This is a genomic window from Pleomorphomonas koreensis DSM 23070 (assembly GCF_000425185.1).
Taxonomy (GTDB): Bacteria; Pseudomonadota; Alphaproteobacteria; order Rhizobiales; family Pleomorphomonadaceae; genus Pleomorphomonas; species Pleomorphomonas koreensis.
On the sequence record NZ_AULH01000010.1, the window covers coordinates 112,947 to 170,617 of the forward strand.

Consider the following 57,671-nt stretch of genomic DNA (forward strand, 5'->3'; position numbering starts at 1 on the left):
GCCTCGTCGACCATCTTGCGGCGGCAGGCCGCCTCGCAGAAGCGGACGCAGACGCGGCTGCAGGTGGCGGCCATCGGGTACTTCTGCAGGATGACGCCCAGCGAATGCTCGGGCTTGCCGTCGCGGATATAATCGATGTAGCGCGGCACGTTGACCTTGGAGGGACAGGCCTCGATGCAAGGCGCCGTCATGTAGCTCATGGCGTGCTGGGCGCGGGCCGGCTGCTTCCTGGCCAGCTCGGCCTCGAACTCGTCGCGGAAGGCTTCGATGGCCTTGACGAGGGCGGTGCCGCAGGACTGGCCGAGGCCGCAGAGCGAGGTGGCGCGCATCTGCTCGGACATGGCGGCGATGCCATCGAGGTCGAGGTCGCCGTCAAGGCCGCGGCGCATGGCGCCGAGCGCATCGCGCACCAGCACGGTGCCCATGCGGCAGGGGGTGCACTTGCCGCAGGACTCGTCGGCCGCCTTGCTCAGATACTGCCAGAAGGTGTCGAGAAGGTTGACCTTCTCGTCGAAGACGAAGAAGCCGCGATCGGCGACGAAGGCGCGAATCGGGTTGTTGTCGTCGAATACCTCGAAATCCTTGAGGTCGGGAGGCGTGGCGCCCTCCGCGGCCTTTCCCTGGCGGTAATCGTGGACGACGCCGTCCCACACGCCATAAACAACCTGTGCCATGCTGCCACCCCCATTTGGTTGGGCGTTCCCCTACACGTCTGTCACAGGCGAGCGACTGCCGGGGAAATGTGTCCGTATCAGCCATGCCATAATGTAGGGGCAGCTATTCGACAATGACGAAAGTCAAACGGCGGGTGGAACCGTAGTTGCTTTCTCCCTTTTTCGATTTAGATGCTTCCCATTCTCAGCTTTCACGTTACGCGTTAGTGCGTATAGAGGTGAATTCCTATCCGTAGATCTTCGCAAGAACTTGGTTCGGAGGCCGTTTTCCGCTCGTGACCTGTCGGCGCGGCCGGCGTTTCCCCGCGCCGCGAATTGGTCTAGTGTCGGCCCGATCCTTTCCCGGGTGGCCCGTCTCCGCCCGATTGCAGGTTCCGCCATGACAGTTTCCTCCATGACCGCGGGCGTGAGCCGCCGCCGCTTTCTCGAATGTCTCGCCGCCGCCGGTCTTGCCGCGCTGCCCGTTCCGGCGGCTTGGGCGGCCGGGCTCGACCGGCTGACCGTCTGGGGCATGCCGGCGTCGCCGTCGGTGGTGCTGGCGCGGGCGGTGGCGTCGGGGGCGCTGGCGCCGTTGGCCGGCGAGGCGCGCTTCGACGTCTGGCGTACTGCCGACCAGATGCGGGCCGGCGTCGTCTCCGGCGACATCGAGCTGTTCGCCGCGCCGAGCTATGCCGCCGCCAACCTCTGCAACCGCGGCGCCGGCGTTCGCCTCGTCAACGTGCTGACCTGGGGCCTGCTCTACGTCTTCGCCGGGCCGGGGGTGAGCATCGGCGGCATCGACGACCTCCGGGGCAGGACACTGCTGGTCGGATCGAAGAATGACGCGCCGGACCTTCTCACCCGCTTCGTGCTGAAGGCGGCCGGGCTCGATCCGGACAAGGATCTCAAGCTCTCCTATGTCGGCACCTCGGCCGAGGCGGTGCCGCTGATCCTGGCCGGCAAGGCCGATGCCGCCGTGCTGCCGGAGCCGGCGGCCAGCGCCGCCGAGATCAAGGCGAGAGAGGCCGGCGTCGCCGTCACCCGCGCCCTCGACGTCACCGAACTCTATGCCGCCCGCACCGGCCGCCCGGCCGGCGTGCCGCAGGCCGGCCTCGCGGTGACCGAGCGTTTCCTCGACGCCCATCCCGACGTCGTTGCAGCGCTGCATGCGGCTTGCGTCGAGGCGGCCGGCTGGGTGGCCGCCAACCCCGGGGAGGCGGCGGCACTGATCGCCGGCCCCCTGAAGCTGCCGGCGCCGATCGTCGAGGCGTCGCTGCCGCGCTTCCGCCTGAAGGTCGCCTCGACGGCCGAGGCGCGGGACGACCTCGAAGCCTATTTCCGGGCGCTGATGACGCTGTCGCCGGACATCGTGGCCGGACGCCTGCCGGAGCCGGCCTTCTACTGGGGGCACTGAGGCCATGGCCGGGCGCTTCTGGCGTCGATTTTTCAGTGGCGAACGCCGCTGGGCAGCGCTCGGCATCCTCGCCGTGCTGGCGCTATGGGAAGCGGGGCACCGCGTCTACGGCGACTTCGTGCTGCCGTCGCCGCTGGCCACGCTCACCGCCCTCGGCCGCCTCACCCTTGACGGCGATCTCGGGCCGGCGATCCTGACCACGACGCGCGACGCGCTTTCCGGCTTCCTGGTGGCGACGCTGATCGGCTCGCTGCTCGGCGGCCTCGCCGGCCGCTCGACGCCGCTCCGGGCCATGCTGCAACCGGTCGCCACCATGCTGATCGGCGTGCCGGCCATTGCCTGGGTGGTGCTGTCGCTGCTGTGGTTCGGCGGTTCCGGCCTCGCCGCCACCTTCTCGGTGGCCGTCGCCGTGGGGCCGTTGGTGTTCGCGGCGGCGACGCAGGGCACCCGCACCGTCGACGGCGGCCTCAGGATGATGGCCCGCTCCTTCCGCGTGCCGTTGCATGTGCGGCTTGCCGACGTCTACCTGCCGCATGTGCTCTCCTACCTGCTGCCGGCGCTCGGCGCGGCGCTGGCCATGAGCTGGAAGGTGGCGGTGATGGCCGAACTGCTGTCGGGGGCCGGTGGCATCGGCGACGGCCTTGCCGCGGCGCGCGCCGAGGTCGACACCGCCCGGACCATGGCCTGGGTGGTGGTGGTGGTGGCGCTGCTGCTGATCGTCGAGCGCCTGGTCATCGAGCCGGTGCGCCGCTATTTCGAGACCTGGCGGCGCGGCCTGCCGGGGGAGGCGCCATGAGCGGCGAAGCGCTGGTCGCCACGGGACTGTCGCACGGCTTTGCCGGCGTGCCGGTGCTGGATGGCATCGATCTCACCGTGCCACGCGGCGGCGTGCTGGCCATTCTCGGCCCGTCCGGCGCCGGCAAGACGACGCTGCTGGCCATCCTCGGCGGCCTTCTGGCGCCCGACGCCGGCCACGTCGAGCGGCCGTTCGAGCGGCCGGCCTTCGTGTTCCAGGACCCGTTGCTGCTGCCCTGGCGGACGGCGCGCGGCAACGTCGCCTTCGCGCTGACCGGCCGGCGGCTCAGCCGCGCCGAGCGGCTCGGCCGGGCGCGGTCGATGCTGGTCAAGGTCGGTCTCGGTCAGGACGAGGCCGGCCGCTATCCACATCAGCTTTCCGGCGGCATGAGGAAGCGGGTGGCGCTCGCCAGGGCGCTGGCCGTCGAGCCCGATCTCATGCTGCTCGACGAAGCCTTCTCGGCGCTCGACGTCGGGCTGGCCCGCGAGATGCAGCGGCTGGTCCGCCTCGACGCGCAGGAGCGTGGCGTCACCGTGGTGCTGGTGACGCATGACCTCTCGGAAGCGGTGCGGCTTGCCGACGAGCTGGTGGTGCTGAGCGGCCGGCCGGCGCATGTCGCCTGCCGCGTTGCCATCGGCCGGCCGTCACGCCTGCGCGACGACGCCTTCGTCGAGGCGGAAATCCGCCGGCTCGCCGCGTCCGAGGCGATCCGCGACGCCTTCCGGCCGACCCTGTCAGGCTGACGGGGTGGCCGGCGCCGCGGGCTTCTCCTCGTGGATGCGGAACCAGGCGACGTAGAGGGCCGGCAGGTAAATCAGCGTCAGCGCCGTGCCGACGATGATGCCGCCCATCATGGCGAAGGCCATCGGCTGCCAGAACAGCTCGCCGGCGATGGGGATCAGGCCGAGGCTGGCGGCCAGCGCCGTCAGCACGATCGGCCGGAGGCGGTGGCTGGACGCCTCGACCACCGCGTTCCAGGCCGGCTGGCCTTCGGCCCGCAGCCGCTCGATCTGGTCGACCAGGATCACCGAGTTGCGGATCAGGATGCCGACCAGCGCCAGCACGCCGAGGATGGCGACGAAGCCGAGCGGCGCACCGGTGGGCAGCAGCGCCGCCACCACGCCGATCAGGGCGAGCGGCGCCACCGCCACCACCAGGATGAGGCGGCTGAAGCTCTGGAGCTGGATCATCAGCACCGTCAGCATGATGAACACCATCAGCGGCACCACGGCGATGATCGGGGTCAGCGCCTTCTGCGATTCCTCGGCCGAGCCGGCGGTCACCAGCGTGTAGCCGGCCGGCAGGCCGGCGGCGAAGGCGTCGATCGACGGCGCCAGCTCGCCAACGATGGTGTCGGCCTGCGTCGCGTCGGCGCGGGCCGCCTTGATGGTGACGGTGGGCAGGCGGTTGCGGCTCCATACCACCGGCTGCTCGATCTCGTAGCGCAGGTTGGCGACGGCGGCGAGCGGCACGCTCACGCCGTTCACGGTCGCGAGCTGGAGATTCTTCAGCGTTTCGATGGAGTTGCGCTCCTCCGGCACGGCGCGGCCAACCACGGCGATCTGGTAGATGCCGTCGCGGATGCGGGTGACGGTGGCGCCGCCGATGATGCTGTAGAGGGCGTTGGAGATGTCCTGCGAGGAGACGCCGAGCAGGCGCGCCTTGTCCTGCATGACGTCGACCTTGACGACGCGGCCCGGCTCGCCCCAGTCGGCGACGACGTTGTCGACATGGGGATTGGCGGCGACCACGGCGGCCAGCCGGCCGGACGCTTCCCGCACGCCCTCGATGTCCGGGCCGGACAGGCGATAGGCCACCGGCCGGCCGACCGGCGGGCCGATCTCCAGGAGACGGACGAAGCAGTCGACGCCGGGGAAGCTCTTGTGGAGATAGGCGGAGAACTCCGCCCTCAGCCGGTCGCGCGTCTCCTCGTCGCGGGTGACGACGACGGTCTGGCCGAAATAGGGGGCGGCCGGTTCCTGGTCGAAGGTCAGGAGGAAACGCACGGCGCTGCGGCCGACGTAGGTCGACCAGTGGTCGACACCGTCCTTGCCCTTCAGCATGTCCGTCTCGAAGCGGGCGATCAGCCGGCTGGTCTCCTCGATGGAGGCGTTCTGCGGCAGGGTGAAATCGACGATCAGCTCGGAGCGGTCGCTGTCGGGGAAGAACTGCCGCTGGACATGGGTGAGGCCGTAGAGCGACAGGCCGAAGGCGAACAGCGTCAGGCCGATGACCACGAAACGGTGGTGGAGGCCGAACACCAGCAGCCGCTCGAAGCCGCGGGTGAAGCGGGTCTTGCCGCCGGCGTGCTGCTTCATCGCCTTCGGCAGCACGCTGACGCCGATCAGCGGCGTGAACACCACGGCGACGATCCACGACACCAGGAGCGACACGGCGATCACCACGAACATGGTGAAGGTGAACTCGCCGGCCATCGACGCGTTGAGGCCGACCGGAATGAAGCCGGCCACCGTCACCAGCGTGCCGGTCAGCATCGGGAAGGCGGTGGAGGTGTAGACGGCGGTCGCCGCCTTCGGCAGCGAATCGCCGGCTTCGAGGCGGGCGACCATCATCTCGACGGCGATCATGGCATCGTCGACGAGCAGGCCGAGGGCGATGATCAGCGCGCCGAGCGACACGCGCTGCAAGGAGATGTCCGCGGTCTCCATCACCATGAAGGTGATGGCGAGCACCAGGGGGATGGAGAGGGCCACCACCACGCCGGCCCGAAGGCCGAGGCTGACGAAGCTGACCAGGAGCACAATGGCCACGGCTTCAAACAGCGCCTGCGTGAAGCCGGACACCGCCTTCTCCACCAGCTTGGGCTGGTCGGCCACCTGGTGGACGCTGATGCCGATCGGCAGCTCCGCCTCGATGCGCGCCATCTCGGCCCGCAGCGCCTCGCCGAATTTCAGGAGGTTGGCGCCGGCCTTCATGCCGATGGCGACTGCGATGGCCGGCTCGCCGTTGTAGCGGAACTCCTCGCTCGGCGGATCGGCGTAGCCGCGGCTGATCGTCGCCACGTCGGACAGGCGGAAGAAGCGGCCGTTGACGCGGAGGTTGACCGCTTCGAGGCTCTTTTCCGAGCGGAACTCGCCCGATACCCGCACCGACACCCGCTCGGTGCCGGTGTCGATGGTGCCGGAAGGATTGACGGCATTCTGCTCGGCCAGCGTTGCCAGCACCGCCTTTTCGTCGACGCCGTAGGCGGCGAGCTGGCGCGGCGAGAATTCGAGATAGATCACCTCGTCCTCGGCGCCGACGATCTCCACCTTGCCGACGTTGTCGACGGAGAGGATGCGGGTGCGGACGGCCTCGGCATAGTCGCGCAGCTGGCGCTTGGAGAAGCCGTCGGCGGTCAGCGCGTAGATGTTGCCGTAGACGTCGCCGAAGTCGTCGTTGAAGAACGGGCCGATCACGCCGTCCGGCATCTCGGCGCGGATGTCGGAGACGAGATTGCGCACCCGCACCCAGGTGCCTTCGACGTCCCTGGCCTTGGTGTCGTTCCTGAGGTTGACGAAGACGGTGGTGACGCCGGGCCGCGTTAGGTTGCGCGTGAAATCGAGGTTGGGCAGCTCCTGCAGCTTCTTCTCGATGCGGTCGGTGACCTGCTGGGTCATCTCCGTCACCGAGGCGCCCGGCCAATAGGCCTGCACCACCATGGTCTTGATGGTGAAGGAGGGGTCCTCCTCGCGACCGAGGTTCAGGTAGGAGAACACGCCGAACAGCGTGAAGATGATCATGAAGTACCAGACCAGCGACCTGTGTTCGAGCGCCCAGTCGGAGAGATTGAAACTCTTCACAGCACGTCTCCCCCGGCGTCCGTGTCGGCCGGCACCGCCACCGTCTGCCCGTCTTCGAGGCTGTGGACGCCGGCCATCACCACCCGCTCGCCGGCGGCAAGGCCCGAGACGACGCTGAGGCGGTCGTCGTCGGCCGGCGCCGTGCTCACCGGCCTCAGGGCGACCGTGCCCTGGCGCCGGGCGGCGGGTTTGCTTTCGTCGACCGTCACCACCCAGACGAAGGACTTGCCGCCCTCAGTCAGCACCGCCGCCTGCGGTAGGACGATCGCCGGCCTCGCCGTCTCGTCGGGCCTGACCTCGACGGTGGAGCCGAGGCGGAACAGGCTCGGCGGATCGACGAGGGCGATCTTCAGACGGCGGGTGCGGGTCAGTTGGTCGGCTTCCGGGGCGATCTCCCTGAGGGTGCCGGCGATGGCGCGGTCGGGGGCGATCTGCGGCGCGACGACGAAGGGGGTGCCGAGAGCGAGCGTGCCGGCCATCCAGTCGGGCACGTCGATCACCGCGTCGCGGGGATCGGGCTTGGCAATGGTGACGACGCTCTGGCCGGCCGCCACCGTCTGGCCGGGCTCGGCGCCGGTGGTGGTGACGACACCGGCCAGTCCGGCCCGCAACTCGGTGCGCCCGAGCGCGTCGCGCGCCTTGTCGAGGTCGGCCTGGGCCTGGCGGACGGCGGCGTCAGCGGCGTCGAGGGCGGCGCGGGCGTCGTCGAGACTGGACTTGGCGGCGGTGCCGCTCGCCTGCAGCGTCTCGATGCGGCTGACGGTGACGGCGGCGTTGTCCCGCTCGGCCTGGCGGTTGCCGAGCGCTGCCTCGGCGGCGCGGGCTCTCAGGTCGAACGTCGTGGCGTCGAGGGTGGCGACAAAGTCGCCGGGCTGGACCGTGTCGCCGACGTCGACGTTGCGCGTCATCAGCCGGCCCAGCATCTCGAAGCCGAGGTCGGCCTTGTCGCGCGCCTCCACCGTGCCGACGAAGGATTGCAGGGCGGTATCGTCGACGGCGACGCGTGCCGACAGCACCGGCCGGATCGGCGGCGGCGGCGCCTCGGCCTCCGGCCGGCAGGCGGCGAGACCCAGCAGGGCGGCGAGGATCAGGCGGCGGATCACGGCGTCTCCTCCCCGACGATCTCGATGGCGGCGCCGGGCCTCAGCAGCTTGCCACCGTCGATGACGACGCGGTCGCCATCGGCAAGGCCGCTCTCGACGACCAGGGTATCGGTGGTGTAGGCGGCGATGCCGATCGGCCGGAGATCGGCGCTGGCGCCGTCCTTGTCAATCATCCAGACGGCCGGGGCGCCATCTTGTTCGGCGAGCGCCCGGGCGGGCAGCAGCACGGCGCGGATCTCCCGGCCGGGAATGTGGCCGGCGACCGGCGCGCCGAGGCTCATGGCGGCGGGCGGGGTGCCGATGTCCACCTTGATGCGGACGGTGCCGGTGCGCGTCTCGACGGTGGGCGAGATCTCGCGCACCTTGCCGGGCACGGTGACGGACGGGTCCTTGACGAGGCTGACCGTCACGTCGGGCAGCGTGGTGATCGACAGGAAAATCTGCTCGTAGACGTCGAAGACGGCGTCGCGCGGGCCGTCGACGGCAACGATGAACACCGGCCGGGCGGCGGCGGCGATCTCGCCAGCGTCGGCGGTGCGGGCGGTGACGATCCCGTCGGCGTCAGCCCGCAACTCGGTGTAGCCAAGGTTGGCGCGGGCGATATCGAGGGCGGCTTTGGCGGATTCGACGGTGCCGGTGGTGGTGCGCACCGCCCTGGTCGCCGCGTCGAAGGCCGACTGGGTGGTGAAGCCTTTGTCGAGCAGCGTCTTCTGCCGATCGAAGGCCGAACTGGCCTGGCGGGCGCCGGCCTCGGCGGCGGCGAGCGCTGCCTCGGCATTGGCGACGTCGGCCTGCTGCTGGCTGGGATCGAGACGGGCGAGCAGGTCGCCCTTCGTGACGTGATCGCCGACGTCGACGAAGCGCTCGGCAATGCGGCCGGACAGGCGGAAGGACAGTCGCGAGGACGTGCGTGCGACGACCTCGCCGGTCAGCGACAGCGTCTCGGAATACGGCACCGGATGGGCGACGGCGATGCGCACGGCGATCGACCGGTCGGCCGCGGCCGGCGGTTCCGCGGCGATTGCCGGAGTGAGGGCGAGAAGGGCGGTGGCAATCAGCGGCAAAAGCCTCACGACGGTCTCCGTCAGGAACGGGTAAGGCAGAACGCACCGGCCCCGACGCCTCGGGGCCGGCCTATCTTCTTGCGTGTGATATCAGCTTTCCGGCGCGTAATAGTAGTAGCTGTTGTACTTATTGCGGTAGGAGCCGACGCCAAGCTCGGCCTTGGACAGCACGGCGGCGATCGGCAGGTCGTCGCCGGCCGTGGTGCGCAGGTCGTTGACCGCCGAACGGACGTCGCGCTGCGAGGTGGATGCCCAGTGGACCACCAGCGTCACGATGTCGGCGCGAGTGGCGAGATACTGGGCGTCGACCACCGGCAGGATCGGCGGCGTGTCGAGCACGATGATCTCGAAGCGCTCCTTCGCCAGCTCCATCAGCAGGTTGAACTGGGCGGTCTCGATCAGGCTGTCGGTGGAGGTGCGGTGGCTGGACTTGCCGACGATCATGTCGAGGCCCGGCACCTTGTCCTTGGTGACGAACTGGCGGATCGACTGCGAATCGAGCGACAGCGTCAGGTAGTCGGCGAGGCCGTTCTCCGGCGTCAGGCCGAGGCTGGGGGCCACCGACGGCCGCCGGAGGTCGCAGTCGACCAGCAGCACGCGCTTGCCGGACATGGCGAAGGCGCGGGCGATGGCGATGGCGGTGGTGGTCTTGCCTTCGCCGGGGATAGCCGAGCCGACCACGACGATCAGGCCGCCCTCGCGCGTCTTGTCCTGCAGCTTGCGCCTCAGCATGTTCTCGAGGCCGAGGCGGATGCGCCGGATCGACTCGCTGTAGGCGGTGAGCGGATGGTCGATCAGTTCGCTCGCCACCTGTGATCGCTCGGTGATCGAGCGGCCGCCGCGCGACAGGAGCGGGATCGACGAGATGACGGGAATGCCGAGCACCGCCTCGAACTGCTGGTCGGAGGTGAAGCCGCCGATGAAGTTCTCGTTGAGGAAGGCGAGGCCGAGGCCGAGGCCGAGGCCAGCCACCGCGGCGAGCATCAGGATCAGCCGGGTCTTCGGGGCGCTCGGCTCGTCGGGCGCCAGGGCCGCCGAGACGATACGGCTGTCGGCGAGCTGCAGGTCGGCCTGCGTCTCGACGCCGCGCAGGCGCTGCAACAGATCCTGGTAAAGCGTCTTGGCGACCGACGATTCCTGCTGCAGCTCGTAGATCTTGACCATGACGTCGTTGGAGAGGTTGCTCGACAGCACGATGTCGCGGATGGAGCCGCGCAGCCGCTCCTGTTCCTCCTGGGTGCTGCGGATGCGGGTCGACAGCTGCCCGAGCTCGACGTTGACCTGGTCGGAGAGGCGCTGGTCGAGCTGGGCGAGGCTGGCGCGCAGGTTGCTCTCCCGCGACGAGCCGGCGGCGGCGCTGCTCATGTCGGCCAGCACCTTGTCGCGCTCGGCCTTGAGCTGGCTGACGGTGTCCGACCTCAACTGGGCGGCGATGCCGTCCCAGTTCTTGCCGGAGACCAGCGACGAGACGCTGGCCTGCAGCGTCTGCGCCGACACGCTCTCGGCCTTCAGCGCCTCGAGGTTGGCCCGCATCGCCTTGATGTCGTCGCGGTTGCTGTCGGTGGAGACCTTCTCGATGTTCTCGTTGACGAAGGAATCAATGCGGTTCTCGGTCTCGTTGATGGTCGTCGACGCCTGGACGAGGCGGCGGTTGAGGGCGTCGCGCACGCTGAGGGCGTTGGAGATCTTGGCGTCGACCTGGGCGTCGATGTAGGTGCTGGACAGCGTGTTGGCGATCAGTGCCGCCTTGGCGGGATCGGCGGAGGTGGCCGAAACGCTGATGACATAGGTGAGGCCGCGGCGAGCGATGCTGACGCGGTCGGAAAAGCGTGTCAGCACGGCGCGCAATTGCGCGTCAGTGTCGGCCAGCAGGTTCTCCATGGTCTTGATCTTCAGGAAGACCATCAACCGGTCGAGGGTGCCGAGCCTGACGCCGAATTCCGGATCCTTGACGAGGCCAAGGCGGGCGATCGCCCCGAGCTGGGTCGACGGCGACTTGAGGATCTCGACTTCGCTTTCGACGCGGGCGTTGTCGGTCGGCAGCAGCGACATCTGGCTATCGGGGTCGAGGGCGTTCTTCTGCCTGGGATCGACCAGGATCAGCGTCGAGGCGGTGTAGGTCGGCGTTTGCAGGAAGACATAGACGGCGGCGAGGCCGGCGACGATCAGAACCGTGGAGAGAATGAGCCAGATCTGGCGGCGGACGAGACCAATTGCGTTGCGAACATCGAACTCGGATGAATCCATTTGAAGAAAACTTCCTTGAACTTATTCCGACGCCGCCACTATGACCGAAATCGCGCCGCCAACCAAGCGGGCAAGGCGCCGGGTGGGGGCCGCCTCGCCAGGAAATTGCAGGAAATGACGTGTTTGGTTAACCATGCCCGGCGCCGGAAGGCTGGACGAGCGGCCACCGGCGCTGGCGGTCCAGGCTGAAAAGACAGAAAGTCCGGACGTCGTCGTTAACCCGAGCCTGGAACCCGGCAATATACAAGATTAGGCCGTGGCCTGGAAATCAAGGCCACGGCCCTTTCGCAGGTCGTTAACTCAAGGCGCTATCAAGGGGCGCCGAGGCTGGCGCTGCGGTCATCCACCACAGAGCTGCTGCCGCCGCCGGGATTTTCGGAAACCGACGGGCCGACGCCGGCGTCCGGAGTGATGGCTCCCGTCTGACCTTCCGGCGGCAAGCTGGCGGACAGGGTCGAGACCAGCTCGTTGATCTCATTGACGAGCGTCGGAGAAAGCCCCGGCGGAATGGAATTCAGCAGCGTCTGCAGATCCAGCCGGCAGCTCCCCTGCCCGGCGGAAGATGCCGTGGCACCGGGGGTTTCGCAATGCAGCTGGACGTTGTTAACCGCCTGCAGCAGCTGCGTCGTCACGCCCGGCTGGCCGCTCAAGGTGTTCACAAGGCCGGTCGCCGACGTTGCCGCGAAAGCACCGGAAGCCGCAGAGAATGCCAGGGCGACGCCAAGAGATGTAGAAAGGAAAAGTCTGGCCATAATGATTGTCTCCTATAAAGTTTGCATCAAACCGGAGTCTCAAGACCCCCACCTGTCGCCACATTTTGCATGCAATTTACATTAAGGAATTGCCTTGGTGCAAGCGGAGTTTCGTATTTTCCCTTATCGGAATTACCCTACCCGGGATTCTGGGGTGTTCCGTCGTGGAAAAAAGGCGGTAATCGGCCAAAATCCCCTTTTCGACCGGCAGGCTTGGCGCTCCGCTTCCCCAGGCCGGAGGCGCGCAATTGCAGCTTCATCGGCTTTTTCGGGCTGGTGATCGCCCCTCCGGCATGGTTAACGGCCACCTGCGGAAACACTTAAAATTTGAACTGTATTTGCTTCAATTGCACGGTCCGCCGGTGCGGATTGATTGTCCCTGCCGATCAACCGAATCTCAAAGGAAATCTGGTCAACTGGCTTCACTCAAGGCTCGACGGGAGTTTGTCGCCATGAACAAGTTGATCCGGATGCTGGTCGTTTCCGCCGTTGCCGCCATCCTTCCTCAGGTCGCGTCGGCCGGTTTCTTCAATGTTCCCAAGCAGAGTCTCGACCTGCCGTTAGCGGGCAAGGTCAATACCAAGGGTTATACGCTCGGACCGACCGGTTTCTACGTCTTGTGCACGACCATGCCCTCGGCCTGCAAGGTGCAACGGGCCCGCAACGTCGGGACGGCGGCGGGCGACATCAAGCTGACGGTCGACGCGCTCTCGCTGATCGATCGCGTCAATCGCGATATCAACGGGTCGATGCGGCCGCAGGCGGAAGCGGGGGGCGCCGACGTCTGGAAGATCGGCGGCTCGTCCGGCGACTGCGAGGACTATGCGCTGACCAAGCGGGCGGCGCTGCTTCGCAAGGGCTTTCCGAGTTCGTCGCTGTTGATGACGTCCGTGATTACCAGGCGTAGCGAGTCGCATGCCGTCCTGATGGTGCGCACCGATCGCGGCGACTTCGTGCTGGACAACCTCAGCCCGCTGGTCAAGCCCTGGAGCGCCACCGGTTACCGTTTCATATCAATGCAGTCGCCGGACAATCCGCGCATGTGGGTCCGGCTGTAGAAACCAGAAACCGCATTCTTGTCGATGGAGGCCCCGGCGCCGGTGGACGGCGGGGGTCTTCTTCGTTGGCAGCCTTCGCCGATCAGAAGCCGTTACCGCGAACGATCTCGCGGACGAAGGTCTGGTAGAGGATCCGGATGTCCAGCCAGATCGAGAAGTCGCGAATATATTCGATGTCGCGCACCACCCGCATCACCGCCGGCTCGACTTCGGTTGTCGGGCCGCGCAGGCCGTTCGCCTGGGCGAGGCCGGTGATGCCGGGGCGCATGGCGTGGCGACGCTCGTAGCCGACCACCAGATCCTCGTAGGGAACGCCGGCGGCCAGCATGCCCGGCACGTGCGGCCGGGGACCGACCAGCGACATGTCGCCCCTCAGCACGTTGATGAGCTGCGGCAGTTCGTCGATGTTGGTCTTGCGGATGATGCGGCCGATCGGCGTTATACGCGGATCGCAGGCAGTCGTCTGGGCTACGCCGGAAAGATCGCAGCGATCGCTGTACATCGAGCGGAATTTCAGGATCTCGAACGGCTTGTTGTCCAGTCCCGTCCGTTCCTGCCGGAAGAACACCGGCCCGGTGCTGGTGAACCTGATGATGGCGGCGACGGCGATCAGCAGCGGCGACAGCAGGACGAGACCAAGCGCCGCGCCGACGATGTCGACGGCTCGCTTGGCCGCGAAATGCAGCGCCCGCCAGTTGCCGGCCGCCTCGGATGCGCCATCGTCCAGCGCGGCGTCGCCGTAACCGCTCAGCGTCGCCGCCAGCGACTGTCCAGCCGGGAAGGAGGACGTCGACATCATGCGGACGCTGAAAGCGTGGGTGTAGCGGGAGGAAGACCCGCCATCGGTCGGCGTCAGATCGTACAGTCCGAACGAACTCTCGGCGCCACCTTCGGAAAAGTCGTGATTGGGATCCGTCAGACGCATTACATCCCCCGAAAATATAAAAGAAAACCGGGAAAACCCCGTGAGGCTCTATCCGGCGGTAACCGCCGCAATGATTGCCTTGTGTAACAAAACATTTACCAATCTAGTGGATTTCCCTTAGTCTCGCAAGCCAGACGCCGGCCTAAAACCAGAAGCCATGCGTTTGGTGCAAGGCTTGTTTCGGCTTCACAACCGCCGTTCCACGGACTGCAATCGCCATGCCATGAAAATCTGGCATTCTGCGTTCCGGAATCGAACGCTTTGACGAGAACGCTGCGGTCCTTCCCCCGCTTTCCTCGTTAATTTTGACTAAATTCATATCGCGATTGTCCGCCACCGCAGCGATTCATGGGTCGGAGGGCAGGAACTGCAATGTTTCGGCACAGTCTACGCGATAGGGCAGCAGAAGATCACTTCAGCCGCAGCGGCAGACCGGCGGCAACGAACCATGCCTCGCCGGCCACGGCGGCGACCTGCTGGTTGAGCCGGCCGGCCGCGTCGCGGAAGCGGCGGGCGAGGGCGTTGTCCGGCACGATGGACAGGCCGACCTCGTTGGCGACCAGCACCACCGGCCCGGCCGCCGCCGCGAGCGCCGCGACGAGACGATCGCCCTCGGCGTCGAGATCGGCGTCGGCGAGCAGGCGGTTGCTGAGCCAGAGGGTCAGGCAGTCGACGAGAACGGCACGATCGCCGCGGCTCTCGGCGGCGATCGCCTCGGCGAGCCGGTGTGGTGCCTCGACGGTGTGCCAGTCGGCGCCACGATTGCGGCGGTGGGCTTCCACGCGTTGCCGCATTTCATCGTCGAGGCACTCGGCGGTGGCGACATAGACGCGTTGGCCGGCCGAAAGAGCGCGCGTCCGCTCCTCGGCGAATCGGCTCTTGCCGGAGCGGGCGCCCCCCAGAACGAAGACGATCGGTGCCAAGGCTTTCCTCCGTGCTCTCTGCTTCCTGAGCCGCCCGTCTGCTGCTATGAGCCACCCCTTAGCCGAAAGTAGCATGATCCTTGCAAAGACAGTCGCGGCCCGCGCGCTCGCCAATTCGCCAGGGACCGTTCCGGCGGCAGCCGGCAACGGTGCGAATCGCCTGAAGCGCGCGGGGCTCAAGAGACGAAAAGGGGAACCCGATGTCCACCTCAGAGGGAAGCGTCAGCTACAAGAAGGCTGACGCCAGCTATTTCGAACAGCGGCACCTGTCGCGCTATGCCGGTATCTGGTCGCTGTGGGCGCTGGGTGTCGGCGCCGTGATTTCCGGCCATTTCTCCGGCTGGAACTTCGGCTTCGCCACCGGCGGCTGGGGCGGCATGCTGGCCGCCGGCGCCATCATCGCCGTCATGTATCTCGGCCTGACCTTCTCGATCGCCGAGATGAGCCCGGCGCTGCCGCACACCGGCGCCGCCTATTCCTTCGCCCGCACGGCGATGGGGCCGTGGGGCGGCTTCGTCACCGGCCTCTGCGAGAATGTCGAATATGTCATCACGCCGGCGGTGATCGTCACCTTCATCACCGCCTACGTGAACTCCATCCTGGGGCTCGATGCTGCCTATTCGCCGCTCGTCTGGATCGTTTTCTATGCGATCTTCCTCGGCCTCAACGTGTTCGGCCTCGAACTGTCGTTCAAGGTGACGCTGGTGGTGACGGTGATCTCGCTCGCCGTGCTGGTGTTCTTCTGGGCGAGCGCCATCCCGCACATGGACTTCTCGCGCTGGGCGCTCAACATCGGCGTCGGCCCCGACGGGGCGGCGATCGAGCTGCCGGAGGGTGGCGGCGCGCTGTTCCCGTTCGGCTTCTCGGGCGTGCTCGCCACGCTGCCGTTCGCCGTCTGGCTGTTCCTCGCCATCGAGCAGTTGCCGCTCGCCGCCGAGGAATCGGTCGATCCCAAGCGCGACATGCCCAAGGGCATCATCCTCGGCATCTGCACGCTGATCCTCTCGGCCTTCATGATCGTGCTGCTCAACCCGTCGGTTCCGGGCGTCGGCGCCTTCCACCTCGGCTCGTCGCTGGAGCCGCTGCTCGACGGCTTCCGCGCCGTCTACGGCGACGGCGGCGTGGTGCTGCTCGGCATCGTGGCGCTGACCGGCCTCGTCGCCTCCTTCCACACCATCCTCTACGCGCAGGGGCGGCAGGTCTATTCGCTGTCGCGGGCCGGCTATTTCCCCACCGTGCTGTCGCTGACCCACGCCAGGTACCGGACACCGCATGTCGCCATGGTCACCGGCTCGCTGGCCGGCCTCGCGGTGATGCTGATCATCTGGTTCGCGCTCGGCGCCGACGAGGGCGGGGCGGCGATCGGCTCGGTGCTGCTCAACATGGCGGTGTTCGGCGCCATGTTCTCCTACATCATGCAGGCGATCTCCTTCATCCTGCTGCGCATCAACCAGCCGGACATCGAGCGGCCCTACCGGAGCCCGCTCGGCATTCCCGGCGCCGTTCTGACCATCCTGATCGCCTGCGTCACGCTCTACTACCAGGTGCAGGACCCCAACTTCTCCAAGGGCGTGCTCTGGGTGGCGGTGTGGTTCGCGGTGGCGATCCTCTATTTTGCCTTCGTCGGCCGCCACAAGCTGATCCTGTCGCCGGAGGAGGAGTTCGCCATCGCCCATGCCGCCGGAGCCGCCGGTCCCGGCTCGGAGGAGCCGGCCCCGGCCGAGTGAGCCTCGTCATCCCGGTTCGCGAAACTGCGGGGCGCCTTTCACGGGCGCCCCGTTTCCATTGCGGCGCTCCCTTGATCGGCGGCCGCCGACGTGCAGAGATGGCGGACCGGCCATCCCTTCCGGCCGCAGGTCTCGGGAGCGCTCCGATCATGCCCGACGTCATGAAGCTCGTCTCGCCCGTCGACGGTTCGGTCTATGCCGAACGGACGATCGCCACCGAAGCCGAGGTGAGCCGGGTGTTCCGCCTCGCCCGCGACGCCCAGAAGGGATGGGCGAAGCTGCCGCTCGAAGCCCGCGTCGACTATTGCCTGAAGGCGCTCGACGCGATGCTGGCCGCCCGGCCGCGCATTGCCGAGGAACTGACCCGCCAGATGGGCCGGCCGATCCGCTATACGCCCTTCGAACTGAACGGCGTCGAGCAGCGCACCCGCCACATGGCGAAGATCGCCGAGGCCAGCCTGGCACCGTTCGACAGCGGCCTCGAATTTTCCGACCATGGCGCCCACCGCTACATCAGCCGCGAACCGCTCGGCGTCGTGTTCGTCGTGGCGCCCTGGAACTACCCCTATCTCACCACCGTCAACTCGGTGATGCCGGCGCTGATGGCCGGCAACACGGTGGTGCTGAAGCATTCCGACCAGACGCTGCTGGTCGCCGAGCGCTTCCAGGACGCCTTCGACGCCGCCGGCCTGCCGGAAGGCGTGTTCCAGCACATCGTGCTCTCCCACGACCAGACGGCGGCGGCGATCGCGTCGCGCAAGGCCGACATGGTCGCCTTCACCGGCTCGGTGGCCGGCGGCGCGGCCATGGAGCGGGCGGCGGCCGGCACCTTCATCGCCGTCAACCTCGAACTCGGCGGCAAGGACCCGGCCTACGTCCGCCCCGACGTCAAGCTCGACTTCGCCATCGAGAACATCGCCGACGGCGCCTTCTTCAATTCCGGCCAGTGCTGCTGCGGCGTCGAGCGCGTCTACGTCCACGAGAAGGTCTACGACGACTTCCTCGCCGGCCTCGTCGACCTCACCCGGAAATACGTCCTCGGCGATCCCACCGATCCCGAGACGACGCTCGGCCCGATGGCCCGCGCCCGCGGCGCGGCGACGGTGCGCGAACAGATCGCCGCGGCGCGCCGGGCCGGCGCCGTCGCCCACCTCGACCCGAAACTGTTCCCGGCCGATCGCGACGGCACGCCCTATATCGCGCCGCAGATCCTCACCTCCGTCAACCACCAGATGGCCTTCATGACCGAGGAGACCTTCGGTCCGGCGGTCGGCATCATGAAGGTGCGGGACGACGCCGAGGCCGTGGCGCTGATGAACGATTCCAGATACGGCCTCACCTGTTCCCTGTGGACCGAAGACCTCGACGCCGCCGAGGCGATCGGCCGCGAACTCGAAACCGGCACCGTCTTCGCCAACCGCTGCGATTATCTCGATCCGGCGCTGACCTGGACCGGCGTCAAGGACACCGGCCGCGGCGCGGCGCTGTCGCCGCTCGGCTTCCACGGCCTGACGCGGCCGAAGAGCTGGTACGTGCGGCGGGCGCCGGTGTAGCCGGGCTGCCGCCCGGACCCGCCCGGAGGCACAGCCTCCGGACCTCCCGCTTTTTTGGAAAGACTGGTGGGTGCGGGAGGCTGTGCCTCCCGCGCGGGGATCGGGGCGGCAGCCCCGAATTCCGGCGATCAAGGCTTTCTCCAGCCGGTAATGCCAGCTATATCGCCTGCCGAGCCCGTTATCCGGAGACACGCCATGCCCGTCATCCCCTTCGCCGACCGTTTCGAGGCGATCGCCGACCGCCGCTCGCCGCTCACCGTCGGCATCGATCCGGCGCCGGAGACGCTTGCCGCCTGGGATCTGCCCTGCAACGCCGAGGGCGTGCGCGTGTTCGGCCTTGAGATGGTGGAGGCGCTGGGCGACCTCGTCGGCGTGTTCAAGCCGCAGATCGCCTTCTTCGAGCGCTTCGGCTGGCAGGGCCTGAAAGCGGCGGCCGAGGTGATCGGCCACGCCCGCTCGACCGACGCGCTGGTGATCGCCGACATCAAGCGGATGGACATCGGGCATACCTTCGAGGCCTATGCTGGCGCCTGGATCGGCGATGATGCGGGAACGCCGGCCGATGCCATCACGCTCGGCGCCTACATGGGCTCGGGATCGCTGAGGCCGGTGGTGAAGCGCGCCGTGGAGCACGGCGCCGGCTTGTTCGTGGTGGTGCGCTCGTCGAACCCCGACGGCATCATGTTGCAGACCGCCCGGCAGGAGGACGGCCGGCAGGTGGCCGAGGCGCTGGCCGACGATCTCACCGCCTTCAACCTTGGCAATCTCGGCAAGTCCGGCAACGGTCCCTGCGGTGCAGTGGTCGGCGCGACGCTCGACGACGCCGAGACGGTGCTCGACCGATTACCGACGTCGCTGATCCTCGCCCCCGGCATTGGCGCGCAGGGCGCCACCATGGCCGACCTCAGGTCACGCTTCGGCAAGGCGGCGGCACGGCGCACGCTGCCCAACGTGTCGCGGCAGGTGGCCGAGGCCGGGCCGTCAAGGAAGGCGCTGCGTGAGATCGTCGAGCGGCTCGCCGACGAAGCCTTCGCGTTGCGCGGCTGAGGGAGACAACAGCGGCCATGGCTTCCCCCCCGGTTCTGTTCCTCAAGAACATCCGCCTCACCTTTGGCGCGACGCCGCTCCTGACCGGCGCCGACCTCACCGTCGGCGAGGGCGACCGCATCACGCTGGTCGGCCGCAACGGCTCGGGCAAGTCGACGCTTCTGAAGATCGCCGCCGGCCTGGTCGAGGCCGACGACGGCGAACGCTTCTTCCAGCCGGGCAAGACGGTGCGCTACCTGCCGCAGGAGCCCGATCTTACCGCCTTCAGGACGACGCTCGACTATGTCGAATCCGGCCTCGCGCCGGGCGACGCGCATTACCGGGCGCTCTACCTCCTCAACGAACTCGGCCTTCACGGCGACGAGCCGACCGCCTCGCTGTCGGGCGGCGAGACGCGGCGGGCGGCACTCGCCCATGTGCTGGCGCCCGAGCCGGACATCCTGTTGCTCGACGAGCCGACCAACCACCTCGACCTGCCGGCCATCGAGTGGCTGGAGAGCGAACTGGCGTCGATGAAGTCGGCGCTGGTGCTGATCTCGCACGACCGCAGATTCCTCGAAAACCTCTCCCGCACCACCGTCTGGCTCGATCGCGGCGTCACCCGCACGCTCGATCGCGGCTTTTCGCATTTCGAGGCCTGGCGCGATCAGGTGCTGGAGGAGGAGGAGCGCGAACTCACCAAGCTCGATCGCAAGATCGAGGCCGAGGAGCACTGGATGCGCTACGGCGTCACCGCCCGGCGCAAGCGCAACGTCCGCCGCGTCGATCTCCTGGACGATCTCCGCAAGGAGAAGCGCGAGCATCGCGGGCCGACCGGCAACGTAAAGATGGCGGCGGCCGAGGCGGAGGCGTCGTCGAAATTGGTGATCGAGGCGAAGTCGATCTCCAAGAGCTTCGGCGACCGGCCGATCGTCAAGGATTTCTCAATCCGGGTGGCGCGCGGCGACCGGGTCGGCATCGTCGGCCCCAACGGCGCCGGCAAGACGACGCTGCTCAGATTGCTCACCGGCGATCTCGCGCCCGACAGCGGCACGGTGAAGCTCGGCCTGTCACTCGGCATGCAGACGCTCGAACAGAAGCGCGACAGCCTCGATCCCGAGACGACGCTCGCCGACGCCCTCACCGAGGGCAAGGGCGACTGGGTGGTGATCGGCGAGGAGAAGCGCCACGTCATTGGCTACATGAAGGACTTCCTGTTTTCGCCCGAGCAGGCGCGGACGCCGCTTTCGGCGCTGTCGGGCGGCGAGCGCGGCCGGGTGATGCTGGCGCGGGCGCTGGCCAAGCCGTCCAACATGCTGGTGCTCGACGAACCCACAAACGATCTCGATCTCGAAACGCTCGATCTTCTCGAGGAACTGCTCGGCGACTACCGGGGCACGGTGATCGCCATCAGCCATGATCGCGATTTCCTCGACCGCGTCGTCGCCTCGGTGGTGATGAGCGAGGGCGACGGCCGTTGGCTCGAATATGCCGGCGGCTATACCGACATGCTGGCCCAGCGCGGGCGCGGCGTCGAGGCGCGCAAGGCGGAGAAGCTAGCGACGGCACCGAAGAAGGAGGCCGCGCCGCCGGGGGCGCCCAAGGGGCGGTCCAAGCTCAGCTTCAAGGACAAGCACGCGCTGGAGACGCTGCCCGGCCGCATTGAGGAGCTTGGCGACGAGGCGCGGCGCCTGCACGCCGTGCTCGACGACCCCGGCCTCTACGGCCGCGACCCCGGCCTGTTCGCCGCCACCACCGACAAGCTCGCCGCCACGGAGGCGGCGCTCGCCGCTGCCGAGGAGGAATGGTTGCGGCTCGAATTAATGCGCGAGGAACTGGAGGGGTGATCGCACGTTGCTACGTCTCCTTGCGCCCGGCCGTCTTTTGGGCAAGACAGGAGGCTACCCGGATCGGTCGTGATCATGACGCAAAATACCCTCCGCCTTCTCGCCCTTCTTCTCGCGCTGCTCATGCCGGCGGCCGTCTTGGCGCAGACCGCGGCACCGGCCGCCGTGCCGGCGCCGAAGCTGGTCGCCCCGACGACCTCGGCCCCTGCGACGACCCCGGCGGCGCCTGACGCGCCGCTCGTCACCTCGCCGGAGGCGGCCAGGGCCCTCGCCGACATCCTGAAGGACGACGCGGTGCGCGCCGCGCTGATCGCCGAGCTTGACCGGCTGGCCCAGCCGACGGCGGCCGACGGCACCGCTCCTGCTTCGGCCGCGCCTGCTTCCACCGAGGCCGCGCCCGCCGATGCGGCCGCGCCGAAGGCGCCGCTCGTCCGCGAGATCGGTTCGGTGACGCAGGATCTCTCCCGGCAGGTGGTCGACGTGGTGATGACCATCGGTCGCGGCCTCGGCAACCTCACCCGGCTCGTCGACGGCAGCGCCGACGTCAACTGGGAGGGCGTGCGCGAGCAGGGCCTGTCGCTGATCATCCTGGTGGTGTTCGCCTTTGCGACGCTGTACATCGCCCGTTTCCTCGCCCGCTTCCCGCTCGGCGCCATCGAGCGGGTCGCCGGGGGCAAGGCGTTGCCGCAGCGGGTGCTGTGGGCCGGCCTCGCCCTTGTCGTCGACTGGGCGGTGATCGGCGTCGCCTGGTTCGCCACCTCGGCCTACGCCATCGCCGCCTCGGGGGGCGGCCGCATCGACCTGTTGCAGAGCCTGTTTATCGACGCCTTCGTGGTGATCGAGTTCCTGAAGAGCTGCCTGGCCGCGATTTTCCAGTATCGCCGGCCGGCGCTGAAGGTATTCGACCTCGATCCGCCGACGGCGCGCTTCTGGTATCTCTGGCTCAGCCGGCTGGTCGGCTTCCTCGGCTACGGCGTGCTGGTCGCCCATCCGATGGTCAACAAGGCAATCGGCTTCTCGGTGGGCATCGGCTTCCGCCTCGCCGTGGTGCTGATCACGCTGATCGGTGCCTCGGTGCTGGTGACGATGAAGCGCGACGAGGTGCGGGCGGGCCTCTACCGGCTGATCGAGCCGGTGAAGAGTTCGGTGCCGCGCACGCTGCTGACGCTGCTCGCCCATGGCTGGCACGTCATCGTCATCTTCTATCTCGCCGTGGCCTTCGTGCTGTGGGTGAGCCGGCCGTTCGACGCCGTCGACTACATGGCCTGGGCGACGGTGGAGACCATCGCCGCCATCGCCCTCGGCGGCCTCGCCGACACCCTGATCGTGCACGCGATGGCCGGCGGCGTTCGCCTGCCGGCCGACGTCAAGAAGACGCTGCCGCTGCTCGAAGCCCGGCTCAACATGATGGTGCCGATGTTCTTCCGCGCCGTGCGCGTCGTGCTGGTGCTGGCGGTGACGGCGGTGGTGCTGCAGAGCTGGGGCGTCATCGACGTCATCGACTGGTTCCAGTCGGACGGCGGCACCGACACGGTCGGCCGCATCCTGTCGGCGCTGATCATCGTGCTGGTGGCCGGCGGCATCTGGCTCGGCGCGTCGAGCTGGGTGGAATACCGGCTCAACCCGTCGCTCGGCCGCATCACCAACGCCCGCACCCGCACGTTGCTGTCGCTGTTCCGCAACGCCTTCTCGATCGTATTGATCGTCATCGCCGCCATGCTGGCGCTCAGCCAGCTCGGCGTCGACATCGCGCCCCTGGTGGCCGGCGCCGGCGTCGTCGGCCTCGCCGTCGGCTTCGGCTCGCAGAAGCTGGTGCAGGACATCATCACCGGCGCCTTCATCCAGTTCGAGAACGCCATGAACGAGGGCGACACGGTCACTGTCGCCGGCCTCACCGGCACCGTCGACCGGCTGACCATCCGCTCGGTCGGCATCCGCGACGGCGACGGCGTCTACCACATCATCCCCTTCTCGTCGGTGACCAGCGTCTCCAACGCCATGCGCGGCTTCGCCTATGCCTCCGCGACGATCAGCTTCTCCTACGCCACCGATCTCGAAGCGGCGAAGGCCGCCATGCGCGAGGCCTTCGACCGGCTGATGAACGGGCCGCGCGGCGCCGTGGTGCTGGAACCGCTGGAGATGCAGGGCGTCGTCGCCTTCTCGGCGGCCGGCGTGGCGCTGAAGGTGCGCATCAAGACGCTGCCCGGCGAGCAGGGCTCTACCGGGAGGCTCTACAGCGAGCTGGTCAAGGACGTCTGCGATGAGCGCGAGATCAAGCTTTCCTTCCCGTGACGCCGGGGACGGCGGCGGGTTTCCGTGCCGCCGGCCAGTCCTTTCTCCGGCCTCGACGAGCGGATGCGTCGGCACCTTCGCGAATTGGTGCTCCCCAGAAAATGCGTTTGCGTTTGGCGGCCGGCGTTCTAAATGAAAGGTCTCGGGCACGGCTTCCGGCCCGCCCCGGATGGAGACGACAGCAGTTGACTGATCCCACCGACCACGACAGCCGCCGAGAGGCGTCGCCGGGCCGGCTCGGGCGCGTGCTGCGGTGGGTTGGCCCGGCGATCGCCGTCGTGCTGATCGCCGGCGCGGTCTGGGTGCTTTGGGACATGGCGACCAAGATGTCGTTTGCCGACATCCATGCCGCCGCGCTGGCGCTGCCGGCGCATCGCTTCGCGCTGGCCCTCCTGCTGACGCTCACCGGCCTTTGTGCGCTCGCCACCTACGACCTTCTGGCGCTGCACGCCCTCAACTACGTCAGCTCGGTCAGTCTGGCGCGGGCGGTGTTCGGCGGCCTGATCGCCAACGTCTTCGCCAACACGCTCGGCTTTCCGCTGCTGTCGGGCGGCGGCGCCCGCTACCGCATCTACTCGATGGTCGGCGTCAGCTTCTCGGTGGTGGCGCGGCTGATCGTCATGAGCTGGCTGACCATGTGGTCGGGCATCCTGTTCGTGCTCGGCCTTGCCCTGACGCTGGAACCGACGACGCAATACCCGGTATTCCCCCATCATTTCATCGACCGGATCGTCGGCCTCGTCGTGCTGGTGGCGCTCACCTCGTTCATCGTCTGGCTGGCCAGGAAGCGGCGGGCCATCCGGGTGAGCGGCATGGTGGTGCGCATGCCCAAGGCCAAGCCGGCCTTCCTGATGGTGCTGGCCGGGGCGATCGACCTGCTCGCCGCCTGCGGCACGCTCTACGTGCTGCTGCCGCCCGATGCGGTACCGGACGCCGCCCGCTATCTCGTCACCTATTCGATTGCCTTCCTGGCCGGCATGGCCGCCAATACGCCGGGCGGTGTCGGCGTGTTCGAGGCGACGGTGGTGACCGGCCTCGGCATCGCCCACCGGCCAGACGTCGCCGCCGCGCTGATCCTGTTCCGGCTGATCTACTTCGTGCTGCCGCTGATGGTCGCGCTGCTGCTGCTCGCCGTTCTTGAGGGCCGCCATCGGCTGGCCGCCCGGCGGATACGGCGCGAGAAACTCTGAAGCGGCCGCCAAAGCGCCCGGCCGGCGTCCGAATTCCGTCCGCTCCCGACTTCCGCCGCGCCGAACGACTCGACGGAAGTTGAGGGGAAGCGGGATCAGGCGGCCGCCACCGCCTTCAGGAAGCGCTCGATCTCGCCGGCCAGCTCGTCTTTCACGGCGTTGACCGCCTCGGCGGCGTCCAGCACGCGGCCGGCGGCGGCGCGGGTGTCGCCGACCGCAGCGCCGAGGTCGTTGACGTTGTCGGCCACCGTGCCGGTCTCGCGCGCCGCCGCTTCGACGCTGGAACCGATCTCCGAGGTGGCGGCACCCTGTTCTTCCACCGCGGCGGCGATGGTGGCGGCGTGGGTGTTGACGTCCTCCATGGTGCCGGCGATGCCGGCGATCACCTCGACCGCCTCGCTGGTCGCTTCCTGGATGGCGGCGATCTGGCGGGAAATCTCCTCGGTGGCCTTGGCGGTCTGGCCGGCGAGGTTCTTCACCTCGCTCGCCACCACGGCGAAGCCCTTGCCGGCCTCGCCGGCGCGGGCCGCCTCGATGGTGGCGTTGAGGGCGAGGAGGTTGGTCTGATCGGCCACCGCCTGGATCAGCGTCACCACCTCGCCGATCTTGGCGGCCGCCTTGGCCAGCTCGCCGACCTTGGCGTGGCTGACGCGGGCGCCCCCGGTGGCCGAGCCGATCACCGACGAGGTGCGCGCCACCTGGGCGGAAATCTCGCCGATCGAGGCGGCCAGTTCCTCGGCGGCCGAGGCGACGGTCTGCACATTGGCCGAGGCGCGGCCGGCGGCGTCGTGGGCGAAGCCGGCCCGCTCGGTGCTGCGGCCGGCCGAAGCGGCCATCTCGCGGGCGATGGCGTCGAGGTCGCGGCTCGCCGCCGACACGCGGTCGATGGCGACGGTCGCCTCCTCGCGGAAGCCGGCGACCAGCGCGTCGATCTGCGCCTGGCGGGCGTCGCGGCGGGCCGCCTCGGCCGCCTGATCGCCCTCCAGCGCGCGGCGGGCGATGGCATGGTCACGGAACACGTTGACGGCGCGCGCCATGGCGCCGATCTCGTCGGTCCGGTCGGCGCCGTCGACGGCCACCGAGGTATCGCCGGTGGCCAGCGCCTCCATGCGGCGGGCCATGCCGCCGATCGGCCTGGCCAGCGTATGGGCGAGCCAGGCGACGAAGCCGAGGGCGACGGCCAGGGCGACGAGCGAGCCGACGATCATGGCGGTGGCGGCGGCCTGGGCGCCGGCGGTCAGCGTCGCCTCGGGGATGGTCATCACCAGCGTCCAGCTCTCCTTGAGGCCGGGAAAGCCGACTTTGGCGGTGGCGAGATAGGTGGAAACGCCGCCGGCATCGACCAACCGGCCGGTGCCGGCCGGCTGGGCCAGCGCCGCCCTGGCGATGTCGTCCTCGGCGGTCTTGCCGATCAGCGCGGCGTCGGGGTTGGCGACCCAGAGGTCGTCGGTGCCGATCAGCCGCACCGAGCCGGCGTCGAATGGCTTCAGCGACGAGACGAAGGCCGACACCTCGGTCAGCGGCAGGTCGGCGGTGGCGATGCCGATCGGCTTGCCGGCCCGGCGCACCACCAGCGACAGCGTCGACATCAGCGTGTCCTTGCCGTCGATCGGGTAGATGTAGGGGGCGGTGATCAGGTCGCGGTTCTCGCGCAGCGGCTGGTCGTACCAGCCCTCGGTGCCGGCCTCCTTGGTCATCACCAGCTTCTCGACGGCCACCGCGCCGCCGGTGCTGTGGTAGAAATAGGGCACGAAGCGGCCGCTGGCGTCGGAGTAGGCGTGCGCCTTGAAGTCGGCGTCGCGGCCGTCGAGAGCGTCGGGCTCGAAGGCGAGCGTGGTGCCGAGCAGTTCCGGATGGGCGGCGACGACGGCGGTCACCAGCCGGCCGAGGGCGTCGCGGTCGGGCTTGCCGTCGGCGACCACGCCCTCGACGGCGCGGGCGACGCTGCTGCCCACCGTATAGGCGCCCGTCACCTTGCCTTGCACCTCGAGGGCGTAGCCGGAGAGGAGATCGGCGGCCCGCTGCTCGGCGGCGGCATACTCGCTTCTGACCGCCATGACGGTGGAAAGCGTGGTGAGCGAACCGAGCGCCACCGCGAACAGCAGGCCTGTTCCGGCGATGAGCTTGGTGCGGAGGGACAGGTTGCTGTATCGCATGGCGGCCTCGGTGTTGTCTTGAAACTGTGAACAATGCTGGAATGGCAAAGGTTAACGGCTGATGACGGAAGCCCGTCTCGCAAGCGGTTCTGGCAAAAAATATCGATGTTAATAATTTTGCGGCCGCCACCGGAGCCGCAGCGCGGATCCGGCCCCAGGCGACATGAATTGCGCCGGAGAACGTTCAGGATTTCCGGGCGGGAGCATTTTCCGGGCAGATGATTCCATCGGGCGGGGAAATGTTCTAGGTGTCTCGGACGGGGCGGCGAGCGGCGGACGAGAGCATCATGCATATTGGCATCGACTGGGGCGGGACGAAGATGGAGGTGATCGGGCTCGACGCCGACGGCATCGAGCTTGGCCGGCACCGCATCGCCACGCCGCGCGACTACGACGCCTCGATCCGGGCGGTGGCGGAACTGGTGGAGCACATCGAGCGGACGACCGGCCGGCGGGGCACGGTCGGCATCGGCCTGCCCGGCAGCCCCAATCCGCTGACCGGCCGCATCCGCAACTCCAACGCCGTCTGGCTGAACGGCCAGCCGCTTGGCCGCGACCTCGAGGCCGCCCTCGGCCGGCCGGTCAGGCTGGCCAACGACGGCAACTGCCTCGCCGTCTCCGAGGCGATCGACGGCGCCGGCGCCGGTCTCGACGTCGTCGTCGGCATCATCCTCGGCACCGGCCATGGCGGCGGCATCGCCATCGGCGGCCGCAGCCACGCCGGCCTGCAGGGGCTGGCCGGCGAGATCGGCCACTATTCGCTGCCCTGGCCGAGGGAGGGCGAGTATCCCGGCCCGAAGTGCTGGTGCGGCCGGAACGGCTGTCTGGAGATGTTCTGCTCGGGCACCGGCTTCGAACTCGACTGGAAGACGACGACCGGCGAGGCGAAGAGGGCGTCGGAGATCATGGCGCTGAAGCGGGCCGGTGACGCGGCGGCGATGGCGGTCTACGGCCGCTATGTCGACCGGCTCGCCCGGTCGCTGGCGCTGATCATCGACCTCGTCGACCCCGACGTGTTCGTCCTGGGCGGCGGCATGAGCAACGTCGACGAACTCTACGACGACGTGCCCAGGCTGCTCGCCACCCGCACCAACCTCTGGGACGGGGAGGGCAGCCGCCTGGTGTTCTCCGACAGCGTGGCGACGCCGATCCGCAAGGCCCGGCACGGCGACAGCTCGGGCGTGCGCGGCGCCGCCTTCCTGTGGAGAGAGCGGGAGTAGGCACTCCCGCCCGTCCCGATTCAGCCTAGAGGTCGACGAAGCAGCCTGTCTTGCCGGATTCGACGATGGCGTCGAGGATGCGCATCATCTTCACCGCGTCGCGCTGGTCGTAGGGCAGCGGCTCGATGCCGCGGATCGCCTTGGCGAAGGCTTCGCCCTGAAGGCCGTACTGGTCGGAGGCCGGCAGGCGGATCTCCTCGATCTCGGCGTCGCCGAGCACCGCGCCTCGGTCGAGCCGGATCACCGTTTCCTTCCCCGCCGGAGCGTTGAAGGGAATCACCACCTCGATGCGGCCGGTGGTGCCGGCGATGGTGACGCGCTGGTGCGGCACCGTCTGGGTGGCGACGGTGAAGGTGAGGTGGCGGCCGTCGCCGAAGTCGAGGATGGCCGAACTCAGCACGTCGGTGCCGAACTTCGGGTCGATCTCCAGGAGGCCGCTGACGCGCTTCGGCTCGGCGTCGAGCACGAAGCGGGCGGTGACGATCGGGTAGACGCCGATGTCCCAGAGGCCACCGCCGCCGTTCTCCGGCCGGTTGCGGATGTTGGCGGGATCGTCGAGGAAATAGGAGAAGAAGCACTGGACGGCGGTCACCCGGCCGATGGCGCCCGAACGGACCAGCTCGCGCGCCTTCAGCCATTGCGGATGGTGGCGGACCATGAAGGCTTCGAGGTAGACGATGCCGTCCGGCAGGGCGAGCAGCCGCTCGGCGTCCCTGGCGTTCATCGCCGCCGGCTTCTCGCTGAGCACGTGCTTGCCGGCGCGGGCGGCGGCCAGCGCCAGGTCGACGTGGCTGTCATTGGGGGTGGGGATGTAGACCGCCTCGATCGAGGGATCGGCGAACAGCGCCTCGTAGGAGCCGTGGGCGACGGGGATGCCGAGCGCGGCGGCGGCCGCCCTGGCCGTGTCGGCGCTGCGCGAGGCGATGGCCGCCACCTCCAGCCAGGGCGTGGTGCGGAAGCCGGGAATCACGTGCTGGCGGGCGATGTTGGCGGTGGAGACGATGCCGATGCGGACCGGCCTGACTGTGGACATGCGCGTTCTCCCTTTCATTTTGTACGACTTATAGGCGCGGGTTTTGCCGAAGGAAAGCGGCGGCCGGCGGATGGCATCGCAAGCCGGCGGAAACGCCGGATTTATCCGTATAATCCCTTATTTATCAATCAGGAACGGCTTACCTTAAAATGCCTCTAAGAAAGGCTTGCAATTGGGATCGGATATGCCGATAGTGCCGCCCGTTCCTTTCCCCTCCCTTCCAAGATGAGGATATTCTCCATGCTCGGCATTGGCGACAAGCTCCCCTCCTTCACCGTCACCGGCGTCAAGCCCGGCTTCAACAACCACGTCGAGAACGGCGCTTCCGCCTTCGAGGAAATCACCGAGGCGTCCTTCCCCGGCAAGTGGAAGGTGATCTTCTTCTACCCCAAGGACTTCACCTTCGTCTGCCCGACCGAGATCGCCGAGTTCGCCCGTCTCGCCAAGGACTTCGAGGACCGCGACGCGGTGGTGCTCGGCGGCTCCACCGACAACGAGTTCGTCAAGCTGGCCTGGCGGCGCGACCACAAGGACCTCAACAAGCTGCCGATCTGGTCGTTCGCCGACAGCAACGGCTCGCTGGTCGACGGCCTCGGCGTGCGCTCGCCGGACGGCGTCGCCTACCGCGTGACGGTGGTCGTCGATCCCGACAACACCATCCAGCACATCTACGGCACCAATCTCAACGTCGGCCGCAATCCGAAGGACACGCTGCGCGTGCTCGACGCGCTGCAGACCGACGAACTCTGCCCGTGCAACCGCGAGGTCGGCGGTGAAACGCTGAAGGCCGCCTGATGTCGATCGCCGCTCTCCAGGACCGGCTCCCGGCCTACGCCCGCGACGTCAGGCTCAACCTCTCGGCGATGGCCGAGGACGACAGCCTGTCGCCGCAGCAGAAGTACGGGCTGTTCGTGGCCTGCGGCCACGCGACGCGCAACGCCGAGGTGGCGGCGGCGCTCGAGGGAGAGGCGGCGAGCCACCTCTCCGCCGAGGCGCGGGACGCCGCCCGCGGCGCCGGCGTGCTCATGGGCATGAACAACGTCTACTACCGCTTCCTGCACCTGACCTCGAACCCGGAATACCGCACCATGCCGGCGCGGCTGCGCATGCAGCTGATCGGCAAGCCGGGCGTCGACAAGGTCGACTTCGAGCTGTGGTGCCTCGCCGTGTCGGCGATCAACGGCTGCGGCATGTGCATGGACAGCCACGAGAAGGTGGTGCGCGAGGGCGGCCTGCCGGCCTCGGCGGTGCAGACCGCCGTCCGCTTCGCCGCCATCATCCAGTCGGCGGCGGTGGCGCTCGAAACGGCGGCGGTGGTCGCCGCCTGAGGTCCGACGCCTCCCCCATCGCAAGAGCGCCCGGCCGGACAGCCTCCGGCCGGGCGTTCCCTTACCAGCGGTCGGACGGCGGCAGCCCCTCGAACAGCTCGGCGAGGCGGCGGCGCGTGCCGGCGGTGGTCCCGTCCGGCAGGCGGTCGAGCGGGAAGGCGCCGCTTTCGGCGATCTCGTGGTTGGCGCGGAAGGCGCGCCGCGGCGTCGAGGCCGGCATGTGGTAAACGGCGACATGGTCGCGGCCGGCCGCCAGCGGGTTGAAGTAGAGGCCGAGGAAGCGGGCCGCGCCGTCCGCGGCGTAGCCGGTCTCCTCCAGAAGCTCGCGCCGGGCGGCCGCCTCGGTCGTCTCGCCGGCGTGGACGCCGCCGCCGGGCAGGTGCCAGCCGGTGACGTAGGTGTGGCGGACCAGGAGCAGGCCGTCGCCGTCGAAGGCGATGACGCGCACGCCGAGCGTCGTTCCCCGCCACAGGCGAGCGACCAAGGATTGCGCTTGCCGCACAAGGGGTTGCATGACGTCCAGCAGCCTGGGATCAACCACGGTACATTAGCCTTTCGTCTGAATTATAGGCTGGATTAACTTCCGATTCGCCAAAGGAATACTCAGTGTTTAGCCTCATGGCGAAAACAATGTGCATTTGCTATAGCTTCATCGTGAAAGAGAAGTCGCACCTGACCTCTCTCGACAACCTCAGAAGAAGGCTATCATGTTTTCCCTCTTCCGCCGTCGCTTCAACCGTGCCCAGCGTTATAGTTGGGTGTCGGCCGTCGACGTGAGCAATCCCCATGTCGTCGCCGCCGTGCTGACCTTCTGGGGGCGTTAGTCCGGCTTGGACGCGCAACGGTTCGAGGCGTGAACCAACTTCGCGAGCATACCATTTGGGGCGGATCGCCGGGCGGCGGTCCGCCCTTTCCGTTGGCGGCCGGAGCATGCATTGACCGGTCGGGCGGCTTTACCGATGGCCGGGCATCGGCTACCCAAGGGGCATGTTCCGTCTGATCCACATCTCCGACCTGCATCTCGGTCCGCTGCCGCCGGCGCGGGTTCGCGAACTCGCCTCCAAGCGCATCATCGGCTACGTCAACTGGCGGCGCAACCGTGGAAGACGCCTTGGCGAGGGCGTGGAGGCGGCGCTGTTGGCGGCGATCGCCGCCGAGCGGCCCGACCATATCGCGGTGACCGGCGACCTCGTCAACATCGCGCTGGCCGCCGAATATGTCGCCGCCCGCACCTTCCTCGGTTTGCTCGGCCCTGAGGACAAGGTGAGCGCGGTGCCCGGCAACCACGATGCCTACGTGCCCGGCGCCGCCCGCCGGGCGCGCGATGCCTGGGCGGCCTACATGACCGCCGATGCCGGCGAGGCGGATGGCTGGCCCTACGTGCGGCGGCGTGGCGAGGTGGCCATCGTCGGCGCCTCGTCGGCGGTCGCCTCCGGGCCGTTCATGGCGACGGGCAGTTTCTCCGAGGAGCAGGCCGGCCGGCTCTCGTCGGCGCTCGACGCGCTCGGCCGGGCCGGTCTCTGCCGGGTGGTGCTGATCCACCATCCGCCGGTCAAGGGCGCGACGGCCTGGCACAAGCGCCTCTCCGGCGCCTCGCGCTTCCGCGAGGTGATCGCCCGCCACGGCGCCGAACTGATCCTGCACGGCCATACCCATCAGCCGACCCGGCTGGCCATTGCCGGCCCGCGCGGCGAGGTGCCGGTGTTCGGCGTGCCGGCGGCGACGCAGCGGCCGGGCGGCAGCCATCCGGCCGCCGGCTTCAACCTGTTCGACATCGAGCGGGCGAATGACGGCTTCCGCATCGGCCATCGGCTGATGCAGGTGACGGCCGACGCCGGCGCCTTCGTGGAGACGCGCGGCGAGGAAATGGTTATCCCGGCACCATGAACCAGGCATAGGCGACAAGCCCGAGCGCGCCGACGGCAAATCCCATCAGGAAGACGATCAGCGCCCAGACGACGGCCGATGAGCGGCCGCCGGCCGGCTGGTCGTCCGGAACGGCGTCGGAGGGCGGCTCGCGGCGCTCCAGGGCGGCGGCGCGCAGCTTTTCCACCAGTGCGTCGCTTTCGAGCGCCCGCTCACGCTCCACCACCCGCTCGGCGATGTAGTCGGTGACCGCGTCGGCGGCGGCGTCGAGGTCGGCGCTCTCGTGCAGCGTCAGGCGGCCGAGCCGGGTGTCCTTCAAGAAGCGGTAGGAGCGACGGTCGCGGGCCATCACCACGTGCGTGGTCGGATCGATCCACAGGCGCGGCGGCGTCGAGCCGGCCACCTCGCAGATGAAATAGGCATCGTCCTCCGGCAGCTCGGCGAACACGCCGTTGAGTTCCTCGGCCAGCAGCATCAGCCGCGCGCGGTCACTCTCGTGCAGGTCGGCATAGGCGTCGGCCCGCTCGCTCTCGGCGATGCGCACGCGGCGTACGGCGTCGGACAGACGCCGGACCTTGCCCTCGCCGTTTCTGTTGTCGCCTGCCTCGCTGCCCGTCATGGCCCATCCTGTCTACGCTGCCGTCCGCCAGAGGCGGATCTTGAGAAAACATACACGCGTGGCGGAATTAGGACCAGCTTAACCATTTGCCGGCCGCTGCAAGAAGGGCTTGCCGTCAGGACGCCGGTGGTGTTTGAAGTCGGGGACGATAGCCGTCGGCGCCGCCCCCCCGCGGGACCGGCCGGCGGGGAGGAAGCCATGAAGCCCGTTTTCATCCAGTTGCAGTGCGCGCCCGGCCGGACCTACGCGGTGGCCGACGCCATCTACGCCCTCGAGATCGCCTCCGAGCTTTATTCGACGTCGGGCGAATACGACCTGCTGATGAAGGTCTACATCGAGTCCACGGAGGATATCGGCAAGTTCATCAACGAGAAGATCTCGTCGATCCCCGGCATCGTGCGGACGCTGACGACGCTGACCTTCCGGGCCTTCTGAGCGGCCCGTCTGTCCGGGCCTACGGACGGCGTCAACTGCTGCTTTCGAGCGCCAGGCGCGTGGCGCCGACGATCGGGCCGGGCAGGCCGTCCTTCTTCTTCTGCACGATGACGGCAAGGCCGGCGGTGCCCTCGGGCGCCACGTCGGCGAGCGGCAGCTCCAGCGTCATCGCCGCGCCCGACCACAGGCCGACCACCTGCAGGTGGTCGACAACGTTGGTGTAGGTCAGCGAGCCGCCGCGGTTCTCGCCGGCGGCGATCTCCACCGTGCGCGGCGGCAGATAGGCGGCGATCCATACCGACGCCTCGTCGGCGCCTTGCCGGGCCGGCAGATCGATGATGACGCGGCCGTGGTCGATGCGGGCGCTGACGGCAAGGTCGGGCGACTCGCCGTTGTCGCGCATCACGTCGAGGGACGCGCGGATCTCGTCCTCGCGACTGCCGATCACCGCGCTGCGGCCGTTCAGCACCGCCTGCGGCGTGAACACGGCGTGGTCGGCGCGCGCCTTGGCGTAGTCGCGCTGGCGTCGGGTGAATTCCGACTTGGCGTAGGTATCGCGCCAGCCGAGGTAGTCCCAGTAGTCGACGGAGAAGGTAAGGGCGACGGTGTCGGGATCCTTGGCGAGGCGGGCCAGCACCCGGTCGGCCGGCGGGCAGGCGGAGCAGCCCTGGCTGGTGAACAGCTCGACGACGTCGGCCGCCTTGGCGTTGCTGATCGCTAATGCGACGCAGCACGACGCCATACCGAGAGCAAACCCGCTCAACGTCCCCCGCCGCGATACCGTATCAAAGGGCATTATCTTCGCCTCTGCTCTTTTCCTCTAGGAAATACGACGGCGGCAGATGACGTTCCACTCACGAGTGTTTGACCGAACCGAACGGTCAACGAAGGCGTGCGGCGGTTGATCTCCGGATGAACTCACGGATCGGGCGGCGCGCGAAAGGCGGTGGTCTCGATTTCCACCTTCATCTCCGGGCGGATCAGGCCGGCGACGATCATGGTGGCGGCCGGCCGGATGTCGGCGAACCAGCGGCCGACCACCGCGAACACCGGGTCGGCATGGGCGGCGTCGGTGACGATGTAGCGGACGCGCACCACGTCGGCGAGCGAGAAGCCGGCCTCGCCGAGCGCCCTGGCGATGGTCGCCATGGCGTTCTCCGCCTGGGCGGCGACGTCGTCCGGCATGGTCATCGCCGCATAGTCGTAGCCGGTGGTGCCGGAGACGAAGCACCAGGGGCCGTCGCTGACGGCGCGGGAATAGCCGGCGGCCTTCTCGAAGGGCGAGCCGGTGGAGACGAGCTGGCGCATCGGCGTGCCTCTGATTACGAAAACGCCCTCCGGAGAGGGCGTCTTCTGGGAGCGATATCAGGCCCAGGGATGGGTGACGGCGTTGTTCTTCTCGAAGGTGGCGATTTCCGACGCCTTCTCCAGCGTCAGGCCGATGTCGTCGAGGCCGTTCAGCAGGCAATGCTTCTTGAACGGGTCGATGTCGAAGGCCACCGCGCCGCCATCCGGGCCCTTGATCACCTGGTTTTCAAGATCGACGGTCAGCGTGGCGTTGGCGCCGCGCTCGGCGTCGTCCATCAGCTTCTTGAGGTCGTCGGGCGAGACGACGATCGGCAGGATGCCGTTCTTGAAGCAGTTGTTGTAGAAGATGTCGGCGAAGCTGGTGGAGATGACGCAGCGGATGCCGAAATCCAGGAGCGCCCAGGGGGCATGCTCGCGCGACGAACCGCAGCCGAAGTTGTCGCCGGCCACCAGAATCTCCGCCTTGCGGTAGGCCGGCCTGTTCAGCACGAAGTCGGGGTTCTCCGAGCCGTCCTCCCGATAGCGCATCTCCGAGAACAGGCCCTTGCCGAGACCGGTGCGCTTGATGGTCTTCAGGTACTGCTTGGGGATGATCATGTCGGTATCGATATTGAGGATCGGCAGCGGTGCCGCGATACCGGTGAGCACGTCGAATTTCTGCATGATCGGTCCTTCCCGAAGCATCAGGCCGGGACGAGGCCGGCGGCGGCCGGCCGTCCCAGCATCAGGTTGAGGTTCTGCACGGCGGCGCCGGAGGCGCCCTTGCCGAGATTGTCGTAGAGGGCGACGATCAGCGCTTCCTCGCCGGCGGCGTCGGCGAAGACGTGAAGGCGCAACTCGTTGGTGCCGTTCAGCGCCCGCGGATCGAGGCCGGTCAACCGCTCGACCGGCTCGAAGGGCATTACCTTGACGAAGGTCTCGCCGGCGTAGCGGTCGGCGAGCAGATCGTGGATCGCCTTGGCCGTCAGGCCGGGTGCCACGGCCCACAGGCGCAGCGGCACGAAGGCCAGCATGCCCTGGGCGAAATCGCCGACCGCCGGCTGAAACTGCGGCGGCCGCCCGAGGCCGGTGTAAACGGCCATCTCCGGCAGGTGCTTGTGCTTGAAGGTGAGGCCGTAGGGCAGGAACGGCGACGGGTCGGCGGCGCTCTGGTAGTCCTCGACCATCTTGCGGCCGCCGCCCGAATAGCCGGAGACGCCGTTGTAGGTGAGCGGCGCGTCGGCCGGCAGCAGGCCGGCCTCGACCAGCGGCCGGACGGCGGCGATCAGCCCCTGCGGCCAGCAGCCGGGGTTGGCAACGCGCTTGGAGCCGGCGATCGCCTCGGCTTGGCCGGCCGCCATTTCGGCAAAGCCGTAGGTCCAGCCGGGGGCGACGCGATGGGCGGTGGAGGCGTCGATCACCGCCGTGCGATCGTTGTCGATCAGGCCGACCGACTCCTTTGCCGCCTCGTCCGGCAGGCAGAGGATGGCGACGTCGGCGGCGTTGAGCAGGCGCTTGCGCTCGCCCAGATCCTTGCGCTTGTCCGGATCGATGATCAGCAGCTCGATGTCGTCGCGGGCGGCGAGGCGGTCGCGGATTTGCAGGCCGGTAGTGCCTGCCTCGCCATCGATGTAGATCTTCGCCCGCGTCGTCATGGTCGTCGCCCGAGAAATGGCCGGCCGGGACCGGCGCATGAAGGAAAGTCCGCCGCGGCGGGGCGCCGGGCGGAGTGCCGAGAGGCTTTACCATCATCGGCCGCCGCTGTCATCTCGCCTTGAACGCCGGAGAGCCGTCAGAATGGCAGGAGGTAGGTGACGATCAGGTAGACGCAGAGGCCGGTCGCCAACACGATTCCCAGCGCCCGGGCGATCTTGCGCGCGAAGATGACGTCGGGATCCTCATTGTCGTTGGCGGGGTCGTCGAACTGCATGGCTCCGGCCCGGTCGGAAGGCTCCGTGGTTCGTTGCTGGCCCCCGCATCCGCGCCACACGGATCTCAAGGCGCATGTCGGAGCCAGATGAACCACTGGCACTTCATTGATTCTACGGGAGCTTCCGAATCCGGCACCCGATCCAGAGCCTGTCGACAGGCGGGATACAAATGTCAAATCCGCTCCACTTGCCTGTATATAATCGGCCGCACGGCCGGGCCAAGCGAACAAAAGGGCTTGCATCGGGGCTGGCCTTCGGTCGACCCTCGGAATACCCCTTCCGTCCGGTCCGGCGCGCCTTTCCGGAGTGCCGAGCCCGGACCTCAAAGCTGATGAGGTTGCCATGGCCAGGCTGTTCACCGCCCTCGAGATTCCCGCCGCGGCCGGCTTCCATCTGTCGCTCCTGAAGGGCGGACTGCCCGGCGCCCGCTGGATCGATCCCGCCAACTACCATGTGACGCTGCGCTTCATCGGCGATATCGACGGCCGCACCGCTGACGAAGTGGCCGCCGCGCTCGACCGCGTCTACCGGCCGCCCTTCGCCCTGAGCCTCAGGGGGCTGCACTGCTTCGCCTCGGGCCGGGTGCCGCATTCGCTGGCCGTCAAGGTGGAGCCGACCGAGCAACTGATCGAATTGCAGGCCGAGCACGAGCGGATCATCCAGCGCCTCGGCCTGCCGGCAGAGGGGCGACGCTACATCCCGCACGTCACGCTGGCCCGCTTCCGGGGCACCACGTCGACCGACGTCGCCCGCTGGCTGTCCGAGCACGGCGATTTCGTCGGCCCGAGCTTCGCGGTCGATCGCTTCGTGCTCTATTCGTCGCGCGCCTCGGTGGGCGGCGGCCCCTACCTCGTCGAGGAAGCCTACCCGCTGGCGGCTTGAACGAGTCGGTCGACGAAGGCGCCGGTGGCGCGATCGCAGAGGTCGAACACCGCGTCGAAGCCGCGGCCGTCGCCGTAATAGGGGTCGGGCACCTCGTTGGCCAGTCCGAGCGCTTCCTCAAGACACAGGCCGATGCGCGCCGTCGTACCGGCCGGAGCGAGGCGGCGGAGGTCGGCGACGTTCTGGCGGTCCATGCCGACGATCAGCTCGAAATCGGTGAAATCGGTTGGCCGCACCTTGCGGGCGCGCAGCGGCGTCAGGTCGACGCCGCGTTTCGCCGCGGCGGCGATGGCGCGCGGATCGGGCGGATCGCCGGCGTGCCAGCCGCCGATGCCGGCGCTGTCGACGCGGACGCGGCCGGTCAGGCCGGCGGCGGCAAGGTGATTGAGCATCAGCCCCTCGGCGGTGGGCGAACGGCAGATGTTGCCGAGACAGACGAACAGGATGGAGCGCATGCGGCGGTTGTCGCCGAGGCGCGGCTTGCGGTCAAGCCGGTGGCGGCCGTAGTGTCGGGCGACCGCAAGGAGAGGCGCCGCAATGGAGTTCCTGCCGACCGCCGGCCTGATCGCCGCCTATACGCTGGCCGTGCTGGCGCTCAACTTCACGCCGGGCCCCGACATGGCGATGTTCGTCGGCACGGCGATCACCCGCGGCCGGCGAGCCGGCTTCGCCGCCTTCCTCGGCACCAGCTCGGGCATCCTCGTGCACACGCTGCTGGTCGTCTTCGGTCTCGCGGCGCTCATCGCCGCCTCGCCGCTTGTCTTCGATGCGCTGAAGGTGGCCGGTGCGCTCTATCTGCTCTATCTGGCGGTCGGCATCCTCCGCCACGGCAGCCGCTTCGCGCCGGAGGCGCCGGCGCCGGGCTCGCCGGTCCGGCTCTATCTCAAGGGCCTCGCCGTCAACGTGCTGAACCCCAAGGTGGCGCTGTTCTTCCTGACCTTCCTGCCGCAGTTCGTCGAGCCGGGCGACCCGGCCGCCCGCGGCAAGCTGCTGTTCCTCGGCGTCTGGTTCCTGGCGGTGTCGACGCTGTCGATGACGCCGCTGATCCTCGGGGCGAGCGGCGTCGCCGCCTTCCTCAAGGCGCGGCCGAAGGCGATGCGGGTGATCGACTATGTGTTCGCCGGCGTGATGGGCGCCTTCGCGGTCAGGCTGGTCACGGCTCGTCTTTAGGGGTAGGCGGCTTGGTCAGGAAGACGCCGTCGACGCCGGCCATGCGGCCGGCCACCAGCCAGTAGACGAAGCCGCCGATGAAGCCGGAGGCGATGAGGATGGCGATCTGGCGCGGCTCGCCGTCCAGCGGCCGCATCATCGGCGCGAGACCGAGGGCCGGCAGAAGGCCGAGGAGGCCGCCGGCCAGGATGTAGACGAGCGACGACCGCAGGCGGAACACCTCGGTGACCAGGATCAGCACCGCCCAGGGGGCGAGCGCCATGGCGCCGAGATAGCTCGCCGTGAAGGCGGCGCCGACGCCGAACTGGCCCCAGAACCACGAGGCGTCGGCGGGATTGGTCGGGCCGAGGCCGACCGAGGCGGCCAGCATGAACACGGCAGCGGCGATCACCGCCAGGATGAAGCCGATCAGCGCGGCGAAGATGCGGCCGATCGCCCGCATCAGTCCTCTCCGTGACCGGCCACCATGGCGCGCATGGCGAGGTCGGCCTCGCTGAGCCCCAGCTCAAGCCTGAGCCGCTCGGTCTTCCTGAGCCGCTCGCTCTCGCTCTTCAGCTGGCCGCAGGCGGCGGCGATGTCGCGGCCGCGCGGCGTGCGGATCGGCGAGGCGTAGCCGGCGTCGTTGACGAACTCGGCGAAGGCCTCGATGGTCTCCCAGTCGGAGCATTCGTAAGCGGTGCCCGGCCAGGGGTTGAAGGGGATCAGGTTGATCTTGGCCGGAATGCCCTTCAGGAGCTTCACCAGGTCGCGGGCGTCCTCGAGGCTGTCGTTGACGCCCTTCAGCATTACGTATTCAAAAGTGATGCGCCGCGCGTTCGACAGGCCCGGATAGGCGCGGCAGGCGTCCATCAGCTCCTTCAGCGGGTACTTCCTGTTGATCGGTACCAGCACGTCCCGGAGGTCGTCGCGCACGGCGTGCAGGGAGATGGCCAGCATGCAGCCGATCTCATCGCCGGTGCGGGCGATATTGGGCACCATGCCGGAGGTGGACAGCGTGACGCGGCGCTTCGACAGCGACAGGCCGTCACCGTCCATGATGATGGCGAGCGCCTGCTTGACAGCGTCGAAATTGTAGAGCGGCTCGCCCATGCCCATCATGACGACGTTGGAGACGAGGCGGCCTTCGCTCGGGATGGCCGCCTCGGCGTTGGGGGCGGCGTCCGGATAGTCGCCGAGCCGGTCGCGGGCGACCAGCACCTGCGCCACGATCTCCTCGGCGGTCAGGTTGCGCACCAGCATCTGCGTGCCGGTATGGCAGAAGGCGCAGTTGAGCGTGCAGCCGACCTGCGAGGAGACGCAGAGCGTGCCGCGCCCCTCCTCGGGGATGTAGACGGTCTCGATCTCCACCGGCTTGCCGGCGCCGCGCGAGGGAAAGCGCAGCAGCCACTTGCGCGTACCGTCGGCCGACACCTGTTCGGTGACGATCTCCGGCCGGCCGACCACATAGGCGGCGTCGAGACGGGCGCGCAACTCCTTGGCGATGTTGGTCATCTCCGAGAAGTGGCGCGCGCCGCGCACGTAGATCCAGTGCCAGAGCTGGGAGACGCGCATCCTGAGCTGGCGTTCCTCGACGCCGATGGCGAGCAACGCCTTGGCGATCTCGATGCGCGACATGCCGACGAGCGACGGCTTTTCCGGCAAGGCGGCGGGCGAGGGGGCGCGGCTGTGGTCGATGACGGTCGACATGGGCGTTCGATCGGTCCTGGCGGGATTGGAAGGTGGGCGCGTTGCGCCCGAAATGCAAGAACGGTCGCGGACGTTACCGTCCCGACCGTTCCCGGTTATGCCAAGCTATAGCAGAAACCCTGAGAAAACCCAAGCCAGCGGTGGCAAGGCTGCCGTTCCGCCGGCGCGGGACTCCATTTATGTTGACCTCAGTCGCCGTCGGGCCTCTGGCCCCTGGCTTTCGCTCCGCTTGGCGCCGGAAGCCGCTCCGCGGCTTCACGGTTATCCAGGCAAGTCGCGCTTACTGGCACTCGCCGTCAATGCGCTTCAGCGCGGCGGTGACGCCCTTCAGCGAATAGGTGTCGGTGGTGACCGTGCCGCGGCGCGAGGTGCCGGTGATCACCATGTCCGTGCCGCCCTTCATCGCGTTGATGAAGCGGCTTTCCTCGGCGGCGTTGTCGACCCAGGCACCCTGGTCCTTGGTGTACATGCTGAAGGTGGCGTCGCCGATCTTGACGGTGGTTTTCGAGCCTTCCTTGTAGGGATAGCCGGTGATCACCGACACTTCATGCTTGACGCCTTCCTTGGGGCGATTGGTGATGAACATGAACACCGGATCGCGATTGACGCCCTGCGGCGCCGTCTCGGTCGGCTGCGTGGCCGCATAGCAGACCTTGGCGCCGGCGGCGGTGTTGTAGGTGTAGGTGGCCCAGCGCTCGAACGTCTGGAGCGGCGTCGGCGCCTTGGTTTGCTGGGCGGCGGCGATGGTCGTCGCGCCAACCAGCAGGGCAACGGCCAGGCCGAGGGTGCGTGCGTTCGTCATCTAATCACCTTGGGTCTTGTCGTGGGACACGGATGCGCCCACCGAAGCGGTCCGCATTAGGCGTAAAGGAACGGTAAGGCGTCAGGGTTACCAAAGTGTTGCTCCGGCGTCTCGATCTGCCTTGCATGGCCGATCGGAGACCGCGCCTCATCAAGATTGCGCGAAGCTTGGCCGGAATTCGGGCGACAATGCGGCCGGTGGCCGTTTGACGGGCGCCTGGCGGAAGTTATCCGGCCTTTTCGCCGGTCAGCCGTTCGGTTGCGGCATGAGCATCCGCCCGAGGCGGGCCTCCGGGCAAAGGCTGGAGCCCGACAACCGTCGACAATCCCTGACTGCGGCGAGCGCCCTGACCGCGATATACGGTCGCGAACTCGATGTTCGCGGGGGTCCGGATATCAAGTCTGCTCCGTCACCCGGCCCAGGGCGGCGCGGGCGGCCGCGCGGTGGCGGTCGCCGATATGGCGCCGCACCATGGTGATGGCGGTGATCAGCACGGTGATGTCGTCGGAGAAGCCCAGCCCCAGGATGAAATCCGGCACGACGTCGAAGGGGATGACGAAATAGGCGAGCGCGGCCAGCAGCGTCGCCCGCACCGAAGCGGGCGTCTCGGGGTCGAGGGCGCAGTAATAGGCGGCCACCACCTCGTCCATGAAGGGAACGGCGGCGATCGCCTTCCTGACCGTCCTCCAGAAGCGGGAGCGGACGCGGGCCTCGTGGCCCTCGGCCGGGCCGATGATCTCGGGGTCGGGATGGAAAACGGCCATTGACGTCGAACTCCGCGGCTGGATATCTCGGCTAAACATGGTTGCCCGCTGCCGACTGCGCAAGGCGCGCCGGCCCCGATGCCGCAGCCACGCTTTTGACACGTTTCCTCCGCAAGGGGAGGCGGCCAAATCGGGCTTTCGGGGAACAGCTGTGGCCATCAACGCTCGGATTTCCAACCTGCGGCCCCGTGTCGACAGCCGCTGGCTGGCCCTCGCCGCCACGCTCTGGCTGCTGGTCGCCGGCAACCAGACCTTCTGGCACAAGGCGGCGGCGGCCTTCGCCGCCACGCCGCTCGCCCTCCTCGCCCTCGGGGCCGCCGTGGCCGCCATCTATTTCGTGGCGCTGCTTCTTCTCCTCCAGACCTATCTGGCCAAGCCGGTGCTGCTGTTCCTGCTGGCGGCGGCCGGCGGCGCTTCCTATTTCACCGATACCTTCGGCACCGTCATCGACGTGGCGATGATCGATTCGGCGATGACCACCACCGGCCACGAGGCCGGCCAGCTGTTCACGCCGCAATTCTTCCTGCACATGGCGCTGTTCATCGGCCTGCCGGCCGCCGTCGTCCTGTGGATCAGGATCGGCTACGCGCCCTGGCGGCGGCGCCTCGTCTCGACGGCAGCGCTGGTGCTGGTTGCGGTGGCGGTGGGCGGCGCGCTGTTCTACAGCCAGTTCGGCACCATCGTCTTCGCGCTCCGGCAGGACCGGCTGGTGATGAAGACGCTGAACCCGGCCATACCGATCGCCTCGGCCTACACCTACGCGACGCGCAGCCTGAGGCAGACCAACGTCGTCGTGGCGCCGCTCGGCACCGATGCCCGGCTGGGCCCGCGCGTCACCGCCTCCGGCCGGCCCTTCGTGACGGTGCTGGTGGTCGGCGAGACGGCGCGCGCCATGAACTTCTCGCTGAACGGCTACGCCCGCAAGACCAACCCGGAACTGGAGAAGCGCGACATCGTCAACTTCCCCGATGTATCGAGCTGCGGCACCGCGACGGCGGTGTCGGTGCCCTGCATGTTCTCGAAGTTCGGCCGCGCCGACTATTCCGACGACAAGGCCAAGGCGACCGAGAACGTGCTCGACGTGCTGCATCACGCCGGCGTCGACGTCCTCTGGTGGGACAACAACACCGGCCCCAAGGGGGTGACTGCCCGCCTTGGCTCCAAGGCCTACAACGACGTCAAGGACCCGGTTGCCTGCGCCACCGGCGTCTGCCTCGACGACATCTTCCTGCCCGATCTCGACAAGCTGCTCGGCGGCGTCACGCGCAATACGGTGCTGGTGCTGCACCAGACCGGCTCGCATGGCCCGGCCTATTATCTGGGATATCCCGAGGAGTTGCGCGTCTTCACCCCCGATTGCGCCACCGAGCAGGTGACCACCTGCAGCCAGCAGGAGGTGGTCAACTCCTACGACAACACCATCCTGACCACCGACCGCTTCCTCGCTCGGGTCATCGACAGCCTGTCGCGGCACGACGACCGGGTGGCCGGGGCGATGTACTACGTGTCCGACCATGGCGAGTCGCTCGGCGAACACGGCATGTACCTGCACGGCGCGCCCTATGCGCTGGCGCCGGAGACGCAGACGCACGTGCCGATGGTCACCTGGTTCTCGCCTGCTTATGCCGAGGCGCGCGGCCTCGACGTCGCCTGCGTGCGGGCAAGGGCGGGCGAACGCTATTCGCACGACAACCTGTTCGACACGCTGCTCAGCATGATGGACGTGGCGACCGACGCCTATCGCGCCGACCGCGACATCCTGTCGCCCTGCCTCGGCCGTTCCTGAGCCGATCGGGCGCGAAGGCGCCTTGCGCCGCGCCGATATCGAGATAATAGATTGCCATCGACATTGACTCGGAGACCGGCGCCCGCGCGGGGCGCCGGCCGGCCGATCATCCCACGGAGTTCCCATGAAAAAGGGCGAAGTCAAGAAAGTCGTTCTGGCCTATTCCGGCGGCCTCGACACGTCGATCATCCTGAAGTGGCTGCAGACCGAACTCGGCGCCGAAGTCGTCACCTTCACCGCCGATCTCGGCCAGGGCGACGGCGATCTGGAGCCGGCCCGCAAGAAGGCCGAACTGTTGGGCATCAGGGAGATCTTCATCGAGGACGTGCGCGAGGAGTTCGTCCGCGACTTCGTCTTCCCGATGTTCCGCGCCAACGCCGTCTATGAGGGCGTCTACCTGCTCGGCACGTCGATCGCCCGTCCCTTGATCTCCAAGCACCTGATCGACATCGCCCGGAAGACCGGCGCTGACGCCATCGCCCACGGCGCCACCGGCAAGGGCAACGATCAGGTGCGCTTCGAGCTTTCCGCCTACGCGCTCAACCCGGACATCAAGATCATCGCCCCCTGGCGCGACTGGACGTTCAAGAGCCGCACCGACCTCCTCGATTTCGCCGAGAAGCACCAGATCCCGATCGCCAAGGACAAGAAGGGCGAGGCGCCCTTCTCGGTCGACGCCAACCTCTTGCACTCCTCCTCGGAGGGCAAGGTGCTGGAGGACCCGTCGCAGCCGGCGCCCGAATATGTCCACATGCGCACCATCTCGCCGGAGGAGGCGCCCGACAAGGCGACGATCATCACCGTCGGCTTCGAGAAGGGCGACGCGGTGTCGGTCAACGGCGTGCGCCTCTCGCCGGCCGAACTCTTGACCAAGCTCAATGAACTCGGCCACGACAACGGCATCGGCCGCCTCGACCTCGTCGAGAACCGCTTCGTCGGCATGAAGTCGCGCGGCGTCTACGAGACGCCCGGCGGCACCATCCTGCTCGCCGCCCACCGGGCGATCGAGAGCATCACGCTCGACCGCGGCGCCGCGCATCTCAAGGATGAGCTGATGCCGCGCTATGCCGAGCTGATCTACTACGGCTTCTGGTTCGCGCCCGAGCGCTACATGCTACAGGCGCTGATCGACAAGAGCCAGGAGAATGTCGAGGGCGAGGTGACGCTGAAGCTCTACAAGGGTAACGTCATCGTCACCGGCCGCTCGTCGCCGAAGACGCTCTATTCCTCGACGCTGGTCACCTTCGAGGACGACCAGGGCGCCTACGACCAGAAGGACGCCGCCGGCTTCATCAAGCTCAACGCGCTGCGGCTTCGCACGCTGGCCAAGCGCGATCGCGGCTGAGCCGGCTGCGGCAATTCGGCCTGCCCGCCGTCCCACGGGCGGCGGGCGGTGCAAGGATGGATCGCATCGGAAAATCAAACGGCGCCGCCCTTTCGGGGCGGCGCCGTTTTCGTTCGATGCGGCCGGCGACTTACGCGGCGCGCAGGCTGTCGACGAACTTGCCCACTTCGCTTTGCAGGTCGGTGGACTGATGCTCCAGCTCGGTTGAGAGCGACATCAGGTGGGTGGAGGCGCGGCCGGTCAGTTCGGCGGCCTCGCCGACGCCGGCGATCGAGCCGGTCACCGTCTGGGTACCCTCGGCGGCCCGCTGGGTGTTCTGGGCGATCTCGCCGGTCGCCGCGCCCTGCTCCTCGACGGCACCGGCGATCGAGGCGGTGACCTCGCGGATCATCGAGATGGTCGAGGTGATGCGGCCGATCGCCGTCACCGTCTCGTTGGTCGCTTCCTGGATCTCGCCGATCTTCGACCCGATCTCGTCGGTGGCCTTGGCCGTCTGGGCGGCCAGCTGCTTCACCTCCGAGGCGACGACGGCGAAACCCTTGCCGGCGTCGCCGGCTCTCGCGGCCTCGATGGTGGCGTTGAGGGCGAGAAGGTTGGTCTGCTCGGCGATTGCCCGGATCAGGTTGACCACGTCGCCGATGCGGACGGCGGCGTCGGTCAGCGCCCGCACCTTGGTCTCGGTGCGCGACGCCTCCTCGGCGGCCTCGTCGGCGATGCCGGCCGATTTGGCCACCTGGGTGTTGATCTCGCGGATCGAGGCGGTCAGCTCCTCGGCGCCGGCCGCCACGGTCTGCACGTTGGAGGCGGCGGCCTCGGCGGCGCCGGTCACCGACTGCGCCCGGCCCGAGGTGGCGTCGGCGGTCTCCGACAGCTCGCGGGCGGCCTCGGCCACCTCGGCCGACGAGCGGGCGAAGCGATCGGCCAGCGCGCCCATGGTCGACTGGAAGGTATCGGCGAGCGCCTGCCGCTCGCGGAGCTGCCGCTCGGCGGCGAGGCGGTCGTTCTCGCCCTGCTCGGCGCGCAGCCGCTCGGTCTCCGACAGGCCCCTGGCGAACACGTCGAGCGTCCGCGCCATGTCGCCGACCTCGGTGCGGTCGCCGGCATAGGGAATGGCGACGTCCCGCGTTCCGGCGGCGACCGCCTTCATGGCGGCGGTGATGCGGCCGATCGGCTTGACGATGCCGCGCGCCAGCAGCCAGCCGAACACCAGCGTCATCGCCATGATGCCGCCGAAGATCATCATCAGCTGGTCCCTGGCCTCGCGGCGGGCGCGGATTTCCGAGGTCGAGGCGGCCGTGTCGACGCTGCGGATCATCGTCACCAGATTGTCGAGCTGCGGCTCCAGCGCCTTGTAGCCGTTGGACAGCTGCTCGTAGATGCTGAGGAACTTCTGCTGCAGGGTGACCCACTGGCCGACGTTGCCGGCGTATTCCTCCACCGCCTTGCCGAGCGCCGCCTTGGCATCGGCATTGAGCGGGCTGCGGGCCAGCGCGCGGGTGAAGTCCATGGACGTCTTGCCGAAGGCGGTGAAGGCCTGCGGGTCGTTCTTCAGCATGAAGTCCTTCTCGTAGGTCCGCATGGTGGCGAACAGGGCCGCGAGTTCCGGCGCCGGGTTGGCGGCAAGCAGGTCGTTCACCGCGTCGGCGGACTTCTGGAGCGCGCCGCCGACGCCCTGCTTGGGATAGAGGCCGAGCTGCTTCTTGATGTCGAGGATGGCCTTGAAGGCGGTGCCGTAGTCCTCGAGGCCGGCCTTGATCTGGGCGACGTTGCTGGCCCTCGTCGGGTCGGTGGCCTTGATGCGCGCCTCGAGCTGCTGGATGTTGGAGCCGGTCATGCGCATCAGGTCACCGTGCAGGCCGGAATAACGCTCGTTGCCGGTGAACAGGAACTCGATCTCGGAGCGGCGGAGCTGCAAGGCGGTGGTTTGCAGGGTGCCGGCCAGATCGGCGTTGATGCGGGCGCTGGCGGCGCGCTGGCGATAGCCGTTGGCGTTGATGTCCTGCAGCATGTAGAGGCCGCCGACCACGGCGAGGCCCAAGAGCGAGAACAGTCCGAAGGCCAGCACCTTCGTGGCGATGCGCAGATGCACCCGCGGCATCAATCTCCTGAATGCGAATTTCGGCATGCGGAAAAACTCCCCCGGTTGACCCAGCCGCACGCAGTGTCCCGCGCCTCCTCCCGGCTGTTCATTTCCCGCCGCAGCATGGCCTTCGCCGATTAATCGCGCGTAAAGGTCGTTGCCGCGAATGACGCGATATGGCGGGAATCGCGGGCGGCAACGATACGAGTCGCGTTGTCGCCGGCGGACGGACGCTTTCCCTGGCCACCACCGCCCTGCGCCGATTGCGCGCGGCGGCGATTCGGGAGAAGCTCACGCCGTTTCCCGCAGAAGGCCGATGCCCGCGCCATGCCCCTTTCCCTGTTCCTCTCCGCCTTCCTCGCCGCCTTTCTCTATGTGGTGATCCCCGGTCCGGCCTTCATCGCGCTGCTCGGCATCGGCGCCGGCCAGGGGCGCGGCGCCGGCGCCCGCTTCATCGTCGGCCACCTCGCCGGCGACACGCTGTGGACCAGCCTCGCCCTGGTCGCGCTGGTCGGCGCGCACGTGGTGGGGCCGGTGGTGTTCGACCTGCTCGGCTGCGTCTGCGGCACCTATCTCGCCGTCATCGGCTGGCGCGCCTTCCGGGCCCGGCCGCGCCTGGCGGGCGAGGCGGTGATGGTGGTGACGCGGCCGTTCCGGCGCGGCCTCGTCTTCGGCCTCACCAACCCCAAGGGCTATCCGGTGGCGCTCGCCACGTTCACGGCGCTGGTCGGCGGCGTCGCCGACAGGCTGTCGTTCTCGAGCCTGCCGCCGCTCTTGGCCGCCTCCTTCGTCGGCTTCCTCGTCGCCGATCTGGTGCTGATCGCCATCATCGGCGCCGGCGCTGTGCGGCGCTTCTACCGCAGGCACGAACTGGCCATCGTGCGCGGCTCGGGTTTGCTGTTCATGGGATTTGCCGTTCAGGCCTTCTGGCACTCGGTGCCGGGCCTTCTCGGTGTCCGCCGCGCCTGAGGCAATATTTTATGCCTCTGCATGGCTGATGATCGCCGGAATAATCAGGTTTTTCTTGCTCCCGTCACAATCGTTTGTATAGTGCGCGGCAAAATGACGGTCCGAAGGTTCGCTTCGGGCCGTCTGTCTTTTCCCAATCGAGTACGCCTATGCAAATGCGCAACATCGCCATCATCGCGCACGTCGACCATGGCAAGACCACGCTGGTCGACGAGCTTCTGAAGCAGTCCGGCACCTATCGCGAGAACCAGAAGGTGACCGAGCGCGTGATGGATTCCAATGACCTCGAGAAGGAGCGCGGCATCACCATTCTTGCCAAGGCGACCTCGGTGGTCTGGCACGGCGTGCGCATCAACATCGTCGACACCCCCGGCCATGCCGACTTCGGCGGCGAGGTGGAGCGCATCCTCAACATGGTGGACGGCGCCATCGTGCTGGTCGACGCCGCCGAGGGGCCGATGCCGCAGACCAAGTTCGTGGTCGGCAAGGCGCTGAAGGTCGGCCTGAAGCCGATCGTCGCCATCAACAAGGTCGACCGCCACGACGCCCGCATCCACGAGGTGGTGGACGAGGTGTTCGACCTGTTCGCCAACCTCGACGCCACCGAGGAGCAGCTCGACTTCCCGATCCTCTACGGCTCCGGCCGCAACGGCTGGTTCTCGATGTCGCCGGAGGGCGCCGAGAGCGAGGGCATGGCGCCGCTGTTCGAGCTGGTGCTGAAGCACGTGCCGCCGCCGCATGTCGAGGCCGACGCGCCGTTCCGGATGATCGGCACGCTGCTGGAGGCCAATCCCTTCCTCGGCCGCGTCATCACCGGCCGCATCACCTCGGGCTCGGTGAAGACCAACCAGACCATCAAGGTGCTCGACCAGGACGGCAACGTCGTCGACCAGGGCCGCGTTTCCAAGCTCCTGGCCTTCCGCGGCCTCGAGCGCACGGCGATCGACGTCGGCGAAGCCGGCGACATCGTGGCGATTGCCGGTCTCACCAAGGGAACGGTGGCCGAGACCTTCTGCGCCCTCGAGGTGACCGAGCCGCTGCACGCCCAGCCGATCGATCCGCCGACCGTCACCATGACCTTCCTCGTCAACAACTCGCCGCTGGCCGGCACCGAGGGCGACAAGGTGACCAGCCGGATGATCCGCGACCGCCTGATCCGCGAGGCGGAGGGCAACGTCGCCCTGAAGATCGAGGAAAGCACCGAGAAGGACTCCTTCTTCGTCTCGGGCCGCGGCGAGTTGCAGCTTGCCGTGCTGATTGAGACCATGCGCCGCGAGGGCTTCGAACTGGCCGTGTCGCGGCCGCGCGTGGTGTTCCGCAAGGACGAGGCGGGCGAGACGCTGGAGCCGATCGAGGAAGTGGTGATCGACGTCGACGAGGACTATTCCTCGGTCGTCGTGCAGAAGATGAGCGAGCGCAAGGCCGACATGGTGGAGATGCGGCCGTCGGGCGGCAAGCGCCTGCGCCTGGTGTTCTTCGCGCCGACGCGTGGCCTGATCGGCTACCAGTCGGAACTCCTGACCGACACGCGCGGCACGGCGGTGATGAACCGGCTGTTCCACGACTACCAGCCGCACAAGGGCGACCTGCCTGGCCGGCGCAACGGCGTGCTGATCTCCAACGACCAGGGCGAGGCCGTCGCCTACGCCCTCTGGAACCTTGAGGATCGCGGGCCGATGATGATCGAGCCGGGTTGGAAGGTCTACCAGGGCATGATCGTCGGCGAGCACACGCGCGAGAACGACCTTGAGGTCAACGTCCTCAAGGGCAAGAAGCTGACCAACGTCCGTTCGTCCGGCAAGGACGAGGCGGTGCGCCTGACGCCGCCGATCCGCATGACGCTGGAGCGGGCGCTGGCCTGGATCCAGGACGACGAGCTGGTCGAGGTGACGCCGAAGTCGATCCGCCTCAGGAAGGCGACGCTCGATCCGATCGAGCGCAAGCGCGAGCGGTCGCGCGACGCGGCGGCCTGAGACTGCTGACAGGACATTTGGAAGAGGGCGGTGCCGGTGGCGCCGCCCTTTTCCGTTTATCGGGGATGCCGGCCAGCGGATGTCGCGGGATGGCGAACCGGCGGACGCGGTCGGGCTTTTCGGCGGTAGGAGGGGCTGAATCGTCGCGGCAGCGGGACGCTTTCCGTGCCGAGACAAGCGCTGCCGCCTTCAAGCTATATATAGTTCTATCTTGATATATATATATGTAAATATCTGGATGTTTCAGATATCGACGTCAGCGGGGGCGGGGTGTTGGATGGGGAGCAGCCAAAGGGCAGACTCGGAGCGCCCCTTCCAGTCTTTCCGTCGCATGAGGTCATCTCACTGAGACACTGGCGCATCCACCTACTGAGCCGGTTGCCGATTCTCATCCGCCACGGCGGCTTGAGATATCGGCAAGCGGAGAGCCGGCATTCTCATCCGCCACGGCGGCTTGAGATATCGGCAAGCGGAGAGCCGGCATTCTCGTCCGCCACGGCGGTTTGAGATATCGGCAAGCGGAGAGCCAGCATTCTCATTGCCTCCTGGAATGAGGCGCAAGGCGCAACCAAACGACAAGGGCCGCGTCGCTGCCGACGCGGCCCCCGTTTCTTCCGGCGAATGAGGCGGCCTCAGCCTTCGCCGCCCTCGGAGCCCCCTTCGGCCGGCGTCTTGACGCGGCGGGTGCGGGGACGGGCGGTGGTCGGGGCGATCGGCGTGCCGAGCGTGGTGGCGCGGCGGCGCGGCGTGCGTTTGCGCGGCGTCTCCTCGTCACCGGCCGTCTCGGCGGCAGGCGCTTCCGAAGCGGCCGGTTCCGGCGCCGGCTTGGCGGGCGCCTCGGCAACCGGGGCGGGACGCTCGGCGACGGCGACCGGGGCGGGCTCGGAAGCGCGCGGCTGGCGCTCCAGCAGGAAGGCCGGCAGGCCGGCCTCGGCGGCGACCGGCGTCGGCTCGGTGCGCGGCGTCGGCTCGCCGCGCGGCGTCCGCTCGCGTTCACGCTCGATGCGGACCACCGGCTGCGGCGCGTCGGGGAAGCTGACGTCGGGCTGTGGCGCGTCGGCCAGCGTCGGCACCGCCACCGGCTGCGGCTGGCGCTCGCCGCCACGGTTGTCCTGGTTCTGCCCCTGGCGCTCGCCTTGCCCCTGGCGCTCGCCGCGGTTGTCGCGGCCGAAACGGTCGAAACGCTGGCGGCCGCGGCGATAGTCGCCCTGCTGCTGGCGATCGCCGCCGGCGTTGTCGTTGCGATTGTTGTCGCCGTTGCGATTATTGTCGCGCGGCTCGCGCGGCTGCTGGTTGCCGTTGTCGCGGTTGCCGCCGTTGTCGCGGTTCTGATAGCCGCCGCCTTCGCGCGAATCGCGCTGCTCGTTCGGCTGGCGGTTGTTGTCGAACTGGCCGGGCTGGCGCATCTCGATCTGGCGCGGCTCGAAGCGGTCGGAGCCAATCGGCTCGAAATCGTCGTCCTCGCTCTCGTCCTCGCGTCCCGCGGCGGCAGCCGCCTGGGCAGCCTGGGCGGCGGCGATGATGCGATAGTAATGCTCGGCGTGCTGGAGGTAGTTCTCCGCCATCACCCGGTCGCCGGAGGAGGATGCATCGCGGGCGAGCTGGGTATATTTCTCGGCGATGTGGAGGGCGGTGCCCCTGATCTTGATGTCCGGGCCGTTGGAATCGAACGACCGGGTCAGCGGATTGGGAGCCTTGCGGTTGGGCCGGCCGCGCATCCGTTGCTTGTTCTGCTGGTTCTGCCTCATATGTCCGCTATCTCTTGCCTTCGCGGGTCAAAAAGCACGAGGCGCGAGGCCGCGGATCTCGTCGACTCCCGGCGCTTCCCAAGGGAAGGCAGTCGAAGTCGCGGCGCCTGGTGCAAACAAATCATCCGTCAAGTGCGACCGTCCGCCGAAGCAGGATAGACCAACCCCGCATCCCGACGGATGCCCCGTGTTGTGCTATCTATCTGTTCAAACACCGAATTTTCCCGAAAAGTGCGTACACTTTCCGGCCCGATGCCCTAGCCCGTGGCGGTGTCGCCTCAGCATCCTCTACGTTTGATCGTATCGAGAACGGGTCTGAGCGGGATCCTGGCCCTTGTCTTGGCTCTGCCGGCAGCCGAGCGTCACGCGCCAGCCCCGACCGTTCATCCGCCCAGACAAGAGGTCATGCTTCCCGAATACGGCTTTTCGACGGTGACGTCAAATACAGCCGATTCTCTACGCAAGGACCCTAGCTGCTTCCCGACGACTTTCCAAGCTGAATTTTGTCATCAACGTCAATAAAACGACGGGATTTCAGTCGCTTTGCGACAGCATGACGCCGGAGACCACCCGATCGCGGCCGCCGAGGTCGCGGTGGACTTCGATCGTCCCGAGCCCGGCCAGCGCGAAGAGATCGCTCACCGCCGCGCCCTGGTCCCAGCCGATCTCCACGGCGAGGAGACCGCCGGGGAGGAGATGGTCGTGAAGGCCTGCGAGGATCGCCCGGTAGACATCGAGACCGTCGGCGCCGCCGTCGAGGGCAAGATGCGGGTCGTGCAGGCGCACCTCGCGGTCGAGGCCGGCAATGACGTCGCTGGCGATATAGGGCGGATTGGAGACGACGAGGCCGAAGCGGCCAGCCACCGGCTGCCAGACGTCGCCGGTCGCGAAGTCGAGACGGTCGGCGGCGCCGTGACGGGCAGCGTTGTCCCTCGCCACCGCGACGGCGCCGGCGGAAAGATCGGTGGCAAGGCCGCGAGCGGCCGGCAGCTTGACGAGCAGCGTCACGGCGATGGCGCCGGTGCCGGTGCCGATGTCGAGCAGGCGGAGGCCGGCGCCGTCAGGTGAAACGCCGGGGAGGCGGCCCGACCGCACGGCGGCGAGCGCCGTCTCGACCAGCACCTCGGTATCGGGGCGCGGCTCCAGCGTGTCCGGGCCGAGCGCGAAGTCGAGGCCGTAAAACGAGGCGGTGCCGAGGATGCGGCCGACCGGCTCGCCGGCCGCCCGGCGATCGAGCCAGCCGTCGAGGCGGACGGCGGCGTCGGGGGCGACCTGTCGGTCGGCGGCGGCGAGGAGATCGAGCCGGCTGGCGCCGGTCGCCGCTTCGACCAGCAGGCGGGCATCGATGGCCGCCGTGTCCAGGCCGGCCGCCTGGAGGCGCCGGCGGGCGGCGGCGAGCAGGGCGCCGAGGGTGGCGGGCGCGCTCACGCGCCTTCCTCGGCCAGCAGCTTCGCCTGATGGTCGGTGATCAGCGCGCCGACGATGTCGTCGAGGTCGCCCTCCATCACCTGCGGCAGCTTGTAGAGCGTCAGGTTGATGCGGTGGTCGGTGACGCGTCCCTGCGGGAAGTTGTAGGTGCGGATGCGCTCGGAGCGGTCGCCGGAGCCGACCTGGCCGCGCCGGTCGGCGGCGCGGGCACTGTCGGCCTTCTCGCGCTCGATCTCGTAGAGGCGGGCGCGCAGCAGCTTCATCGCCTTGGCGCGGTTCTTGTGCTGCGACCGCTCCTCCTGGCAGGCGACGGCGATGCCGGTGGGAACATGGGTGATGCGGATGGCGCTGTCGGTGGTGTTGACGTGCTGGCCGCCGGCGCCCGATGAGCGGAAGGTGTCGACGCGCAGATCGGCCTCGTTGATGGCGATATCCACCTCCTCGGCTTCCGGCAGCACCGCGACGGTGGCGGCCGAGGTGTGGATGCGGCCGGAACTCTCGGTCGCCGGCACCCGCTGCACCCGGTGGACGCCGGACTCGAACTTCAGGCGGGCGTAGACGCCGGCGCCGTCGATCGAGGCGATGATCTCCTTGTAGCCGCCCATCTCGCCGTCCGACAGGCTCATCACCTCGACGCGCCAGCCGCGCGCCTCGGCATAGCGCTGGTACATGCGGAAGAGGTCGCCGGCGAACAGCGCCGCCTCGTCGCCGCCGGTGCCGGCGCGCACTTCGAGGATGGCGCTCCGGTCGTCGGCGCGGTCGCGCGGCAGCAGCGCGACGCGCACCTCCTGCCGCAGCGCCTCGACCTTGTCGGCAAGCTCCGGCCGCTCGGCCTCGGCAAGCGCCCGCATGTCCGGATCGGTGGCGGCGTCGGCCAGCATGGCCTCGACATCGGCCAGCTCCTGCCCGGCGGCGCGCAACGACCGGATGCGGGCGATCAGCGGCTCCAGCTCGGCATAGTCGCGCGACAGGCGGACGTAGGTGTCGGCGTCCGGGTTGCCGGCGAGGCGGGCCTCGAGAATGGCGAAGCGGTCGAGGAGGGCCTCGAGGCGGGCGTCGAAGGGAGTCATGCGATCTTCAATTGAGCGGGATGTCGCGGGATTCCGCGAAGTCCTGCAGGAGCTTGCGGATCGGCGGGCCGTCCGGGCGGTTGAGGGCCGGGGCGAGCAGCGCTTCCAGCTCGCCGAGGTTGACCGAGCGGATCATGTCCTTGACCGGGCCGACCGAGGTGGCGGCCATGGACATCGAGCGGAAGCCGATGGCCATCAGCGCCATGGCGGTGAGCGGCGTGCCGCCCAATTCGCCGCAGAGAGTGGCCGGCTTGCCGTATTCGGCCGACTTGCGGGCGATGGTGCGCAGCGCCCGCAGGAAGGACGGGGCGAGCGGATCGAAGCGCTGCGCCACCTTGGCGTTGCCGCGGTCGACGGCCAGCATGAACTGGAACAGGTCGTTGGTGCCGACCGACACGAAGTCGACCACCGACAGCAACTCGTCCAGCTCGAACAGCAGCGCCGGCACCTCGATCATGGCGCCGAGCTTCAGCGACGAGGGCAGGGCGTGGCCGTGCTTTTCCAGGAAGCGCTGCTCGCCCTTCACCAGCTCCTTGGCCTTCAGGAACTCGTCGACCGTCGAGATCATCGGGAACATGACGCGCAGCTCGCGGCCACCGGCCGCCTTCAGGAGGGCGCGCATCTGCGTCCTGAGGATGACGGTGCGGTCGAGGCCGATGCGGATGGCCCGCCAGCCCATGGCCGGGTTCTCCTCCTGCACCGAGCGGGTGAGGTAGGGCAGCACCTTGTCGCCGCCGATATCCAGCGTGCGGAAGGTGACCGGCCGGCCGGTGGCGCCGTCGAGGATCTTGGAATAAAGCTCCGCCTGCTGGCCCAGCTTGGGGAAGGTCGGCGCGATCATGAACTGCAGTTCGGTGCGGAACAGGCCGATGCCGTCGGCGCCCGATTCGTCGAAATGCGGCAGGTCGAACAACAGGCCGGCATTGGTGTTGAGGGCGATCCTCACGCCGTCGAGCGTCACCGGCGCCTTGAAGCGCAACTGGCGATAGCGCTCCTGCCGGCGGGCGCGGAAGCGCACCTTGGTGACGTAAGCCTGCTCGACGTCGGCCGGCGGCCTCAGGTGGACGTAGCCGCTCTCGCCGTCGATGATGATGCTGTCGCCGTTGTCGGCCAGCGATACGACATTGGCGAGCTGGCCGACGGTCGGGATCGACAGGGCGCGGGCGACGATCGCCACGTGGCTGGTCGTGGTGCCCTCCTCGAGCACCAGGCCGCGCAGCTTGGCGCGGTCGTAGTCGAGCAACTCGGCGGCGCCCATCGAGCGGGCGACGACGATGGCGTTCTCCGGCATCTCGGTCGACTTGTCCTTGCCCATCAGCTCGCGCAGGAGGCGATAGGTGAGGTCGTCGAAATCGTGCAGGCGTTCGAGGAGATAGGGGTCGGTCTGCCGCTGCATGCGGGCGCGGGTGTCGGACTGCACGCGCTCCACCGCCGCCTCGGCGGAGAGGCCGGAGCGGACGATCGCCTCCTCCATGCGCCGCGTCCAGCCGCGGTCGTAGGCGAACATGCGGTAGGCTTCCAGCACGTCGCGGTGCTCGCCGTGGTGGGCGACCTCGCCGCGGTCGATCATGTCGTCGATCGAGAGGCGCAGGTTGGCGATGGCGGCGGTGAGGCGCTTGACCTCCTTGTCCGGGTCCTCGGCGATGAAGTTGGTGACGACGACGCGCGGCTCGTGCAGCACGACATGGCCGAGGCCGACGCCCTCCGACAGCACCACGCCGGGGATGTGCATGGGCCGGTTGAGGTCGAGCACCGTCTGCTGGCTGGCAGCGAGGCCCAGCACCTCGCCGGAGGCGATGATCTCGGCAATGATCATGCCGGTGGTCTGGAGCGCCTCCTCCTCCTCGTCCGAATAGGTCTTGCGGACGCGGTTCTGCACCACCAGCACGCCGAGCGTGCGGCCGGAACGCAGGATCGGCACACCGAGGAAGGAGTGATAGGCCTCCTCGTCGGTGCCGGGAATGTAGGCGAAGGCCGGATGCTCCTGGGCATCGGCGAGGTTGAGCACCGCCGCCTCGGCGGCGATCAGGCCGACCAGGCCCTGGCCGATGCGCAGCGAGGCCTTGTGGACGGCCTGGCGGTTGAGGCCCTCGGTGGCGAACAGTTCGAGCACGCCGTCGGCGCGGAGGACGTAGAGCGAGCAGACCTCCGCGACCATGTTGGCCGCGATGGTGGTGACGATCTTGTCCAGTCGCTCCTGGGCGCTGATCGGCTCCGCCATCACCTCGCGGAGGCGGCGGAGCAGAACGCGCGGTCCGGAAAGGCCTCCCCGCATCGTCGGCTTCCTGCTCTCTCCCGCAGGCCGGTTCGGCGCCAGGCCGGCCGGCGGGGTCATCCACTCGATATGCCAGCCCTAGCGCGTTTCACGGCCGGCTTGAAGCCATCAAAATGGCAGCATGCACATGGGCGGCGGCCGGGCTTCCGAGACGTTGATACGGCTTCGTCGCCCGGCCGGCGAGGCCCTTTTCCATCCGCTCCCGACACATCGGCGTGAGCGCCGCCGCCCCGCGCCGGTCTTCGCCGTCTCAGGTCCCCGTGCCGGAGCCCCGCATCACGCCTTGTCGAGGCCGTAGGTCGAATGCAGCGTCCGCACGGCCAGCTCGGTGTAGGCCTCGTCGATCAGCACGGAGATCTTGATTTCCGAGGTGGTGATCGCCCGGATGTTGATGCCCTTGGCCGACAGCGCCCTGAAGGCCTCGGCGGCGACCCCGGCGTGGCTGCGCATGCCGACGCCGATCACCGACACCTTGCACATGCCGGTGGTGCCCTCGAAGGTCTTGTAGCCGATCTCCGCCTTGCGGGCGTCGAGCACGGCGGTGGCGCGCTCGTAGTCGGCGGCCGGCAGCGTGAAGGTGATGTCGGTCTCGGCGCCGTCGGCCGAGATGCTCTGGACGATCATGTCGACGTTGACGTTGGCCTCGGCCAGCGGCACGAACACGGCGGCGGCGACGCCCGGCTGGTCCGGCACGCGGCGGATGGAGATCTGCGCCTCGTCCTTGGAGTAGGCGATACCGGTAACGACTTCCTGTTCCACGATCTCGTCCTCATCGCAAATGAGCGTTCCGAACGGGTCGCCGTTCGGCATGGTCTTGGGGTTGACGGGGTCCTCGAAGGAAGAGCGCACGAAGGTGCGCACCTTGTGGACCATGGCAAGCTCGACGGAGCGCACCTGCAGCACCTTGGAGCCGAGCGAGGCCATCTCCAGCATCTCCTCGAAGGAGACCTTGTCGAGACGGCGGGCCTTGGGCACGATGCGCGGGTCGGTGGTGTAGACGCCGTCGACATCGGTGTAGATGTCGCAGCGGTCGGCCTTGACCGCCGCCGCCACGGCGACGGCCGAGGTGTCGGAGCCGCCGCGGCCGAGCGTCGAGATGCGGCCATCCGGCGCCATGCCCTGGAAGCCGGCGATCACCGCCACGCGGCCTTCGTTCATCTGCTCGATGACCCGGTGGCCGTCGATCGTCTGGATGCGGGCGGCGCCGTGCGCCTGGTCGGTGACGATCGGCAGCTGCCAGCCCTGCCAGGAGCGGGCGTCGACGCCCATCGCCTGCAGCGTGATGGCGAGGAGGCCGGACGTCACCTGCTCGCCGGAGGCGACGACGGCATCGTACTCGCGCGCGTCATGCAGAGAGGAGGCGCCGCGGCAGAGTGCCACCAGCTCGTTGGTCTTGCCGGCCATGGCCGACACGACGACGGCGACCTGATGGCCGGCATCGACCT

49 protein-coding genes (2 of these 49 cut by a window edge) are annotated in these 57,671 nt (G+C 68.3%); 21 read left to right on the plus strand and 28 right to left on the minus strand.

What is annotated here, in order from left to right; translation table 11 throughout:
• Positions 1-674, minus strand: the beginning of a protein-coding gene (locus H512_RS0109765; RefSeq protein ID WP_026783302.1) for an FAD-dependent oxidoreductase. Its footprint begins 1,327 nt before the window's first position; only the first 674 of its 2,001 coding nucleotides appear in the window; it begins with the start codon at positions 672-674; its stop codon lies beyond the left edge, outside the window.
• Between the two features lie 394 nt (positions 675-1,068).
• Between H512_RS0109765 and H512_RS0109770 the strand changes: the two genes are divergently transcribed.
• The 3 genes from H512_RS0109770 to H512_RS23355 are packed head-to-tail and all read left to right on the plus strand — an operon-like array spanning position 1,069 to position 3,606.
• Entirely contained in the window at positions 1,069-2,067 is a 999-nt protein-coding gene (locus H512_RS0109770; protein ID WP_036790962.1) for an ABC transporter substrate-binding protein, read from the plus strand.
• Between the two features lie 4 nt (positions 2,068-2,071).
• Positions 2,072-2,863 carry an ABC transporter permease gene (locus tag H512_RS23350; RefSeq protein ID WP_053239730.1) on the plus strand — a complete coding sequence of 264 codons (792 nt, stop codon included), beginning with the start codon at positions 2,072-2,074 and terminating at the stop codon, positions 2,861-2,863.
• Positions 2,860-3,606, plus strand: a complete 747-nt coding sequence (locus H512_RS23355) for an ABC transporter ATP-binding protein (protein ID WP_053239731.1) — start codon at positions 2,860-2,862, stop codon at positions 3,604-3,606. Before H512_RS23350 ends, H512_RS23355 begins: the two co-directional genes overlap by 4 nt.
• On the opposite strand, the gene H512_RS0109785 is transcribed toward H512_RS23355, so the two are convergent.
• The 5 genes from H512_RS0109785 to H512_RS0109805 all read right to left on the minus strand — a co-directional run bounded on the left by H512_RS0109785 (position 3,598) and on the right by H512_RS0109805 (position 11,832).
• Positions 3,598-6,666, minus strand: a complete 3,069-nt coding sequence (locus H512_RS0109785) for an efflux RND transporter permease subunit (RefSeq protein ID WP_026783304.1) — start codon at positions 6,664-6,666, stop codon at positions 3,598-3,600. The two genes, H512_RS23355 and H512_RS0109785, sit on opposite strands and share 9 nt — an antisense overlap.
• Positions 6,663-7,769: an efflux RND transporter periplasmic adaptor subunit gene (locus tag H512_RS0109790; protein ID WP_036790965.1), complete on the minus strand. Its 1,107-nt coding sequence runs from the start codon at positions 7,767-7,769 to the stop codon at positions 6,663-6,665. The genes H512_RS0109785 and H512_RS0109790 overlap by 4 nt, the downstream gene beginning before the upstream one ends.
• Positions 7,766-8,842, minus strand: a complete 1,077-nt coding sequence (locus H512_RS23360; RefSeq protein WP_169507142.1) for an efflux RND transporter periplasmic adaptor subunit — start codon at positions 8,840-8,842, stop codon at positions 7,766-7,768. Before H512_RS23360 ends, H512_RS0109790 begins: the two co-directional genes overlap by 4 nt.
• Before the next feature lie 81 nt (positions 8,843-8,923).
• Positions 8,924-11,080, minus strand: a complete 2,157-nt coding sequence (locus tag H512_RS0109800) for a GumC family protein (RefSeq protein WP_026783306.1) — start codon at positions 11,078-11,080, stop codon at positions 8,924-8,926.
• Positions 11,081-11,391: 311 nt separating this feature from the next.
• On the minus strand, positions 11,392-11,832 hold the full coding sequence (locus H512_RS0109805; RefSeq protein WP_026783307.1) for a hypothetical protein: 441 nt from the start codon (positions 11,830-11,832) through the stop codon (positions 11,392-11,394).
• Between the two features lie 452 nt (positions 11,833-12,284).
• Here H512_RS0109805 and H512_RS25765 point away from each other — a divergent pair, with 452 nt between their 5' ends.
• Entirely contained in the window at positions 12,285-12,890 is a 606-nt protein-coding gene (locus H512_RS25765) for a transglutaminase-like cysteine peptidase (RefSeq protein ID WP_053239733.1), read from the plus strand.
• A gap of 82 nt (positions 12,891-12,972) precedes the next feature.
• On the opposite strand, the gene H512_RS23370 is transcribed toward H512_RS25765, so the two are convergent.
• On the minus strand, positions 12,973-13,815 hold the full coding sequence (locus tag H512_RS23370; RefSeq protein ID WP_245585382.1) for a sugar transferase: 843 nt from the start codon (positions 13,813-13,815) through the stop codon (positions 12,973-12,975).
• A gap of 410 nt (positions 13,816-14,225) precedes the next feature.
• The gene (gene cobU / locus H512_RS0109820; RefSeq protein WP_026783308.1) at positions 14,226-14,738 is read right to left on the minus strand and encodes a bifunctional adenosylcobinamide kinase/adenosylcobinamide-phosphate guanylyltransferase; all 513 of its coding nucleotides are present in this window, start codon (positions 14,736-14,738) and stop codon (positions 14,226-14,228) included.
• Positions 14,739-14,938: 200 nt separating this feature from the next.
• Between cobU and H512_RS23375 the strand changes: the two genes are divergently transcribed.
• The 6 genes from H512_RS23375 (at position 14,939) to H512_RS0109850 (ending at position 24,373) form a co-directional block, all read left to right on the plus strand.
• Complete coding sequence (locus tag H512_RS23375; RefSeq protein WP_053239734.1) at positions 14,939-16,465, plus strand: amino acid permease; 1,527 nt, start codon at positions 14,939-14,941, stop codon at positions 16,463-16,465.
• A gap of 149 nt (positions 16,466-16,614) precedes the next feature.
• The gene (locus H512_RS0109830) at positions 16,615-18,018 is read left to right on the plus strand and encodes an aldehyde dehydrogenase family protein (protein WP_026783309.1); all 1,404 of its coding nucleotides are present in this window, start codon (positions 16,615-16,617) and stop codon (positions 18,016-18,018) included.
• Between the two features lie 195 nt (positions 18,019-18,213).
• Positions 18,214-19,065 (plus strand): orotidine-5'-phosphate decarboxylase, encoded by an 852-nt coding sequence (pyrF, locus tag H512_RS0109835; RefSeq protein ID WP_036790968.1) that lies wholly within the window; start codon positions 18,214-18,216, stop codon positions 19,063-19,065.
• 17 nt (positions 19,066-19,082) lie between these two features.
• Positions 19,083-20,891 carry an ABC-F family ATP-binding cassette domain-containing protein gene (locus tag H512_RS0109840; protein WP_026783311.1) on the plus strand — a complete coding sequence of 603 codons (1,809 nt, stop codon included), beginning with the start codon at positions 19,083-19,085 and terminating at the stop codon, positions 20,889-20,891.
• 75 nt (positions 20,892-20,966) lie between these two features.
• Positions 20,967-23,183, plus strand: a complete 2,217-nt coding sequence (locus H512_RS23380) for a mechanosensitive ion channel domain-containing protein (protein WP_036791050.1) — start codon at positions 20,967-20,969, stop codon at positions 23,181-23,183.
• 185 nt (positions 23,184-23,368) lie between these two features.
• Positions 23,369-24,373 (plus strand): putative bifunctional lysylphosphatidylglycerol flippase/synthetase, encoded by a 1,005-nt coding sequence (locus H512_RS0109850; protein ID WP_026783312.1) that lies wholly within the window; start codon positions 23,369-23,371, stop codon positions 24,371-24,373.
• 95 nt (positions 24,374-24,468) lie between these two features.
• Here H512_RS0109850 and H512_RS23385 read toward each other — a convergent pair whose 3' ends face one another.
• Positions 24,469-26,529, minus strand: coding sequence for a methyl-accepting chemotaxis protein (locus H512_RS23385; RefSeq protein ID WP_036790971.1), 2,061 nt, complete (start codon positions 26,527-26,529; stop codon positions 24,469-24,471).
• A 287-nt stretch (positions 26,530-26,816) separates the two neighbouring features.
• Here H512_RS23385 and H512_RS0109860 point away from each other — a divergent pair, with 287 nt between their 5' ends.
• Entirely contained in the window at positions 26,817-27,749 is a 933-nt protein-coding gene (locus H512_RS0109860; RefSeq protein WP_026783313.1) for an ROK family protein, read from the plus strand.
• Between the two features lie 25 nt (positions 27,750-27,774).
• Here H512_RS0109860 and H512_RS0109865 read toward each other — a convergent pair whose 3' ends face one another.
• Complete coding sequence (locus tag H512_RS0109865; protein WP_026783314.1) at positions 27,775-28,782, minus strand: Gfo/Idh/MocA family protein; 1,008 nt, start codon at positions 28,780-28,782, stop codon at positions 27,775-27,777.
• 240 nt (positions 28,783-29,022) lie between these two features.
• Between H512_RS0109865 and H512_RS0109870 the strand changes: the two genes are divergently transcribed.
• On the plus strand, positions 29,023-29,577 hold the full coding sequence (locus H512_RS0109870; protein WP_026783315.1) for a peroxiredoxin: 555 nt from the start codon (positions 29,023-29,025) through the stop codon (positions 29,575-29,577).
• Entirely contained in the window at positions 29,577-30,110 is a 534-nt protein-coding gene (gene ahpD, locus H512_RS0109875; RefSeq protein WP_026783316.1) for an alkylhydroperoxidase, AhpD family, read from the plus strand. The genes H512_RS0109870 and ahpD overlap by 1 nt, the downstream gene beginning before the upstream one ends.
• A gap of 61 nt (positions 30,111-30,171) precedes the next feature.
• Here ahpD and H512_RS23390 read toward each other — a convergent pair whose 3' ends face one another.
• Complete coding sequence (locus tag H512_RS23390) at positions 30,172-30,594, minus strand: NUDIX domain-containing protein (protein ID WP_245585383.1); 423 nt, start codon at positions 30,592-30,594, stop codon at positions 30,172-30,174.
• 503 nt (positions 30,595-31,097) lie between these two features.
• Here H512_RS23390 and H512_RS23395 point away from each other — a divergent pair.
• A complete protein-coding gene (locus tag H512_RS23395) occupies positions 31,098-31,997 on the plus strand; it encodes a metallophosphoesterase family protein (protein WP_036790974.1) in 900 nt (299 codons plus the stop codon).
• Here the strand turns inward: H512_RS23395 and H512_RS0109890 are convergent.
• Positions 31,981-32,595 carry a hypothetical protein gene (locus H512_RS0109890; protein WP_026783317.1) on the minus strand — a complete coding sequence of 205 codons (615 nt, stop codon included), beginning with the start codon at positions 32,593-32,595 and terminating at the stop codon, positions 31,981-31,983. The two genes, H512_RS23395 and H512_RS0109890, sit on opposite strands and share 17 nt — an antisense overlap.
• A 198-nt stretch (positions 32,596-32,793) precedes the next feature.
• Between H512_RS0109890 and H512_RS0109895 the strand changes: the two genes are divergently transcribed.
• Complete coding sequence (locus H512_RS0109895) at positions 32,794-33,030, plus strand: Lrp/AsnC ligand binding domain-containing protein (protein ID WP_026783318.1); 237 nt, start codon at positions 32,794-32,796, stop codon at positions 33,028-33,030.
• A 31-nt stretch (positions 33,031-33,061) separates the two neighbouring features.
• Here H512_RS0109895 and H512_RS23400 read toward each other — a convergent pair whose 3' ends face one another.
• From H512_RS23400 to H512_RS26930, 5 genes are all read right to left on the minus strand, one after another.
• Positions 33,062-33,793 (minus strand): DUF1223 domain-containing protein, encoded by a 732-nt coding sequence (locus H512_RS23400; RefSeq protein WP_169507143.1) that lies wholly within the window; start codon positions 33,791-33,793, stop codon positions 33,062-33,064.
• A gap of 155 nt (positions 33,794-33,948) precedes the next feature.
• Complete coding sequence (locus tag H512_RS0109905) at positions 33,949-34,338, minus strand: RidA family protein (RefSeq protein ID WP_026783319.1); 390 nt, start codon at positions 34,336-34,338, stop codon at positions 33,949-33,951.
• A 57-nt stretch (positions 34,339-34,395) separates the two neighbouring features.
• A complete protein-coding gene (leuD, locus tag H512_RS0109910) occupies positions 34,396-35,001 on the minus strand; it encodes a 3-isopropylmalate dehydratase small subunit (RefSeq protein WP_026783320.1) in 606 nt (201 codons plus the stop codon).
• Between the two features lie 20 nt (positions 35,002-35,021).
• Positions 35,022-35,972, minus strand: a complete 951-nt coding sequence (gene argC, locus H512_RS0109915; protein WP_026783321.1) for an N-acetyl-gamma-glutamyl-phosphate reductase — start codon at positions 35,970-35,972, stop codon at positions 35,022-35,024.
• A gap of 137 nt (positions 35,973-36,109) precedes the next feature.
• Complete coding sequence (locus tag H512_RS26930; protein ID WP_156899441.1) at positions 36,110-36,247, minus strand: hypothetical protein; 138 nt, start codon at positions 36,245-36,247, stop codon at positions 36,110-36,112.
• A gap of 343 nt (positions 36,248-36,590) precedes the next feature.
• Between H512_RS26930 and thpR the strand changes: the two genes are divergently transcribed.
• Complete coding sequence (thpR, locus tag H512_RS0109925; protein WP_026783322.1) at positions 36,591-37,130, plus strand: RNA 2',3'-cyclic phosphodiesterase; 540 nt, start codon at positions 36,591-36,593, stop codon at positions 37,128-37,130.
• On the opposite strand, the gene H512_RS0109930 is transcribed toward thpR, so the two are convergent.
• A complete protein-coding gene (locus H512_RS0109930; protein WP_026783323.1) occupies positions 37,112-37,585 on the minus strand; it encodes a low molecular weight protein-tyrosine-phosphatase in 474 nt (157 codons plus the stop codon). The two genes, thpR and H512_RS0109930, sit on opposite strands and share 19 nt — an antisense overlap.
• A gap of 82 nt (positions 37,586-37,667) precedes the next feature.
• On the opposite strand from H512_RS0109930, the gene H512_RS0109935 reads away from it, so the two are divergent.
• The gene (locus tag H512_RS0109935) at positions 37,668-38,300 is read left to right on the plus strand and encodes a LysE family translocator (RefSeq protein ID WP_026783324.1); all 633 of its coding nucleotides are present in this window, start codon (positions 37,668-37,670) and stop codon (positions 38,298-38,300) included.
• Here the strand turns inward: H512_RS0109935 and H512_RS25770 are convergent.
• The 4 genes from H512_RS25770 to H512_RS23410 all read right to left on the minus strand — a co-directional run bounded on the left by H512_RS25770 (position 38,284) and on the right by H512_RS23410 (position 41,552).
• On the minus strand, positions 38,284-38,742 hold the full coding sequence (locus H512_RS25770) for a hypothetical protein (RefSeq protein WP_053239737.1): 459 nt from the start codon (positions 38,740-38,742) through the stop codon (positions 38,284-38,286). The genes H512_RS0109935 and H512_RS25770 overlap by 17 nt on opposite strands.
• A complete protein-coding gene (gene rlmN, locus H512_RS0109945; protein WP_026783325.1) occupies positions 38,742-39,986 on the minus strand; it encodes a dual-specificity RNA methyltransferase RlmN in 1,245 nt (414 codons plus the stop codon). Before rlmN ends, H512_RS25770 begins: the two co-directional genes overlap by 1 nt.
• Before the next feature lie 280 nt (positions 39,987-40,266).
• Positions 40,267-40,788: an invasion associated locus B family protein gene (locus H512_RS0109950; protein ID WP_026783326.1), complete on the minus strand. Its 522-nt coding sequence runs from the start codon at positions 40,786-40,788 to the stop codon at positions 40,267-40,269.
• 395 nt (positions 40,789-41,183) lie between these two features.
• The gene (locus tag H512_RS23410; protein ID WP_036790980.1) at positions 41,184-41,552 is read right to left on the minus strand and encodes a YkvA family protein; all 369 of its coding nucleotides are present in this window, start codon (positions 41,550-41,552) and stop codon (positions 41,184-41,186) included.
• 151 nt (positions 41,553-41,703) lie between these two features.
• On the opposite strand from H512_RS23410, the gene H512_RS23415 reads away from it, so the two are divergent.
• Positions 41,704-43,338 carry a phosphoethanolamine transferase gene (locus tag H512_RS23415; RefSeq protein WP_169507144.1) on the plus strand — a complete coding sequence of 545 codons (1,635 nt, stop codon included), beginning with the start codon at positions 41,704-41,706 and terminating at the stop codon, positions 43,336-43,338.
• Positions 43,339-43,462: 124 nt separating this feature from the next.
• A complete protein-coding gene (locus tag H512_RS0109965; protein WP_026783327.1) occupies positions 43,463-44,683 on the plus strand; it encodes an argininosuccinate synthase in 1,221 nt (406 codons plus the stop codon).
• A gap of 130 nt (positions 44,684-44,813) precedes the next feature.
• On the opposite strand, the gene H512_RS0109970 is transcribed toward H512_RS0109965, so the two are convergent.
• The gene (locus tag H512_RS0109970; protein WP_084798405.1) at positions 44,814-46,808 is read right to left on the minus strand and encodes a methyl-accepting chemotaxis protein; all 1,995 of its coding nucleotides are present in this window, start codon (positions 46,806-46,808) and stop codon (positions 44,814-44,816) included.
• Positions 46,809-47,090: 282 nt separating this feature from the next.
• On the opposite strand from H512_RS0109970, the gene H512_RS0109975 reads away from it, so the two are divergent.
• Positions 47,091-47,732, plus strand: a complete 642-nt coding sequence (locus H512_RS0109975; protein WP_026783329.1) for a LysE family translocator — start codon at positions 47,091-47,093, stop codon at positions 47,730-47,732.
• A gap of 149 nt (positions 47,733-47,881) precedes the next feature.
• A complete protein-coding gene (gene typA, locus H512_RS0109980) occupies positions 47,882-49,705 on the plus strand; it encodes a translational GTPase TypA (protein ID WP_026783330.1) in 1,824 nt (607 codons plus the stop codon).
• 632 nt (positions 49,706-50,337) lie between these two features.
• Here the strand turns inward: typA and H512_RS23420 are convergent.
• From H512_RS23420 to H512_RS0110005, 5 genes are all read right to left on the minus strand, one after another.
• Positions 50,338-51,453: a DUF4167 domain-containing protein gene (locus H512_RS23420; protein WP_053239738.1), complete on the minus strand. Its 1,116-nt coding sequence runs from the start codon at positions 51,451-51,453 to the stop codon at positions 50,338-50,340.
• 534 nt (positions 51,454-51,987) lie between these two features.
• On the minus strand, positions 51,988-52,881 hold the full coding sequence (prmC, locus tag H512_RS0109990) for a peptide chain release factor N(5)-glutamine methyltransferase (RefSeq protein WP_026783331.1): 894 nt from the start codon (positions 52,879-52,881) through the stop codon (positions 51,988-51,990).
• On the minus strand, positions 52,878-53,951 hold the full coding sequence (prfA, locus tag H512_RS0109995) for a peptide chain release factor 1 (protein ID WP_026783332.1): 1,074 nt from the start codon (positions 53,949-53,951) through the stop codon (positions 52,878-52,880). The genes prmC and prfA overlap by 4 nt, the downstream gene beginning before the upstream one ends.
• Before the next feature lie 7 nt (positions 53,952-53,958).
• A complete protein-coding gene (ptsP, locus tag H512_RS0110000; protein ID WP_026783333.1) occupies positions 53,959-56,226 on the minus strand; it encodes a phosphoenolpyruvate--protein phosphotransferase in 2,268 nt (755 codons plus the stop codon).
• 276 nt (positions 56,227-56,502) lie between these two features.
• On the minus strand, positions 56,503-57,671 hold the 3' portion of the coding sequence (locus H512_RS0110005) for an aspartate kinase (RefSeq protein WP_026783334.1). The gene runs 85 nt beyond the window's last position; 1,169 of the gene's 1,254 nt are visible here — the last part of the coding sequence; its start codon lies beyond the right edge, outside the window — the gene reads right to left on this strand; it ends in the stop codon at positions 56,503-56,505.

Coding starts and splice junctions, on each gene's coding strand:
- H512_RS0109770 (WP_036790962.1), top strand. CDS start 1,069: ATGACCGCGGGCGTGAGCCGCCGCCGCTTTCTCGAATGTCTCGCCGCC.
- H512_RS23350 (WP_053239730.1), top strand. CDS start 2,072: ATGGCCGGGCGCTTCTGGCGTCGATTTTTCAGTGGCGAACGCCGCTGG.
- H512_RS23355 (WP_053239731.1), top strand. CDS start 2,860: ATGAGCGGCGAAGCGCTGGTCGCCACGGGACTGTCGCACGGCTTTGCC.
- H512_RS0109800 (WP_026783306.1), bottom strand. CDS start 11,080: ATGGATTCATCCGAGTTCGATGTTCGCAACGCAATTGGTCTCGTCCGC.
- H512_RS0109805 (WP_026783307.1), bottom strand. CDS start 11,832: ATGGCCAGACTTTTCCTTTCTACATCTCTTGGCGTCGCCCTGGCATTC.
- H512_RS25765 (WP_053239733.1), top strand. CDS start 12,285: ATGAACAAGTTGATCCGGATGCTGGTCGTTTCCGCCGTTGCCGCCATC.
- H512_RS23370 (WP_245585382.1), bottom strand. CDS start 13,815: ATGCGTCTGACGGATCCCAATCACGACTTTTCCGAAGGTGGCGCCGAG.
- H512_RS23375 (WP_053239734.1), top strand. CDS start 14,939: ATGTCCACCTCAGAGGGAAGCGTCAGCTACAAGAAGGCTGACGCCAGC.
- H512_RS0109830 (WP_026783309.1), top strand. CDS start 16,615: ATGCCCGACGTCATGAAGCTCGTCTCGCCCGTCGACGGTTCGGTCTAT.
- pyrF (WP_036790968.1), top strand. CDS start 18,214: ATGCCCGTCATCCCCTTCGCCGACCGTTTCGAGGCGATCGCCGACCGC.
- H512_RS0109840 (WP_026783311.1), top strand. CDS start 19,083: ATGGCTTCCCCCCCGGTTCTGTTCCTCAAGAACATCCGCCTCACCTTT.
- H512_RS23380 (WP_036791050.1), top strand. CDS start 20,967: ATGACGCAAAATACCCTCCGCCTTCTCGCCCTTCTTCTCGCGCTGCTC.
- H512_RS23385 (WP_036790971.1), bottom strand. CDS start 26,529: ATGCGATACAGCAACCTGTCCCTCCGCACCAAGCTCATCGCCGGAACA.
- H512_RS0109860 (WP_026783313.1), top strand. CDS start 26,817: ATGCATATTGGCATCGACTGGGGCGGGACGAAGATGGAGGTGATCGGG.
- H512_RS0109865 (WP_026783314.1), bottom strand. CDS start 28,782: ATGTCCACAGTCAGGCCGGTCCGCATCGGCATCGTCTCCACCGCCAAC.
- H512_RS0109870 (WP_026783315.1), top strand. CDS start 29,023: ATGCTCGGCATTGGCGACAAGCTCCCCTCCTTCACCGTCACCGGCGTC.
- ahpD (WP_026783316.1), top strand. CDS start 29,577: ATGTCGATCGCCGCTCTCCAGGACCGGCTCCCGGCCTACGCCCGCGAC.
- H512_RS23395 (WP_036790974.1), top strand. CDS start 31,098: ATGTTCCGTCTGATCCACATCTCCGACCTGCATCTCGGTCCGCTGCCG.
- H512_RS0109890 (WP_026783317.1), bottom strand. CDS start 32,595: ATGACGGGCAGCGAGGCAGGCGACAACAGAAACGGCGAGGGCAAGGTC.
- H512_RS0109895 (WP_026783318.1), top strand. CDS start 32,794: ATGAAGCCCGTTTTCATCCAGTTGCAGTGCGCGCCCGGCCGGACCTAC.
- H512_RS0109905 (WP_026783319.1), bottom strand. CDS start 34,338: ATGCGCCAGCTCGTCTCCACCGGCTCGCCCTTCGAGAAGGCCGCCGGC.
- leuD (WP_026783320.1), bottom strand. CDS start 35,001: ATGCAGAAATTCGACGTGCTCACCGGTATCGCGGCACCGCTGCCGATC.
- argC (WP_026783321.1), bottom strand. CDS start 35,972: ATGACGACGCGGGCGAAGATCTACATCGATGGCGAGGCAGGCACTACC.
- H512_RS26930 (WP_156899441.1), bottom strand. CDS start 36,247: ATGCAGTTCGACGACCCCGCCAACGACAATGAGGATCCCGACGTCATC.
- thpR (WP_026783322.1), top strand. CDS start 36,591: ATGGCCAGGCTGTTCACCGCCCTCGAGATTCCCGCCGCGGCCGGCTTC.
- H512_RS0109930 (WP_026783323.1), bottom strand. CDS start 37,585: ATGCGCTCCATCCTGTTCGTCTGTCTCGGCAACATCTGCCGTTCGCCC.
- H512_RS0109935 (WP_026783324.1), top strand. CDS start 37,668: ATGGAGTTCCTGCCGACCGCCGGCCTGATCGCCGCCTATACGCTGGCC.
- H512_RS25770 (WP_053239737.1), bottom strand. CDS start 38,742: ATGCGGGCGATCGGCCGCATCTTCGCCGCGCTGATCGGCTTCATCCTG.
- rlmN (WP_026783325.1), bottom strand. CDS start 39,986: ATGTCGACCGTCATCGACCACAGCCGCGCCCCCTCGCCCGCCGCCTTG.
- H512_RS0109950 (WP_026783326.1), bottom strand. CDS start 40,788: ATGACGAACGCACGCACCCTCGGCCTGGCCGTTGCCCTGCTGGTTGGC.
- H512_RS23410 (WP_036790980.1), bottom strand. CDS start 41,552: ATGGCCGTTTTCCATCCCGACCCCGAGATCATCGGCCCGGCCGAGGGC.
- H512_RS0109965 (WP_026783327.1), top strand. CDS start 43,463: ATGAAAAAGGGCGAAGTCAAGAAAGTCGTTCTGGCCTATTCCGGCGGC.
- H512_RS0109970 (WP_084798405.1), bottom strand. CDS start 46,808: ATGCCGAAATTCGCATTCAGGAGATTGATGCCGCGGGTGCATCTGCGC.
- H512_RS0109975 (WP_026783329.1), top strand. CDS start 47,091: ATGCCCCTTTCCCTGTTCCTCTCCGCCTTCCTCGCCGCCTTTCTCTAT.
- typA (WP_026783330.1), top strand. CDS start 47,882: ATGCAAATGCGCAACATCGCCATCATCGCGCACGTCGACCATGGCAAG.
- H512_RS23420 (WP_053239738.1), bottom strand. CDS start 51,453: ATGAGGCAGAACCAGCAGAACAAGCAACGGATGCGCGGCCGGCCCAAC.
- prfA (WP_026783332.1), bottom strand. CDS start 53,951: ATGACTCCCTTCGACGCCCGCCTCGAGGCCCTCCTCGACCGCTTCGCC.
- ptsP (WP_026783333.1), bottom strand. CDS start 56,226: ATGCGGGGAGGCCTTTCCGGACCGCGCGTTCTGCTCCGCCGCCTCCGC.